Origin of the sequence: Microvirga lenta (genome assembly GCF_020532555.1) — a bacterium.
GTDB lineage: Bacteria > Pseudomonadota > Alphaproteobacteria > Rhizobiales > Beijerinckiaceae > Microvirga > Microvirga lenta.
Genome location: NZ_JAJBBR010000005.1, coordinates 111,639 through 167,349 on the forward strand (window position 1 = coordinate 111,639; position 55,711 = coordinate 167,349).

A 55,711-nucleotide genomic window follows, 5' to 3' on the forward strand; every position below is an offset into this window, starting at 1 on the left:
GTGAGCTGGGCTTGAGTAATGCTCGGTGATCGTTGCGTTGGCAGGCTTGTGCTGTGTGGTGTAGTCCGTCCACGGCACCTCCCGACCTCCTTCGCTCACGGGGAGCATCGGATTCTCGAAGGAGTAGTAGCTCCAGAGGAATGCTCCCGCGAGCCATTGCCCGCCATAATTTTCCATCACATGGAAAAGAGCCTCGTAGCAGTCCACCTGCTCCTGGAAGTCGACCTCGCCGCTGCCGCCGAAGATGCCGGGGTCCTTGTTGTGCCCGTCCATGCTCTTGTAGCCGACCTCGGTGAAGATCACTTTCTTGCCGTACCGCTCGGACAGCGACTTGTAGTAATCGACGACGGATTTGCCCTCATAGAGGGTGTCCCGGATCCAGGGATTGAAGTGCGGCTTGACCCAGGCGTCGACGATCTGACCGACGGTCGGGTTGTTGATCTTCGAGGACGGGATGTAGGCGTCGATTCCGATGTAATCGACCTTGTCCCAGAAACCGACATGGACCACCTCGTCATAGGTGGCCGCATAGGTGACCTTGCCTGAATAGACGGCCCGCACGGCATCGATGATCTCGACCCATTTCTCCGTATAGGTCTTGCCGTCGCTCGTGACCTTGGTCGGGTCCGTCATGCTGACCATTTCGGTGCCGACGCAGATCATCTCCGCGCCAGCCTCCTGCGCCACCTTGGCATACTCGACCATCATGGCCTTGTAGCTGTCGAACCAGGCTTTGGGATCGGTGGGCTCGAATTCGGCGCGCCAGACGCGGTTGTCGGATTCCACATGGGGCTTGAGCACGACCTTGAGACCGCGTTCCTTGGCCACGAGAATGGATTGCTTCACCTCCGCAAACGTATCGCTCTCGTTGTCCCAGGGGTAATTATTCTTCCAGAGGTTTAATTTCACCTCACTGCTGAATTGGTCCGTCTGGAAGAAGTTGGGGATGATCGTGACGGTGTTGGCGCCTGTGGCGATGATCTGCCCCATGGCCAGTTGGCCCTGGGCGTCGGTGATCTGCCGGCCCCAATAGGACGGCTGCGTGATGCTCTCCCACTCGAAGATCTCATTGGAATTGCTCATGCTCTTACCCCCGTGCAATGTCTCGTGCCAATCGATTGCGGCGAAGCCTGATCGCCGATTCTTTATTATTTTATAACATCTCATTTTGGCGCCGTCCTTCGGCCAAACGGCCTAGCGGCATGGGGACGCGCCGCACCACCGTTTCGTTCCATAAAAAGAACAATACGGTTGACATAAAGGCCAGGCGATGCGAAAGGTCCTCCTGCCGACCGGCGGTGCTTCCGCCGGAGAGCCGCGGTGATTTGAGACGAGCAGCTTGCGCCGCGTCATCAAACGCTAAAGCGCCACGAAAGCGGATTCCGCCTCGTGGTTCACGAGGGTCGATGTGCCATGACGAACCTGTTTCCAGACATGACGCGAAACCGGCGGCCTGCCCTGGCCCTCAGGTGTCGTCCCGCGGCCTGAACCTTCTTCCCGTCACTTCCGAACCACATGTCCGGCTTCGTGTTGAAGCCGAACGACGAACCTTGCCCGAAAGGCACCTGCCATGTTTGATCTTACCCGTCGCACCCTCCTGTCCGCCTCCCTCGCTCTCGGCGCGGTTCTGGCCGCAGCCCTTCCGGCCGCTGCTCAGCAGAAGAGCATCAAGGTCGGCGTCATGTCCGGCGCGGAGGAGGAAGTGGCACAGGTCGTGAAGAAGGTCGCGGCCGGAAAAGGCCTCGATGTGGAGCTCGTTCCCTTCTCCGATTATGCCCTCGTCAACGAGGCCCTGGAGCGGGGCGACCTCGACGCCAATGCCTTCCAGCACAAGCCCTATCTCGATGCGCAGATCGCAGCCCGGGGCTACAAGATCGTCCCGGTGGGCTTCACCTTCGTGCAGCCGATCGGGCTCTACTCGACCAAGGTGAAGTCGGTGGCCGACCTGCCGAAAGGCGCGAAGATCGGCATTCCGAACGACCCGAGCAACGGCGGCCGCGCGCTCAACCTGCTGGCGCAGGAAGGCGTGATCAAGCTGAAGGAGGGCAAGGGCCTGTCGCCGAGCCTGCTCGACATCGCCGAAAATCCCAAGAACGTGCAGTTCTCCGAGCTCGACGCGGCGCAGCTGCCCCGCGCCCTGCCCGATCTCGATGCGGCCGTGATCAACACCGACCACGCCCTCAATGGCGGCCTCGACATCCGCAAGGACACGATCGCGGTCGAGAAGCGCGAGGGCAACCCTTACGCCAACTTCGTGGCCGCCCGCCAGGGCGAGGAAAACCGCCCCGAGATCAAGACCTTCGTGGAATCCTATCAGTCGCCGGAGGTGGCGAAGTTCCTGGAAGAGCGCTTCAACGGCGCCATCATTCCGGCCTGGTAAGGCGGCTCGGTTCCGATACCGGCCCTTGCGCACCATGGCCGGCCTCGTGCCGGCCATCCACGTTTTCGTGTGACCGCCGTGAGCCTACCGAAGGCTCGTGGCCTTTACCCACCAATCCGGCCGCCACGCCGCGATCCGTTTGGATGCCGCGGCAGCGGTTTCGCAATCGTCGTAGAGCCCGAACACCGTCGCCCCTGAGCCAGACATGCGGACGAGACGGCAACCCTGCGTCTCCGACACCAGCCGAAGCGCCTCGCCGATCAGGGGCTGGACCCGGCCCGCAGGAGGCTCCAGATCGTTGCGCGCCGCCTTCAGGGCATCGAGCAGGGAGCCGGCCGAACCGCCCGCAACCGCGGGATGCGGCTCCCCGGCGAGAGCCTGCCCCGCCTGCAATCCCAGCGCCTTGAACACCGCCGGCGTCTCGACCGGCACCCGTGGATTGACCAGCACGGAAAACAGGCGCGGCAGGCTCAGCGCCGGGCCCAGCTCCTCGCCTGCCCCACGCATCATGCGCGCCTGCGGCTCCAGGCAGACGGGAACGTCGGCCCCGGTCAGGCGGGCGGCCTCCCGGATGGCCGGATGGGACAGCGGCAGGCCGTTGAGGCGCGCGAGAAGCCGTAAGGCCGCGGCGGCATCCGAGGAGCCGCCGCCGATGCCGGCCGCGACCGGCAGGCGCTTCACTAGATGAAAGGTGCCGACGGCCAGGCCTTCGAACCGCTCGGTCAGGAGGCGGCCCGCCTTGAGCACGAGATTGTCCGCGTCGCCTCCGGCCAGGGAGGCGGTCGGGCCGGAGACCCGCAGGGCCAATGCGGGCCCCGGCTCCAGCCGCAGGTCGTCCCCCGTTCCGGCGAAGGCCACGAGGCTTTCCAGGTCGTGATAGCCGTCCGCGCGCCGCCCCAGGACATGGAGCGTCAGGTTGATCTTGGCGGGTGCGCGGGTGGCGAGGGGCTGGGGCATGACGCCTTTCCATGCCCGAGAGCGGGAGCGTTGGGAAGGGTCGGGCTGGAGCGGTCCCCTGAACGAAAATGGCCGGGCGGATCCGCCCGGCCATGAGATCTCACGGGATGCGTTCGGGAGAAACGGCTCAGCCGCCGCTGGCATCCGCTTTCGGCGAAGGAACGGTCTCGGCCGCGGCGGGCTTGGGCTCTTCCTCCATCCCGTGCTCGATCTTCTTGAGGATCTTCTCCAGATCCTCGGGCTCGGGGTTCGAGTCCTTGGCGTGGTTCCACTGGAACTTGGCCTCGAGCTTGCGGCCGACCTTCCAATAGGCGTCGCCCAGATGGTCGTTGATGACCGGATCGCCGGCCTTCAGCTCCACGGCCTTCTCGAGTTCGCGCACGGCGTCCTCGTAGCGGCCCATGCGGTAATAGGCCCAGCCGAGGGAATCGATGATCATGCCGTCGCGGGGCGCGAGCTCCACGGCGCGGGTGAGCATCTTGAAGGCTTCGTCGATGTTGACGTTCTGATCGACCCACGAATAGGCCAGATAGTTCAGCACCTGGGCCTTGCCCGCCGGCAGGGTGTCCGGAACCAGTTCGAGGGCCTTCTTCAGATCGGCCTCGCCCTTCTCCCACTGCTTCGCGCGCTCGTAGGACGTGCCGCGATAGAAATAGAGGATCCAGTGGCTGCGGTCGGGGGTGCCGATCAGCTCGATGGCCTTGCTGTAGGTCTCGGCGGCTTCGGCGAACTGCTTGCGCGAGCGCTGCACGTTGCCCAGCGCCATCACGACCTCGACGTCCTCCGGGTACTCCTTCATCAGGTTCTGGAGGTAGGCGATCGCCTCGTCGCCACGGCCCATCAGTTCGTAGTTCTGGCCGATGGCGATGTCGGCGCTCGCGCGCACCGGGGCGTCCTTGGGAATGCGGGCGAAGGCCTCGTTGGCCCGCTCGTACTGCTTCAGGCGCTCATAGACGTCGCCGAGGGTGACGAGGGCCAGCGCGTGGTTCGGGTTGAGATCGAGCCCGAGCTGCAGATAGATGATGGCCGTCAACTCGTCGCCCTGGCTGTTGCCGACGACGCCGAGCCCGTAGAGCAGCTCCGCGGCCCCGTCCTGGGCGGTCTTGATCAGGGGAAGAAGCGGCTTGCCCTCCTCCAGGGCCTTGATGGCGCTGCGCACCAGGGGGTGGCGCGGCGCCACCTCGTCGAAGCCCTTGTAGACCGCCAGCGCCTCCTCCTTGCGGCCGCGCTTGGCGAGGAACCGGCCATAGGCGTCGACCACCTGCAGGGTGTTGCGCTCGCCCTCATAGGCCGCCTTGAAGCGCTTCTCGGCCTCGGCGGTATTGCCGACCACATCGGCGATCAGGGCGGCGTGGTACTCGCGGAACTGGTTGAAGGCGCGCTCGTTCTTGAGCCGGTCGACGGTGGCCAGGGCCTTCTTGCCGTCCTTGGACCCGGCATAGGCCCAGGCGGCGAGGAGAGTCCCGGTCAGGTCGGCCCGTCGCGTTCCCGTGGCCTGGAGCAGCCGCTTGCGGACATCCGCGTATTTCTGGTTCTTGAGGGCGCGGACGCTCAGGGCGAACTGGGCGAGGTTGTTCGACGGATCGCGCGAGGCCAGCCGCTCGGCGGCGCGGAACGCGTCCGACATCGAGCCGTTGGCGAGGAAGGCCACGAAGGCACGCTCCAGGAGCTCCTGGTTGCGCGGGTCCTCCTGGATCGCCTCCTTGAAGAAGGTCGTCGCAGCCGCCGTGTCGCGGGCGGCGCCGGCCACATAGGCGGCCAGGAAGTTGCCTTCCAGGCTCATGGCGGGCCGGAGAGGCTCGGCCGGCTCCACATTGGCGGCGGCCATGGCGGGCGCGGCAAGGAAGCCGGCCACCGAGAGCATAAGCGCGGGCAAGCCCTTGCGGACCGAAGAGAAACTAAAGGTTGGCACGAAGCGCGGCTCCAATCATCGCGACATCTCAATGGAACGGAGATGTGCGCCAAATCAGGCCGGAGAATGGCGTTTCCCTGTCACGGCGGCAAGGGGAACATTGACGCTGGTCGAGGTCTCGTGAAGATCCGAGGGAAATTCGTCGGCTGGATGGCGGCTTGGAGGCACGGATTGCGGGCCTGATCGAAGCTCGCGGAGAGCGCCCCCGTGGCTCTCCTCCCCACAAGGGGGAGGGAATGAGGTCGTGCTAGGGCCGGAGCCAAGCCCCTTACATGTTGATGTAGTTCGGTCCGCCGCCGCCTTCGGGGGTGACCCAGTTGATGTTCTGGTTCGGGTCCTTGATGTCGCACGTCTTGCAGTGGACGCAGTTCTGCGCGTTGATCTGGAAGCGCGCTCCCCCCTCGCCCTCGACCCATTCGTAGACCCCGGCCGGGCAGTAGCGCTGCGAGGGGCCGCCATAGACGTCGTGCTCGGACGCCTTCTGCAGGCCCATGTCCCTGACCTTGAGATGGACCGGCTGGTCCTCCTCGTGATTGGTGTTCGACAGGAACACCGAGGAGAGCTTGTCGAAGGTCAGCACCCCGTCGGGCTTCTCGTACCTGATCGGCTTCACCTGATCGAGCGGCAGCAGGCATTCGTGATCGGGCTTGCCGTGGCTCATGGTGCCGAAGGGCGACCAGCCGAACAGCTCCGTCAGCCACATGTCGAGGCCGCCCAGCGCCACGCCCGCTGTCGTGCCGTATTTCGACCAGAGCGGCTTCACGTTGCGCACGCGCTTGAGGTCGTAGCCGATGGGCGAGGAGCGCCAGGCCTCCTCGTAGGACGCGACCTCGTCGTGGGAGCGGCCCGCCTGCAGCGCCTCGAGGAGGTGATCGGCGCAGAGCATGCCGGACAGGATCGCGTTGTGGCTGCCCTTGATGCGCGGCACGTTCACGAAACCAGCGGAATCGCCCACGAGGCAGCCGCCCGGGAAGGACAGGCGCGGCACCGATTGCCAGCCGCCCTCCATGATGGCGCGGGCGCCGTAGCCGATGCGCTTGGCGCCCTCGAACACGTCGCGCACCATCGGATGGGTCTTGAAGCGCTGGAACTCGTCGAAGGGCGAGAGGGTCGGGTTCTTGTAGTTGAGGTGCACCACGAAGCCGACGGAGACCAGATTGTCGTCGAAGTGGTAGAGCCAGGAGCCGCCGCCCGCGTTGTTCGGCAGGGGCCAGCCCATGGAATGGCGCACGAGGCCGGGCTGGAACTTGTCGGGCTGAACCTGCCAGAGCTCCTTGATGCCGATACCGTATTTCTGGTGGTCGCGGCCCTGGTTGAGGCCGTAGCGCTCGACCATCTGCTTCGTCAGGTTGCCGCGCGCGCCTTCCGCGAAGACCGTGTACCTGGCGCGAAGCTCCATGCCGCGGGTGAAGTTGGCGTTGGGCTCGCCGTTCCGGCCGATGCCCATGTCGCCGGTGGCGATGCCCACCACCTTGCCGTCCTCCACCAGCACCTCGGCGGCCGGGAAGCCCGGATAGATCTCGACGCCCAGCTCCTCCGCCTTGCGGCCGAGATAGCGGGCCACGTTGCCCAGGGAGCCGACGAAGTTGCCGTGGTTGTTCATGAGCTTGGGCATGAACACGTTGGGCAGCCTCACGCCGCCCGCATGGCCCAGATACATGAACTCGTCCGCCGTCACTGCGGTCTTGAGGGGACGGTCCGGATCGCTGCGCCATTCCGGCAGGAGGCTGTCGAGGCCGATGGGATCGACCACGGCGCCGGAGAGGATGTGGGCGCCGACCTCCGAGCCCTTCTCCACCACCACGACGGAGATGTCCGCTCCCTTCTCGGCCGCCTGCTGCTTGAGCCGGATGGCGGTGCTGAGGCCCGCAGGACCGGCTCCGACGACGACGACGTCGAAATCCATCGATTCACGGGCGGGCAGATCGGCCATAGCGGTTCTCCTGGTACGCGGCTTTCACCTTGAGCGAATAGATGGTTTACATATGAACGACCTATTCGAATTCTCAAGTTATTCTAACGCAGGCACCTTCCTAACTTCATTGGTGCGCGGCCGAAAGCTCTCTTTCGGCATAACATTATGCCGAACTTTCCACTTGTTCCCAAATTTGGGAACGTCTATGGTGCTCCCCATGCTTGTGATCGGCGTTCCGAGACTTGAAGCCTATTGGACCCTTCATCCCGAGGCGGAGCCCTCCCTGAGGGCTCTTCATGCTCTGCTGTCCGCGGCCTCGTGGGGCAGCGCGGCCGAGTTGGTGCTGCATTGGGCGGCCATAGCCCGTGAGGACAAGGGATGCATCAGGCTCGCCCTCGTCGACGACGGGTGCGAGGTCCTGGTTCAGATCAACTTCGCCCTCGGAATCGCCCAGATCCAAGCCGTGAATGCCCTTGCGCCCCATGGAGCGACGAGCGATGACCGTCAGCGTAAAACCGATCAGATCCCCGGCGGATTACGAGCAAGCCCTGCGTGAGATCGAAACCCTCATGGCTGCCCAACCGGGCTCCCACGAGGAGGACCGACTGGAAGTCCTGGCCGCCCTCGTGGCCGCCTATGAGGCGAAGCAGGGTGTGGCGGCCTCGGCCGATCCGATCAGCGTGCTGCAGTTCGCCCTTCGCGCGCAGGGCAAGGGGCAGAAGGATGTTGCCGCCACCCTCGGGTCGCGCTCCCGCGCTTCGGAGGTCCTGAGCCGGAAGCGGCATCTGTCGGCCGACATGGTCGAGAAGCTGTCCCGGGCCTTCGCCATTCCCACCCATCTTCTGGCCGTACCCTATGAGGTTGCCACGGGGCGCCTGCGCCGGATCATCGGCGGCGGCTCGGTCGCGACGGTCGTCGTTCTGGGCCTCATGGGCGCCGGAACCGGCCTTCTCTTCTGGCACTACGGCCAGGACCTGCCGGAGGTCGCATCGCTCGCCACCTATCAACCGCCCAGCCTGGTGAGGAGAGATGACAACGGGCGCCTCCTGGAGCACCGCAGCTTCGTCCCCCTGACGGAGATCCCGCCTCATGTGGTGAAAGCCTTTCTGGCGGCCGAGGATCAGGACTTCTATGACCATGGCGGTGTGAGCACGCGGGCGATCCTGCGCGCCTCCCTGCAGAACATCGCCAGTCTCGGGATCAATCCCGCAGGTGGCAGCACGATCAGTCAGCAGGTCGCCAAGAACGTGCTGCTGCCGGGCCAGCCGCGCTCCCTCGAACGCAAGATCAAGGAAGTCATCCTGGCCCGCAGGATCGAGGCGAACCTGACCAAGGACCGGATCCTCGAGATCTATCTCAATCAGATCTATTTCGGCGGCAGCGCCTATGGCATCGCCGCGGCATCGCAGGCCTATTTCGGCAAGGCACCGCACGACCTCACCCTTGCCGAAGCTGCCTACCTGGCTGCCCTGCCGAAGGCTCCCAACCATTACCGCCTCGACATGGCCGAGAACCGGGATCGAGCGAAGGACCGGCGGGATTGGGTTCTGGCCCGCATGGCGGACGATGGCCTGATCACGCCCACGGCCGCACATTTGGCTGCAGGCGAACCCCTGGTGATCTCGAACTGAGCGTGACGATCCGGGCGGTCCCTGTCCGGGAGCGAAAGCCCCCGAGTTGCCGCCCCGTCTCGGGATGTCTACAATGAGACATGCAGGATCATCCGTCCGATCGAGAGGCGTCCTATACGCTGTTCGACACGCCCATCGGGGTCTGTGGGCTCGCCTGGAACGAGCGCGGAATCGCGGGCTTCCAGCTCCCCGAGGAGGACGTGTCCGGGATGCGCAGCCGCCTCGCCAAGCGCTTCCCCGGGATCCGCGAAACGCCGCCGCCACCGGACATCCGGGCCGTCATCGACGACGTGGCGGCTCTGCTCGGGGGCGAGGCGCGCGATCTGTCCGCCGTGCCGCTGGACATGGACGGCGTGCCGGAATTCGACCGTCGCATTTACGAGATCGCCCGCAGCATTCCGCCGGGCCGCGTGCTGACCTATGGCGAGATTGCCTCCCGGCTCCGCATCGACAACGCGCGAGCGATCGGCCAGGCGCTGGGGCGCAATCCTTTCACCGTCATCGTGCCTTGCCACCGGGTCGTGGCGGCAGGCGGCAAGCTTGGGGGGTTCTCGGCCAATGGGGGTGCCACGACCAAGCGCCGCCTTCTCGCCATCGAAGGCGCCAGACGGGACGAGAGTCCGACCCTTTTCGACCTGATTTCGTGAAGGCAGACCGGTCGGGTCCTGTGCGGGCCCGAGTTGTCCGTGCCCCTCGGAATGCTTACATACGATTCATGCAGGACGCCCCTTCCGACCGCGACGCTCTTCAGGCGCTCCTCGACTTCCATGTCGAGGCGGGGGTGGACCTTGCCCTGGACGAGACGCCGCACAACCGCTTCGCCGAAGCCGCAGCGCCGCCTGCCCCCGCCAGGGCGCCGGAACAGCCCCGTGAAGCCCCCCGCCCCGCCGCGCCTCCTCCCCGCGCGTTGCCCAAGATGGCGGCGGCCGCGCCGGAGGACGTGGCGACCATGGCGCGCGAGCTGGCGCGCGACGCCCAGTCCCTCGAGGAACTCGAAGCCCTCCTGCGGGAGTTCGACGGCTGCGCCTTGAAGTTCAGCGCCAAGAATCTCGCCTTCGCGGACGGCAACCCGAAGGGGCGCGTGATGCTGGTGGGCGAAGCGCCCGGCGCCGACGAGGACCGGATCGGAAAGCCCTTCATGGGCCGCTCCGGCCAGCTCCTCGACAGGATGCTCGCCGCCATCGGCCTCGACCGCAGCAACGTCTACGTGGCCAACATCGTGCCGTGGCGACCGCCGGGCAACCGCACGCCCACGCCGCAGGAAATCGCGATCTGCAAGCCGTTCATCGCCCGCCAGATCGAGCTCGCGGGTCCCGAGATCCTGCTCTGCCTCGGCGGCCCGGCGGCCCAGAACCTGCTCAACGTGAAGGACGGCATCCTGCGCACCCGCGGCCGCTGGTTCACCTACAAGACCGAGGCCGGGCGCGAGCTCCGCGCGATGCCGACCCTGCATCCGGCCTATCTCCTGCGCCAGCCCCTGCAGAAGCGCCTCGGCTGGCGGGACTTCACTTCCCTGCGCCGCGCCCTCGACGGTCGCGAATAGGCCAAGCTTCTCCTTCTCCCCGGAACCGGGCCAAAAGATCCGCTTTAAGACTGTGCGGCGCAGGATGCCGCTCGTTGCAGGTGGATCATGCGCTGGGAAGATTTTCGAACCTCGTCCAATGTGGAAGACCGTCGCGGCATGGGAATCGGCGGCGCCGGCGGCCTCGGGATGGGGACGATCGTGATCCTCGGCCTGATCGGCTGGGCCTTCGGCATCGACCCGCGCCTTCTCATCGGCGGGGCCGAGATGCTCGCGGGCGGCGGCTCCGGCTACGAGCAGCAGCAGGGCCGCCAGGGCGCCCCCGACGACGAGATGGGCCGCTTCGCCGCCGCGATCCTCGGCAATACGGAGGATGTGTGGACGACCGTGCTGCCGCAGCAGGTCAACCGCCAGTACAATCCGCCCAAGCTCGTGCTGTTTTCCGGCGCGACCCGCTCCGGCTGCGGCGGCGCGCAATCGGCCATGGGTCCGTTCTACTGCCCGCTCGACCAGACCATCTACATCGATCTCTCCTTCTTCCAGGAAATGCAGCAGCGCTTCCGCGCCGGCGGCGATTTCGCCTATGCCTACGTGCTCGCCCACGAGGTCGGCCACCATGTCGAGAACGAGCTCGGCATCCTGCCCCGCGTGCAGGAGCGCCAGCGGCAGGTCGGGCAGACGGAGGCCAACCAGCTCTCGGTGCGCGTCGAGCTGATGGCCGACTGCCTCGCGGGCGTCTGGGCGCACCATTCCAACCAGCGCTGGCACTCCCTCCAGGAGGGCGACATCGAGGAGGCGATCCGGGCCGCCGAGGCCATCGGCGACGACCGCCTGCAGAAGCAGAGCCAGGGCCGCGTCGTGCCCGACAGCTTCACCCACGGCTCCTCGGCCCAGCGCATGCGCTGGCTCACCACGGGCCTGAAGAGCGGACAGGTCCAGGCCTGCGACACGTTCCGGGCGACGCGGCTCTAATCGTCCCTGCCCCACGCCCAGGCCCCGGAATTTGGCCATACCACCCATCGGCAGCCTTGAGCTATGTTGAAGGCCTCGAGCCTGCACGGAGGCAAGGCGATGGCTGGAAAGGCGTTCAACGGCGGCAGGCGTTTCTGGAGGCTGGCGCCCTGGGCGATCTCGGCGCTCCTTCTGCTGCTGCCCCTGGTGGCGATGCAGTTCACCGATGAGGTGGCCTGGGACGAGACCGACTTCGCCGTCTTCGGCGCCATGCTGTTCGGCGCTTGCGGCACCTACGAACTGGCCGCCCGGATGACGGGAAGCGTTGCCTACCGGGCCGCCGTCGGCGTCGCGGTCGCGGCGGCCTTCGTCCTCATCTGGATCAATCTCGCGGTCGGCATCATCGGATCCGAGGACAACCCGGCCAACCTGATGTATGGCGGCGTGCTCGCCGCCGGGATCGTCGGCGCCCTCGTCGTCCGCTTCCAGCCCCGTGGCATGGCGCTCGCGCTGGCCGCGACGGCGCTGGCTCAGGTGCTGGTCGGCGTGATCGCCCTGACCGCGGGGCTTGGCTCCACCGGAGAGAACTGGCCAAGGGTCATTCTGGTCCTGACCGGATTCTTCGCCGCGCTCTGGCTCCTGTCGGCCTGGCTGTTCCGGAAGGCGGCGCGGGAGCCGGCCTCCACAGGCGCGGCATCCTAGACGAGTCCCGGCCATGACGGGGTGAGAAGCCCGTTCTGGAACCCGCTCCCGTGCCGCGCTAGATGAAGGCAGGATCCACCAGAGCGCTCCCCATGCCCGGCATCGACCAGAATCTCGATTTCGTTCCCCTCTCCATCGCGGTTCTGACCGTTTCCGACACCCGTTCCCTGGAGGACGACAGGTCCGGCAACACCCTGGCCGAGCGCATCGCAAAGGCAGGCCACAGGCTCGGCGACCGGGCCATCGTGACGGACGACATCGAGGCCATCCGCGCCAAGGTGAAGGGCTGGATCGCGGATCCCGCCATCGACGTGATCGTCACCACCGGCGGCACGGGCTTCACCGGCCGCGACGTGACGCCGGAGGCCGTCGAGCCCCTGTTCGAAAAGCGCATGGAGGGCTTCTCGGCGGTGTTCCACCGCATCTCGTACGACAAGATCGGCACCTCGACGATCCAGTCCCGCGCCACGGCGGGGCTTGCGGGCACTACTTTCATCTTCGTGCTGCCGGGCTCTCCCGGCGCCTGCAAGGACGCCTGGGACGGCATCCTGGAAGCGCAGCTCGACTACCGGCACCGGCCCTGCAACTTCGTGGAGATCATGCCGCGCCTCGACGAGCACCTGAAGCGCGGCAAGCTCAAGGCCTGAGCCTCAGCCGAGGGCCGGGTCGCGCTCGATCATGGCCGCGAGGCGCACGGGCCTTCGCGCCTTGGCGCCTTCCATCAGGACCCGGCGATGCACCAGGTCGCCGGCGCGGATCGTCGCCCCTCCGGCCAGGCCGCGCACCGCATCGACGATGCCGCTGAACGGGCCGGACTGCCGATGCCGCAGGCGGGCGACGCCGCGCTCGGGCCTGCTCACGCTGACGAAGCGGTCGAGGACCCGGATCCAGCCCTCCTGCGGAATGTCGCCGTCGTCGAGACACAGGAGCCATTCCCGCCGCGCGGCTTCGGCCCCGCGCCGCCATGTCCCGTCCTTCGTCGTGACCAGGGTCGCTCCGGCCGCATCGGCCACGTGAGCGATGGCCTCGTCCGGCTCTCGGGCCAGGATGACGGCATCGCCGACGAGCCCCGCCGCAACGGCAGGCACGAGGGAACTCAGGGTCGCGGCCAGGGCCTCGGGCCCGTGACCGACACGGATAAGAACGCTGATCATGCGGTCACCATAGCGGCTTCCGCAGCGTCCGTCGCCATCAAGCCGTCTTGATTTCGTTCCATTTTTGTTCTTTGTTCATCATCCGTTCTCAAGCTTGGATTCGTTCGAGGCTCCCATGACTGTCCGTGCCAAGGATACCGCCCGCGATCCTGTCCGCTCCCGGCCCGTGAACCGCAGTCCCATCGAGGCGGCCGAGGCGGCGCGCCGCCGCATGGACGACCCGGCCTACCGCGTCGAAGCCGACCTGCGCCGGGGCCGGGGCGCCGTGTCGAACCCGACCGGCCGCTACGAGCCCGCACAGCGCGAGACGTTCGACGACGGCTGGGATCTGGAGGAGGCGCTTCCTCCCCTGCCGACCGAGGTCATCGTCGAGAAACCGCGCACGGTCATCACGAAGAACGATTCGCCCGATATCGGCTACGACCGCTCCATCAATCCCTATCGCGGCTGCGAGCACGGCTGCTCCTATTGCTTCGCCCGCCCGACCCACGCCTATCAGGGCCTGTCGTCGGGCCTCGACTTCGAAACCAAGATCTTCGCCAAGCCCAGCGCCCCTGAGCTGCTGGAGAAGGAGCTGCGCGCCCCGAACTACCAGCCGGGCACCATCGCCATCGGCTCCAACACCGACCCCTATCAGCCGATCGAGCGGCGCTTTCGCATCATGCGCGGCATCCTGGAGGTGCTGAACCGGGCCAATCACCCGGTCGGCATCGTGACGAAATCGGCCCTCGTCACCCGCGACATCGACATTCTCGCCCAAATGGCGGACCGGCAGCTCGCCAAGGTCGCCATTTCCATCACCACCCTCGATCCGGCGCTCGCCCGGAAGATGGAGCCCCGCGCCGCCTCCCCGGCCAAGCGCCTGGAGACCGTGCGCAAGCTGACGGAGGCCGGCATCCCGGTCTGCGTGCTCGTGGCGCCGGTCATCCCGGCGATCAACGACCACGAGATCGAGGCGATCCTCAAGGCAGCCTCCGCCGCGGGCGCCACCGAGGCGGGCTACGTGCTGCTGCGCCTGCCGCACGACCTGAAGGAGCTCGTGCGCGACTGGCTCGCGGAGCACTACCCGGACAAGCTCAACCACGTGTTCTCGCTGCTGCAGGAGGCGCGCGGCGGCAAGGACTACGATTCCAACTGGGGTGTGCGCCAGACGGGCGTCGGCCCCTATGCCTGGATGATCGGCCGCCGGTTCGAGACGGCGGCGGAGAGGCTCGGCCTGAACAAGCGCTCCCTGAAGCTGCGCACGGACCTGTTCCGGCCGCCGGTGAAGGAGACGGGGCAGCTGAGCCTGTTTTGATTAGCGCAACGCTGCCTCTCCTCCCCACGAACCTCGGGCTTGCCGGAAGCGCCGCCCTGCTCTCCTCCCCCTTGTGGGGAGGAGTTGGAGGTGGGGGTGTGAGCGATAGCCTATGAAGGTCCGGCGCCAACACCCCCACCCTAACCCTCCCCACAAGGGGGAGGGAAAAAGGTCGCGCTCTTCTGGTCTCAGTCCGCGTCTTCCTCGGAAGAACGCGCGTCTCGCCTAACCGACGGGCCAGTCCACGCCTGCGTCACCGACGTTTCCCCCGAGGGGGTGGAAAACGGATCGCATCCCCGCTTTCATCCCGCCCATGACGGCACCGATTCGCCCCTCCTCCCGACCGAACCTCGGCCTCGAGCACGAGATGGCCGCGCGCGCCGCGGGCTTTACCTGCATCGCGGGTCTCGACGAGGTCGGGCGCGGGCCGCTCGCGGGTCCGGTGGTCTCGGCCGCCGTGGTGCTCGATCTCGATGCGGTGCCCCAGGGGCTGGCCGATTCGAAGGCGCTGACGGCGGCGAAGCGCGAGGCGCTGTTCGCCGAGATCCTCGCCACCTCGCGGGTGGGAATCGCATCGGTCTCGCACGCGGAGATCGACAGCATCAACATCCGCCAGGCTTCGCTGCTGGCCATGTGCCGCGCGCTCGCCGCGCTGCCCTGCAAGCCCGACATGGCGTTCGTCGACGGCAACGATCCGCCGGATCTTCCCTGCTCCGTCGAGGCGGTGGTGAAGGGCGATTCGCGAATCGCTTCCATCGCGGCGGCCTCCATCGTCGCGAAAGTGGTGCGCGACCGCCTGATGGCGCGGCTCGGAACCGCTTATCCCGCCTATGGTTTCGCCTCGAACGCGGGCTACAGCACGAAGGCGCACCTCACCGTGCTGGCGAGCGAGGGCCCCTGCCCCTTCCATCGCCTGAGTTTTGCGCCCCTGAGGCAAGGGTTACTCGACCTGTAACCTCCCTTAACGGCCGTTAACTGGAAAACGTCAATCTTTTCAACGGGTAGGCAAGAATTGCCGACCCAAAACAGCACGCATTTTTTTCCACTTGGAAACTTCATCTTTACCCTAACGGACCATGATCCTGAGTGTCAGTTGCGTAACCGGTGATCACCTATGGGTACCTCGCGTACCGGGGCCGCCGGCGCCACCTCCCGGATCCATGTCTCGCGTACCGGGCGGTCTGCGTCGGCGCCTCGGACGGGGCGCAAAGCCCCCCTGTCCGTCCTCCCGTCACTTCCTCTCAACGAGATCCTTCTCGGAGATTGCATCGCCAATCTCGAGAAGCTTCCCGCCGAGAGCGTGGACGTGGTCTTTGCCGACCCGCCCTACAATCTCCAGCTCGAACAGGCGCTGACGCGCCCGGACCAGAGCCTCGTCGACGCGGTCGACGACGACTGGGACAAGTTCGCGAGCTTCGCCGACTACGACGCGTTCACCCGCGCCTGGCTTCTCGCCGTGCGCCGCGTGATGAAGAAGAACGCGACGCTGTGGGTCATCGGCTCCTATCACAACATCTTCCGCGTCGGCGCCACGCTGCAGGACCTGAACTTCTGGGTTCTCAACGACATCGTCTGGCGCAAGGCGAACCCGATGCCGAACTTCCGGGGCCGCCGCTTCACCAATGCGCACGAGACCATGATCTGGGCCTCGAAGAGCGCGGAGGCGAAGAACTACACCTTCCATTACGAGGCGCTCAAGGCCGCGAACGAAGACGTTCAGATGCGGTCGGACTGGTTCATCCCCATCTGCACGGGCGAGGAGCGCCTGAAGGACGGGGACGGACGCAAGGTCCACCCGACCCAGAAGCCCGAGGCGCTGCTGGCGCGCGTGCTGCTGTCGTCCTCCAATCCCGGCGACGTGGTGCTCGATCCCTTCTTCGGCTCCGGCACCACCGGCGCGGTGGCGAAGAGGCTCGGACGCCACTTCATCGGCCTGGAGCGCGACTCGACCTACGCCGAGGCGGCGCGGGCCCGCATCGATGCGGTCGTGCCCCTGTCCGACGCGGCGGTCGCGGCTCCGCCCGAGAAGCGTGCCGAGGTGCGCGTGCCCTTCCTGTCGCTGATCGAGGGCGGATACGTGAAGGCGGGCGAGACCCTCGTCGACGAGCGCCGCCGCTACCAGGCGACGATCCGCGCCGACGGCAGCCTGGCGCTCGGGGCCATCATCGGCTCGATCCACAAGATCGGCGCGCTCACCCAGGGCCTGCCCGCCTGCAACGGCTGGACCTTCTGGCACGTGGAGCGCAACGGCAAGCTCGTCTGCATCGACGAGTTCCGCGCGAAGGTGCGGGCGACGTTGACCGTGTGAGCCTTTTGCCTATTTGGTTGACGGTGCGAGCGCACCGTCACACCACCGTCACCGAGCAGCGCTAGCGCGAAGTCGTTCATCGCCCGGAGACGAAACCCATGAAGCGCCTCATCCTTTCCGCCGTTCTCGCCCTCGCGCCCACGTTTGCGCTGGCGCAGGACCTGTCCGGCAATCTCGTGCTCTACACGAGCCAGCCGAACACGGACGCGCAGCAGACCATCGACGCCTTCAAGGCGAAGCACCCGGGCGTCAACGTCACCTTCGTGCGCGACGGCACGCCGAAGATCCTCGCCAAGCTGCGCGCGGAGTTCGAGGCCGGGCAGCCTCAGGCCGATCTTCTCCTGATCGCCGACAGCGTCACCATGGAAGGCCTGAAGAAGGAAGACCGCCTGCTGGCGCACGACAAGGCGGACGTCTCCGCCTATCCGGCCGGCACGCACGATCCGCAGAAGCACTGGTTCTCGACCAAGCTGATCACGACGGGCATCGCCTACAACACCAAGGCTCCGTTCAAGCCGACCTCCTGGGCCGATCTCACCAAGCCCGAGGCGAAGGGCCAGGTGGTCATGCCGAGCCCGCTCAGCTCCGGCGCGGCGCTGATCCATGCCGCGACGCTCACCGGCAACCTGGAAGGCGGCTGGGATTACTACGAGGCCCTGAACGACAACGGCGCGCTCGCGGGCGGCGGCAACGGCGACGTGCTGAAGAGCATCGCCGGCGGCGAGAAGCTCTACGGCATGATCGTGGACTTCATGCCGATCCGCGAGAAGGCCAAGGGCGCCCCCATCGAGTTCGTGTTCCCGAAGGAAGGCGTCTCGGCCGTCACCGAGCCGGTCGCGATCCTGAAGAACACCAAGAACCCGGAAGCCGCCCGCGCCTTCGTGGATTTCCTGATCTCGAAGGAAGGCCAGGAGCTCGCCCTCAAGCAGGGCTACATCGCGGCCCACCCGGCCGTCGCCCTTCCCGCCGGCTATCCGTCCCGCGATGCCATCAAGGTCATGCCGTTCGACGCCGCCCAGGCCCTTGCCGACGAGACCAAGAACAAGACGACCTTCGCGGACATCTTCGGCCAGTGAGACGCATTCCTCGCGACAGGGGATTCTCCGAGCAGGGTGGCTTCGGCCTCCTTGCTCTTCTCGTCGTTCTCGCCCTCGCCTTCGACGTGCTGCCCGCCGCGCGGCTGATCGCCGCCGCCGTTGCGCCGGGCGGAACCTTCGCGCCCGACAACGCGCTCTCCGTCATCGCCAGCCGCTCCGCCATCCGCGCGAGCCTCGCGACCCTGGAGACCGCCTTCTTCTCAAGCCTCCTCGCGCTCCTCATCGGCGGCGCGATGGCGCTCGTTCTCGGCGTCACGGATGTCCGCGCCCGCCGCTCCGCCTCCTTTCTCTTCGTTCTCTCGACCATGATCTCGCCGCAGGTCGTGGCGCTCGCGTTCCTGAGCCTCGCGGGCCCGGCCTCGCCGCTCCTGAACACCCTCGGGCTCGCGCCCGAAGCGGGCAGCGCCAATCCGATGCTCGGACGCGGCGGCATCGTCCTCGTGCTCGGCCTGCACCATGCGCCGCTCGTCTATGTGGTGCTGAATGCCGGCCTGCGGCGCATCCCTCGCGCCGTCATCGAGGCCGCGCGCATCGACGGGGCCACGCCGCAGCGCGTCGTGCGCGACGTGGTGCTTCCGCTGCTGAGGCCGCACATGATCGGCGCGACGCTTCTCGCCTTCGTGGCGGGCGCGGGCAATTTCGGCATTCCGGCCCTTCTCGGCGCTCCGGTGAACTACCTCACCCTGCCCGTGCTCATCTACCGACGCCTGTCGAGCTTCGGGCCCGGCGTCATCGGCGACGTCGCGGCGCTCGGCATTCTCATCGCCGCCGTGGCGGGAATCTGCGTCGCGCTGAGCCAATGGCTCACCCGGCGGGATGCCGTGCAGCTCGAGGAGGATGCTCCGCTCCAGCCGTTCTGGCAGCTTGCCGGCGCCAAGGCCGCAGCAGGGATCTTCGTGTGGGGACTGCTCGGCATCGCGCTCGTCCTGCCGATGCTGTCGCTCCTGGCCGCCGCTCTCGTGCCGTCCTACGGCATGCCGCTCGACGCCTCCACCGTGACGCTCGACAACTTCGTCGAGGTTCTGGTGCGCCAGACCGTGACCGTGCGCGCCTTCGGAAACTCGTTCCTCTATGCGGGCGGCGCGGCGCTGATGCTGGCGGCTCTCTCGATCCCCCTCGCCTATGGGCTCGTGCGCCATGCCGGAGCGGGCCGGACGATCCTGCCGGCCCTTCTCGAAACCTCCTACGTTCTGCCGGGCGTCGTGCTGGCGATTGCGTGCATCCTGCTCTTCCTCAAGCCCCTGCCGCTCGTGGGCGTGTCGCTCTACGCCACGCCCTGGATCATCGTGTTCGCCTATCTCGCCCGTTTTCTGCCGGTGGCGCTGAAGCCCGCGCTTGCGGCCATGGAGCAGGTCGAGCTGGCGCAGGAGGAGGCCGCGGCCCTCGACGGCGCCCGCCTGAGGCGGCGGATCCTCGACATCGTCGCGCCCTCGCTCCTGCCCGCCGCGGCGGCCGGAGGGCTGATGGCCTTCCTCCTGGCCTTCAACGAACTCACCGTCTCGGCCCTCCTCTGGACCGCCGGAACGGAGACCATCGGCGTGGTGCTCTACAATCTGGAGGAAGCGGGTCTGGCCGCCCAGGCCGCCGCCGTCGCCGTGACGAGCGTCGTCATCGTGACGCTTGCCATGGTGGCGCTCGACAGGCTCGGCGCATGGCTGCCGGCCGGGACCCTGCCGTGGGACATCGCTGCCGCTCCGGTTCGGGCGGCCCTTCCGGAGAGCCTGTCGACCTCCCCCGCCACCCGGCGCAGACCCGCCGCGCCGCCGCTGCCCGCCGTGGCGGCCGTGCCGTCGAGAGCCTTTCGCCGGTAGGCGGCGAGACGCCGGGAGCCCATTACGTGAAAGGCCGCCCTGCGGCGGCCTTTCTGCTTCTTCCCGGCGACGCCTAGGCTCGCTGCTTCTCCGACAGCCATCGCAGCAGCTCCGCATCGAAGAGCGCGCTCTCCTCGAGCTGCGGCGTGTGCCCGCTCCTCTCGAACACCCGCACCGTGAGGTCGCGGAAGCTCTCGCGATAGGGCTCCCACGTGGCGTAGGGCGCCACGAGGTAATCGTACCGCCCGAGCGCCAGCAGCACCGGAACGTTCAGCGCATCGAGGCCATGCCCGATGTCGATGTCGCGGAAGACCTCGCCCCAGAGATGGTCGAAGGCGGGCATGTTCACATGCACGTCCCGCCACAGGGGCGAGGCGTCGAACGTATAATCGTACCAGCTTCGCGCGCCCATCCTCACGCAATAGGCGACGAAGCGCCTGTCGGGCGCGGCCTCGATCTCGGCGGGAAGCTTCGCGAGGTCCGCCGCCAGCTGCGCCTTCCGTTCCGGGCAGACCGATTCGTCCCAGTACCGCTCCGTGGCCTGCACATGCACGGCGCCGTGGCTCGGGCCGGTGGCGATCATCGCCACATGCGAGACATTGCGGGAATAGCGCTTGGCGTATTCCAGCGCCATGAAGCCATGGCCGGAATGTCCGATCACGATCACCTCGCCGAGACCGAGATGCTCGCGCACCCGCTCGATATCGGCGAGAACCGTATCGAACGCGTAATCCGCGGCCGAGACGTCGCCGCTCGCACGAGCGAAGCCGCGGTGATCGACGAAGACCAGCTTCAGCGACTGCCGCAACCGTTCGGAGAAGGTCCTGGGATAGTAGACCGCGCTGCCGATCACGATGGCGGGGGGCCCCTCCCCTTCGATCGAATAGCCCAGTTCGAAAGCGCCCGAGCGGATGGTTCCGCGCGTCGAGGCGCCGGTGGTGTGTCCAAAGTCAGACATGTGATGTCCTTGAATCCGTTGCATCCGACCGAACCCTCGGTTCGGCCGACAAAGGTCGTGACGAAGCGGCCCGGAAACGGGCTGCACGCCGGCTTTTGTCGTGTCGGATAGCGTCGCTAACGGATGAGGGGCACGGGAGCTGTCCTTCGAAAAACGGGCGCCGGTTTCGGCGCGATGCTTTTGCCTGAAAATGCACAGCTTGTGAATGGCCTGAAGCCCGCCGCCGGTGAAGGCCACCCGCACATTCCCGGCGGGCTGCACGCCTCGCCTCCCCGCGCCATGGTCGGCCCGGTTCCAACCCTGTGGAAGCGCGAGCATTCTCCCATGTCGAACGTCCCGAAAAGCTTTAGCATCGTCTCATGGCTGCTCCTTCTCTCGATCCATCCTGGCCCGGCGCGGCCGAGCCGTCCTGGGACGACCTCCGGATCTTCCTGGCTGTGGTGGCTCATGGATCGATGAACGGCGCCGGCCGCGCCCTGGACCTGAGCCAGCCCACCGTCGCCCGCCGGATCCGGACACTGGAAGAAACGCTCGGCGTTCCCCTGTTCCAGCGCGGCCCCAACAATCTCGACCTGACGGAAGCCGGCCGTGCCGTGCTGGAGGCGGCGTCGCCCATGGCGGAGGCCGCCAATGCGGTGCCGCGCATCGCGGCCGCCTACCGGCCCGATCCCACGGCGCCGGTGCGGATCACCGCCACGTCCTCGGTGACGCTTTTCCTCTCGCTCCACGCCGCGGACCTGCACAGGGCGGCGCAGCCCGCCGAGATCGCCTACATCCCGACCCGGCGGAAGCTCGACCTCGCCGCGGGCGAGGCCGACATCGCGCTGCGCATGAGGACGCTGCCCGACGGGGCCGAGGATCTCGTGGTGCGCAAGGTCGGGCAGATCGCCTTCGCCATGTACGACCGCACCGCCGACCCGAAGGCGGTCATCGCGCCTTCGGAGGACCCCACCCTCTCGCGGCAGGCCGCCTACGTTGCGGAATTCGCGCAGGGCCGCGCCATCTCGGCCCGCATCGGCGACATGCCCATCCGCTACCAGGCCGCCAGGACGGGCCTCGGCGCCGCCTTCCTGCCCTGCTGGCTCGGCGATTCGGACCCGGATCTCGTCCAGGTCACGAAACCGCAGGGCGACCTGATCGAGGACGTCTTCCTGGTCATGCACCGCCGCAGCCGCAACCGGGAGAGCGTGCAGCGGGTGGCGAACGCCCTGGCGGATCTGTTCAAGCGGCACCGGAAGGCGCTGACCGGCATCTGAACCGGTCAGCCTTCTGACTTTGCCTTCGCCGAAGCCTTCGCGGGCGGCTTGGCCCCCGGCGTGTCCCCCAGCGCATGGGCCAGCACCTTCTTCATGGCGCCGGGCAGCGCCTCCTCGTGGAGCTGCTGGCGCGGGGTCCAGCGCATGTCCACCGGGGCCGGCTCGTCCTTCGGCACCCGGGCGAAGAAGACCGTGAGCTCCAGGGGGAAATGGGTGAAGACGTGGCGAACCGTACCCGGCAGGCGCTTCCACCGCGCCTCGATGGGGGCGTCCACCATGGCGCGGGAGGGCTCGTAGTCGGGCTCCCACGCGCTGGTCGGGGTCTCGACCATGCCGCCGAGAAGGCCCTGCGGCGGGCGCGTGCGCAGGAGGATGCTGTCGTCGGCGCGCAGGACCACGAAGGCGGCGCCTTTGCGGAGCTGGCCCGTCTCCTTCTTCTGCTTCTTGGGGAAGCTCTCCTGAAGGCCCGCCGCGCGGGCCTGACAGGGCAGTATCCAGGGGCAGATGGCGCAGGCGGGCCGCTTCGGCGTGCAGATGGTGGCGCCGAGATCCATGACGGCCTGGGCGAAATCGCCGGGCCTGTCGGCCGGGACCAGCTCCTCGGTCAGCGTCCGGATCGCGGCCTTGGCCTTGGGCAGCGGCTCCTCGACCATGAAGAGCCGGGACATGACCCGCTCCACGTTGCCGTCCACCGCGGCGGCCTTCTGGTTGAAGGCGATGGCCGCCACGGCGGCTGCCGTATAGGCACCGATCCCGGGGAGCTTGAGGAGCTCGGCCTCCGTGCCCGGAAAACGTCCGCCATGGTTTTCCACAACCGCCTTGGCGCAGGCATGGAGATTGCGGGCGCGGGAATAGTAGCCGAGCCCCGCCCAGGCCTGCATCACCGCGTCCGCAGGCGCTTCGGCCAGGGCTTCGACGGTGGGGAAACGCTCCAGGAACTTCAGATAGAACGGCTTGACCGCCACCACCGTCGTCTGCTGCAGCATGATCTCGGAAAGCCAGACGCGGTAAGGGTTTGCCGTCTCGCCCGGCTTCGCGCGCCATGGCAGATCGCGCCGGTGACGGTCGTACCAGGCGAGCAAATCGTCAGGGCATGGCTTGGTGACGCGCAAGGCGGGCGTTAACATGTGACGTGGAATAACGATCCTCGTCGAATATTCCAACGTGGCTTTTGGACCTTCAACATGCGACAGCCGAGACACCGGCCCCGGCCCCTTGCCGACTTTCTCGACGTCTGTCTCAGCCCGAGCCTGGCGGCGCAAGGCTTTGCCACCTCCGACATCATCGTGGCTTGGCCGGACATCGTGGGCGAGCGCCTTGCCGCCTTCACCCAGCCGCTGAAGATCGAGTGGAAGCGCAAAGGCCCCCATGCCGATCCGGAGGCGCGGCCCGAGCCCGCGACCCTCGTGATCCGGGTCGAGGGCGCCTTCGCCCTCGAGATGCAGCACATGGCGCCCATCGTCATCGAGCGGGTCAACGTCTATTACGGCTGGCGCTGCATCGGGAAGCTGGTGCTGAAGCAGGGGCCCGTGCGGCGCGCCGAGAAGAAGCGCCCGCCCGCCCCCGTCCTCGGAGAGGCGGACCGGCGCCGGGTCGAGAGCGCCGTGGCGCCCATCGAGGAGGACGGCCTGAAGGCTGCCCTGGCCCGGCTCGGGCAGGCGGTGGTGGGCTCGCGCACGAAAGCGTGACAGACGCAGCGCTTGCCACATATCCCAAGGCATTCTACCGCAGAACGAAATTTCTCACGGAGCACCTTTGAGATGATCACCCGGCGTCAAACGCTTCAGCTTCTTGGTACTGCGGCCGCCACGGCCCTGATCGCCACGAGCTTTCCGGCTCTGGCCCAAAACGTCGCACCTGCGGACCTCGCGGTCCCCGGCCCCCTCGGCGACGTGGCCCTCGGCCCCGAGGACGCGAAGGTGACGATCATCGAGTACGCCTCGCTCACCTGCTCGCACTGCGCGGCTTTCCACAAGGAAACCTGGCCGGAGCTGAAGAAGCGCTACATCGACACCGGCAAGGTGCGCTTCATCCTGCGCGAATTCCCGCTCGACCCCCTGGCCACGGCCGGTTTCATGCTCGCCCGCTGCGACGGGAACGACAAGTACTACCCCATCACCGACCTGCTGTTCGACCAGCAGCGGAACTGGGCCTTCACCGACAAGCCCCTGGATGCCCTGCGCGGCCTGATGCGGCAGGCCGGTTTCTCACAGGAGAAATTTGATGCTTGCTTGAAGGATCAGAAACTTTATGACGCTGTGAACGCGGTGAAGAACCGGGGGATGGAGCAGTTCCGCGTGGACTCGACCCCGACCTTCTTCATCAATGGTGAGCGTCACGCCGGAAACCTGTCGATCAATGAGCTTGAAGAGATCATCAAGCCGAAGCTGGGAGAATAATCTCCCCTGCCCCGCCCCCTTGGGGCGGGCCGGAAAGGCGCGTCGATGAAGCTGACGCGCCTTCGCATCGCCGGGTTCAAGACCTTCGTCGAGCCCATGGAGTTCCTGATCGAGCCGGGGCTGACCGGCGTGGTCGGGCCCAACGGCTGCGGCAAGTCGAACCTCGTCGAGGCCCTGCGCTGGGTCATGGGCGAGAACTCGCACAAGAACATGCGCGCCTCGGGGATGGACGACGTCATCTTCTCCGGCTCGGGCAGCCGCCCGGCGCGCAACTCCGCCGAGGTGCTGCTCACCATCGACAATGCGGAGCGCACGGCGCCGGCCGCCTTCAACGATTCCGACACTCTCGAAGTCTCCCGCAAGATCGAGCGCGAGGAAGGCTCCACCTACCGGGTCAACGGCAAGGAAGTCCGCGCCCGCGACGTGCAGATCCTGTTCGCGGACGCCGCCACCGGCGCCCGCTCCCCGGCCCTCGTCCGGCAGGGCCAGATCAGCGAGATCATCTCCGCCAAGCCCCAGGCCCGCCGCCGCATCCTCGAGGACGCGGCCGGCATCGCGGGCCTCCATGCCCGCCGCCACGAGGCCGAGCTGCGCCTGAAGGCGGCGGAGGACAACCTGGTCCGCGTCGAGGACGTGCTGCGCGAGCTCGAAACCCAGGTGGAGAGCCTGAAGCGCCAGGGCCGTCAGGCCTCCCGGTACAAGAACCTCTCGTCCGAGATCCGCCGCCTGGAAGCGCTCATGCATGCGCTGGCCTTCGCCGATGCGCGCGAGCAGGCCGCCACCGCCGAGCAGCAGATGGCGGACAACCTCAAGGCCGTCGCCGACCTGACGGAGGAGCAGACCCGCGCCGCCACGGCCCAGGCTGTCGCCGCCCATGCCATCCCGGCCCTGCGCCAGGAGGAGGCCGCCGCCGCCGCGGCCCTGCAGCGGCTGACCCATGCCCGCAGCGAGCTCGAATCGGAGGAGCGCCGCTCCAAGGACCGGGTGACCGAGCTGGAGCGCCATATCGCCGACCTGAACCGCGACCTCGCCCGCGAGGCGGTGCAGCGCACGGACGCCCAGGCCACCATCGAGCGGCTGCAGGAGGAACAGGCGGAGATTGCGCTCACCACCGACGGCGCCGACGATACCCGCGCCGAGGCGCAGGAGCGCCTGAGCAATGTCGAGGCCGAGCTGGCCGAGGCCGAGGCCGCCTTGAGCGCCCTCCAGGCCCAGACCTCCGACCTCAACGCCCGCCGCGCCGCCCTGGAGCGCTCCGTGCGCGAGGAGATGGAGCGGGCCGCCCGCTTCGCCGCCGAGCGGGAGCGGATCGAGCGCGACATTGAGGCTCTCGCGGCCGGCACCGACGATTCGCCGCCCATCGACGACCTCCGGGAAGAGGCCGCCATGGCCGAGGAGGCCGCGCAGACCGCCGAGGAGGCGGTGATGGGCGCCCGCGAGGCCCTCGCGGCGGCACGCGAGGCCGAGAACCGCCTGCGCCAGCCCCTCAGCGAGGCCGAGCGCCGGGCCCAACGGCTGGAGACCGAGGCGCGCACCCTCGCCAAGCTCGTCACCTCCGCTACCGGCGACCTCTGGCCGCCGGCCGTGGACCAGATCACGGTCCAGAAGGGCTACGAGACCGCTCTCGGCGCCGCCCTCGGCGACGATCTGGAAGCCTCCACCAACCCTTCCGCACCCTCCCATTGGGCCGAGACCGGCGCGGGCGATGGGGATCCGGCCCTGCCGGAAGGCGTCCGGTCGCTGGCCGATCTTTCGACCGCGCCCGCTCCGCTCCAGCGCCGCCTGCGGCAGATCGGCGTCGTCACCAAGGCCGACGGCCTGCGCCTCCGGGGCCTCCTCAAGCCGGGCCAGCGCCTCGTCTCGCAGGAGGGCGACCTATGGCGCTGGGACGGGTTCACCACCGCGGCGGAAGCGCCCTCGCCCGCCGCCCGCCGCCTTGCTGAAAAGAACCGCCTCGGCGATCTCGAACGGGAGGCCGCCGAGGCCCGGGAACAGGCCGAGCATCTGCGGCACGAGGCCGAGGAGGCCCTGAACGCCGTCCGAATCGCCGCCTCGCACGAGATGCAGGCCATCGAGGGCGCCCGTCAGGCCCGGCAGGCCCTCGACGGCACCCGCACGCGCCTCGCCGCCGCCGAGCGCAAGGAGGCCGAGCTCGGCCAGCGCCGCTCGGCTCTGCAGGAGGCCATGGCGCGAATCTCCGCCAGCGAGGCCGAGGCCCAGGAGCGCGCGGAAGCCGCCCGGGCGAATCTGGAGGATTTGGCTCCGGCGCCCGATCTGGAGAGCCGCCTTCTGGAAGAGCGCACCCGCGTGGCGGAGTTCCGGGCCGCCGCCTCCGAGGCTCGCGCGGCGCTTCAGGCCCTCATGCACGAGGCCGAGCTGCGCCGCCGGCGCCAGGAATCGCTCGCCGCCGACATCCGGCTCTGGACCGAGCGCGCGGCGCGCGCCGCCAAGGCCCACGAGGATCTGGGCGAGCGCCTGGAACGCGCCCAGGACGAGCACCAGCGCCTTCTCGAAGCGCCGGACACCTATCTCCTGCGCCGCCGCGGCCTGCTGTCCGAGATCGAGCAGGCCGAGGCCAAGCGCAAGGAAGCGGCCGACCGTCTGGCCGATGCGGAGACGCATCTCGCCGAGACCGACCGCGCCGCCCGCTCGGCCCTGGAAGCCCTTTCCGCCGCCCGCGAGGCCCGGGCCGGGTCCCAGGCCCGGCACGAGGCCGCTCTTCAGCGCCTCGCGGAGATCACCCGCACCATCGCCGACAACCTGGAGACGACGCCCGCCGGGCTCATCGAGCTCGCGGGCCTGAAGGAAGGCGTCGAGCTGCCCCCGCAGGGAGAAATCGAGGCCAAGCTCCACTCCCTCAAGTCCGACCGGGAGCGCCTGGGCGCGGTCAACCTGCGCGCGGACGAGGAGCTGACCGAGCTGGAGGCCAAGTTCACCAGCCTCGCGGCCGAGCGCGACGATCTGGTGGAGGCGATCAAGCGCCTGCGCCAGGCCATCGGCAGCCTCAACCGCGAGGGCCGCGAGCGCCTGCTCGCCGCCTTCGACGTGGTGAACGCCCATTTCCAGCGGCTCTTCACCACCCTCTTCGGCGGCGGCACGGCGGAGCTGACCCTGGTCGATTCGGACGATCCGCTGGAGGCGGGCCTCGACATCCTCGCCCGCCCGCCCGGCAAGAAGCCCCAGAGCATGACCCTGCTCTCCGGCGGCGAGCAGGCCCTGACGGCGACCGCGCTGATCTTCGCCGTGTTCCTCACGAATCCCTCGCCGATCTGCGTTCTCGACGAGGTCGACGCGCCACTCGACGACGCGAACGTGGAGCGCTATTGCGACCTCCTCGACGACATGGCGCGCCAGACCGAAACCCGTTTCGTGGTGATTACCCACAACCCGATCACCATGGCGCGCATGGACCGGCTCTTCGGCGTGACCATGGCGGAACGCGGCGTCTCGCAGCTCGTCTCCGTCGACCTCCAGAGCGCCGAGCGCATTCTTGAGACGGTCTAAGGCTTTGCGCCCTGCCGCGGGTTCCGACGCAAAATCGTGGACGCTTTGGCGCGAAGCCGGTGCGATAGCGCCTTTTTGCTATAATATTCAATGACTTATATGTTTTCGGGCAATCCTTGACAGGGGGGACCCTCCCTCATATGTTGCGCGCGGCTTTCGGGGCCGGGCTTCCAAGACCTTTTCCCGTGCCGCTAGCAAGGAAAACGCATATGGCGGACCCTACTCAGCGGAACGGTGAAGATGAGCGGAAACCGAGCGGTTCCGACGATGCCGACCTATCGGCGAGGCTGAGCTCTCTCAATGCGCGGATCACGAAAGCATCCGCACAAAGGGCAGAGGCCGAACCTCGCGACCGTCCTACGTCGGATTCCAGTGCGATCGGCCAGGCCTTCAGGCTCACGGCCGAGTTCATCTCGGGAGTCCTTGCGGGCGGTGTCATAGGCTGGCTCGTCGACCACCAGTTCGGATCCTCTCCTTGGGGACTCATTGTCTGTCTGTTGCTCGGCTTCTGTGCCGGGATGCTCAATCTCCTACGAGCAGCGGGTGTGGTGAAAACCGCCCGTTCCGACGACAAGCAGTGAGACCGGATTCGAAGAGCTACGGACAGCGGCGAACAACAGCGAGACAGAGCGGATCATGGCGAGCCCGATCGAGCAATTCCAGGTCAAGCCCATCATTCCGATCATCAATTTCACGAACTCGTCCCTGTTCATGATCGGCTCGGCGGCGCTGATCGTCGGCGGGCTGCTCCTGGCGACGCGCAACCGTTCGCTGATCCCCGGCCGCGCCCAGTCGGTCGCCGAAATCCTGCACGACTTCGTCGCCACCACGCTCACCGACACGGCGGGACGCGAGGGCATGAAGTTCTTCCCCTTCGTATTCTCCCTGTTCATGTTCGTGCTGACCGCGAACCTGCTCGGCATGATGCCCGGCTTCTTCACGGTCACCAGCCAGATCGTCGTCACCTTCGCGCTGGCCCTTCTCGTGATCGGCACGGTCGTGATCTACGGCTTCGTCAAGCACGGCTTCCACTTCCTCGGCCTCTTCGTGCCGTCAGGCGTTCCGAAGTGGCTCCTGCCCTTCATCGTCGTCATCGAGATCATCTCCTTCCTCTCGCGACCCATCTCGCTCTCCCTGCGTCTCTTCGCGAACATGCTGGCGGGCCACATCGCCCTGAAGGTGTTCGGCGGCTTTGTGGTCTCCCTCGGCGCGGCCGGCATCGGCTTCGCGCTTCTCACCCCTCTTCCGCTTCTCATGGCGGTTGCGATCACGGCGCTCGAGTTCCTCGTCGCCGGCGTGCAGGCCTACGTCTTCACGGTGTTGACCTGCATCTACCTCAACGACGCCCTGCATCCGGGACACTAGGCTAAGGCGTCGTCCCTTCTTCTCTCTCCCGATCATCACCCTAGGAGATCACGATGGATCCTATCGCTTTCAAATTCCTCGGCGCGGGCCTGGCCTGCTTCGGCATGGGCCTCGCCGCTCTCGGCGTCGGCAACATCTTCGGCAACTTCCTGTCGGGCGCCCTGCGCAACCCGTCGGCTGCCGACAGCCAGTTCGCCCGCGCGTTCATCGGTGCGGCGCTCGCGGAAGGTCTCGGCATCTTCTGCCTCGTCGTCGCCCTCCTCCTGCTGTTCACCTAATCCACTTTCTTCGGTGATCGGGAGAGCAAGGCGCCCCGTGCGCCTTGCTTCGAGACAGTGACGGCGGGCACGAACCGCCGTCATTTCCACATTACAGGACCACCCGTCCTCCAGGACCATTTCCATGGCTCAGGCTCAGATCCCACAGGCTGGTACGGAAGTTCCCGGCGACGCTCATGCGGCGGATATCGGCTTCCCGCCCTTCGCGACGGAAACATTCGCCGGACAGATCATCTGGCTGGCGATCACCTTCGTGGTGCTCTACACGCTTCTGTCGAAGCTCGTCCTGCCCCGCCTCACCGGCATCATCGAGAACCGCCGCGAGATCATCGCCAAGGACCTCGACGACGCCGCCGCGATGAAGACGCGCGCGGAGGAGGCCGGTGTCGCCTACGAGAAGGCTCTGGCCGAAGCCAGGGGCCGCGCCCAGGCGCTCGCCCAAGAGACCCGCGGCAAGCTGGCCGCCGAATCCGACGCCAAGCGCAAGGCTCTCGAGGCCGATCTCGGCAGCCGACTGGCCGAGGCCGAGGCCACCATCACGGCCAAGAAGAACGAGGCCATGAGCCATGTCCGCGGCATCGCCGCCGAGACGGCTTCCGCCATCGTCGAACGCATCACCGGCCAGGCCCCTGCCCCGCAGGCGGTCGAAGCCGCCCTCGACCGGACCAAGGTCTAAGGAGAGCCTCATGCTGGCCAATCCCACCTTCTGGGTCTTCGTCGCCCTCGTCATCTTCATCGGCCTCCTCGTCTATTACGGGGTGCCGAAGAACCTGATGAACACCCTCGACAAGCGCTCCGTGCGCATTGCCGACGAGCTCAACGAGGCCAAGCGCCTGCGCCAGGACGCCGAGAACCTCCTGCGGGAGTACGAGGCCAAGCGCGCCGCCGCCGAACGCGAGGCCGCCGAGATCGTCTCCTCCGCCCGCGAGGAGGCCGAGCGCCTCGCCCGCGAGGCCCAGGAGAAGATGGCGGACTTCATCCGCCGCCGCACCGCCTCCGCCGAGGCGAAGATTGCCCAGGCCGAGAGCCAGGCGTCCGCCGAGGTTCGCGCCGCCGCCGTCGATGCCGCCGTCAGGGCTTCCGAGCAGGTCCTGCGCCAGCAGATCACCGGCAACACGGCCGCCTCGATCCTCACCCAAAGCCTCGGCGACGTGCGTCGCAAGCTGCAGTAAGCGGCTCGCACGCGATCCAAGCATCCAAGGCCGCCTCTCGGGGCGGCCTTTTTCGTTGGGAGACATCCATGCTGCTGATCTTCGATTGCGACGGGGTTCTGGTCGATTCCGAGCCCTTGAGCTGCCGCGTCGATGCCGAGGTCCTGACCGGGCTCGGCATTCCCTACACGGCGGACGAGATCGCAGGGGCGTTCGTCGGCGTCAGCCAGAAGGACATGATCGCCCGGATCGAGGCCGAGCGCGGCTGCCGCCTGCCGGAGGATCTGGCGGAGCGAATCAACCGGGCATTGTTTGCCCGGTTCGAAACCGATCTGAAGCCGATCCCGGGTGTGCGAGACGCCATCCTCGCCCTGCCCTATCCGCGCTGCGTCGCCTCCTCGTCCGTGCCGGAGCGAATCGCCCTCTCCTTGCGCGTTACGGACCTGGCGGACCTCTTCGCGCACGTCTTCAGCGCCGTGGAGGTTCCGCGCGGCAAGCCCGCGCCCGATCTCTTCCTGCACGCGGCCTCGCGGATGGACTACCAGCCTGCCGAATGCCTCGTCGTCGAGGATTCCCTCGCAGGCGTCCAGGCCGCCCGCGCCGCCGGCATGCGCGTCATCGGCTTCACCGGCGGCGGACATTGCGGGCCAGAGCACGGGGCGCGATTGCAGCAAGCCGGCGCAACGGTCGTCGTGGGGCGGATGGCGGACTTGTCCCGAACGGTAGCAATGCTGGTCTGAGGCCTCAGGGCGAGCCGTCCGAGCGAGCCGCCCGGGTGCAGCGCCGGCCTGCGATCAGGAGCCGGATGAATGGACGAACAGATCGGGACGAACCTGCCTCATCCGCTCGCCCAGAACCGGGGCCAAGCTCCGGGAATACGTTGTGGTGATGTGATGGCTGTCGCTGTAGATGATCACGTTTCCGTTCACCGGGAAACACCGCGACTGATCGCAGAAACGGTCTGTGAGATCGATGAACTCCACGTTCCTGGGCTTCGACCGGAGCTGCGATGCTGGATCGACCCGGTCCATGACCCGGTCGCGCGGGCGGCCGCAGTCCAGAACGTTGGCGGCGTTCTTCTCGACGCATTCCGGCACGTCGGCGCCAAGCCAGGGGTTGTCTCGAATGGCGATGACGCTCACACCGCTTTCGTCGAGCCGCTCCCACTGCCTCAGATACCCTTCCGGCACCTCTTCCCTTATCGGCGAGCCGTTTCTTGATCCTTGAGGATGTGTGGACGCTCTGCGGAACGGTCGCGTCGATGTCGTGAACACCACATCCGGCTTCAATGATGCCAGATATTCGATGACGTTCTCATTCCACTGAACACAAGGTGCCTTGCGTGCATGATTCAATTCGAACGGACAGGCGCTCTTCGTGATGCTGACGATCCGCCATCCATGTTGCTGCGCCAGAGCCTCCAAAGCAGCGAGCCAATGCGCCGAATGCGACCCTCCGACCAGGGCGATTGTCTTCGTAGGCGCGCGCTCGTTCCCGTACGGACAGGCGATGACCTCAGCCTTGCGCTGTGTCTGATGGCATTTGTCGCCATAGACCCTGGCAATATCGCGCTTCGCAACGGCCGGCTCGGGCTGGAGAGGAATGCCGGCTCGCAGTGCATTCTCGCTGGAGGCTGGAATGGATCCCCCTGGATATTCGGACCTTGAGAGGCCCTGATTCTGGTTGCCTTCGGCGAATCCGAGAAAGGCGTACCAGATCACGGCAACCGCCAAGACTGGAACTGCGAAACCCGTCGCCATCGCATGGAGGTGCCATGCCTTATTCCTGCCGAAGGAGGAGCGCTGGATCGGCTGCTCGATCCAGCGGTTGGCGCCGTAGGCGCCGCATAGGGCCATGGCGATCACCAGCAGACCCGGCAGGACGCCGAGTTCCGTCCGCCCCGTCACGATCATCGTGAAGATCAGCACCGGCCAGTGCCAGAGATAGAACGAGAACGAGATCTCCCCCAGCGCCACGAGAGGCTTGGCCGCCAGCAGCCGGTCGGCCCCCAGGCGCCGTCCGCTGCCGCCGCCGATCAGCACCAGCGCCGCCCCCAGCGTCGGCCATAGCGCCACATAGCCGGGATAGGCCGCCGAGGCCGGAATGACGAAGCCGCAGCCGACCACCGCCAGAAGCCCGATCCACCCCGCCGTCAGGCGCAGCCCCGAGGGGAGCGCAAGACGCGGCAGGGCGACGGCCAGAATGCCCCCGAGGGCGAACTCCCATACCCGCGCCAGGGTGTTGAAGTAGGCGGGCGACGGATCGCGGTGGGTCTCGATCACCGAGTAGGTCAGGGAGGCCAGGAACACCCCTGCCAGAACGGCAAGATGAACGCCCCAGGCCGCGCGCAGCCGTCGCGCCAGAAAGGCCGCCGCCAGGAGCAGGAACGGCCAGACGGCATAGAACTGCACCTGCACCGAGAGGGCCCAGAACTGCTGCACGGGGCTGGGCGCCTCCTCGCGGGCGAGGTAGTCGACCGAGTTCATCATCAGCTTGATGTTCTCGAGATGGAAGGCGCTGTAGAGGACCTCGGACAGGAACCCGTCCTGGCGCGTGCGGGGCAGCCAGAAGAGAGCCGCGAGCAGGGTGAGGGCCAGCACCAGATAGGCCAGCGGGGCGATGCGCCGGGCGATGCGGCCCCAGAAGGCGACCACGTCGATGGTGCGGCTTGTCTCGACCTCCCGGTAGAGGGAGCCGGTGATGAGAAAGCCGGAGACGACGAAGAACACGTCCACGCCGCCCGAGACACGCCCGCCCCAGATGTGGAAGCAGGCCACCAGCAGGGCGCCGATGGTGCGAAGACCCTGGATCTCAGGACGATAGGAGGAGCTGCGGGATACGGAGGTCATCGCGCGTCGCCTTTCCCCGCGGCGCCTAAAGACTGTCTTCCGATCGTGGTCGCTTTGCTCGGTTCTGGCGCGATCATGGGAGTATTCATTCGGGCAGACGCCTTCGATCTCCGAAGCCGGAGCATCGGAGGTCGGACGACGGTTCGTGCCTGGCTGGTCCGGCGGCGCTTACGCTACGCTATGACGTTCGGTGTATCGCGCAGCCTCTTCCTTGTCTCCTCCCCGAACAGGGAGGGTCAGCCTGCCGCAGGCGTCCGCTTCAGACCGGTGGGACAGCCCTGAAAACAAAAAGACGCCGCCCGGCCGGGCGGCGTCTTTGATCGTCCATCACGTCTGCGCCCCTGTTGCGGCAGGGACGCATCGGAGCGTGGAAGCTGTCCTACTCCGCGGCTTCCGCCATCGGCGCGGGCGGCGTCCACTTGAGCACGGGGGTGCGGGCGGCGCGGGTCTCGTCGAGACGGCGGCGCGGGGCGTGGTAGGGAGCGCCGGTGAAGCGCTCCTTGTCGCCCTTCTTCGCCGCCATGGCGAGGTCGCGCAGGGTCGCGATGAAGAGGTCGAGGGAGGATTTCGACTCGGATTCCGTCGGCTCGATCAGCATGGCGCCGTGGACGACCAGTGGGAAGTACATGGTCATCGGGTGGTAGCCCTCGTCGATCATCGCCTTGGCGAAGTCGAGAGTGGTGACGCCGGTGTCCTTCAGCCAGGTGTCGTCGAACAGCACCTCGTGCATGCAGGGCTTGTCGCCGAAAGGCTGGGAGAACAGGTCGGAGAGCGATGCGCGGATGTAGTTGGCGTTGAGCACCGCGTCCTCGGACGCCTGCTTCATGCCGTCCGATCCGTGCGAGAGCATGTAGGAGAGCGCCCGCACATACATGCCCATCTGGCCGTGGAACGCCGTCATGCGGCCGAACGGCGTTTCGTCGGCATCCTCGTCGTTCTCGACGAGGGTCAGTTCGCCGTCCTTCACGGTGACGAACGGCACGGGCGCAAACGGCGCCAGACGCTCGGAGAGCACCACCGGGCCCGCGCCCGGGCCCCCGCCGCCATGGGGCGTCGAGAAGGTCTTGTGCAGGTTGATGTGCATGGCGTCGACGCCGAGGTCGCCCGGCTTCGCCTTGCCGACGATGGCGTTGAAGTTGGCGCCGTCGCAGTAGAAATAGGCGCCTGCCTCGTGGATGGCCTTGGCGATCTCCGCCACCTGGTTCTCGAAGAGGCCGCAGGTGTTGGGGTTCGTGAGCATGATCGCCGCCACGTCGGGGCCGAGCCGCTCCTTCACGTCCTCCACATGCACCCAGCCGTCCTCGCGCGCCGGCACCGGCTTCACCACGAAGCCGATGAGGGCGGCGGTGGCCGGGTTCGTGCCGTGGGCGGAATCGGGCACCAGCACCACGTTGCGGGTCTTGCCCTCGCCGCGCGCCTCGATGGCGGCCTTGATGGCCATCATGCCGCAGAGCTCGCCATGGGCGCCGGCCTTCGGCGAGAGCGCCACCGTGGTCATGTTGGTGAGCGTCACCAGATAGCGGCCGAGCTCGTTCATGAGCTCCAGCGCGCCCTTGACGGTCGAGACCGGCTGCAGCGGATGCACGTCCGAGAAGCCCGGCAGGCGGGCCATGCGCTCGTTGAGGCGCGCATTGTGCTTCATGGTGCAGGAGCCGAGCGGGAAAAGGCCCGTGTCGATGCCGTAGTTCATCTGGGACAGGCGCACGTAGTGGCGCATGGCCTCGGGCTCGGAGAGGCCGGGCAGGCCGATCTCGTCCTTGCGCTCGAGCCCGCCGAGGCGCGGCTCGAAATCCTCCGGCTCGTCGAGATCGACGCCGGTCACGTCATGGCGGCCGATCTCGAACAGCAGCGGCTCGATCTGGGCGAGCGCCTTGTTGCCCGTGAAGGTCGGATGACCTCCCGGGGAGCCCGAGCCGAGCTGGTTGGCGTCGCCCTGCAGGCGAGCGGCCTGATCGCCCATGCCGGCGGCCGGATCGGACACGCCGTGGGCCTGCGGAGCGGAGGGACGTCCCTGGCGGTTCAACATCACAGAACCTCCTTCAAGGCGGCGACAAAGGCCGCACGGTCATCATCGGTATTCACTTCGGTGGAGGCGACCAGAAGCAGGTCGTCGAGGCCGGCCTTCGGCAGAAGCCGCGACACGGGCACGCCCGCGAGCACGCCCTTCTCGGCCAGACGCTCCACGACTTCCGCCGCGGGCTTGGACAGCTTCACGGTGAACTCGTTGAAGAACGTCTTGTTGAGAACCTCGACGCCCTTCACGCCTGCCAGCCGGTCGGCGAGCTTCACGGCGTTCGCGTGGTTGATGCGGGCGAGGCGCTTCAGTCCGGCCTGACCCAGCAGCGTCATGTGGATCGTGAAGGCCAGGCAGCACAGGCCCGAATTGGTGCAGATGTTCGACGTGGCCTTGTCGCGGCGGATGTGCTGCTCGCGGGTCGAGAGGGTGAGCACGAAGCCGCGATTGCCGTCCGCGTCCACCGTCTCGCCGCAGAGGCGGCCCGGCATCTGGCGGATGTATTTCGACTTGGCGGCGAAGAGGCCCACGTAAGGTCCGCCGAAATTGAGCGCGTTGCCGATGGACTGGCCCTCGCCCACCACGATGTCGGCGCCCATGCTTCCGGGCGACTGCAGCAGCCCGAGCGACACGGCTTCCGTGAACACGGCGATGAGCAGCGCGCCGTGCTGGTGCGCCTTGTCGGCGATGACCTTCAGGTCGCGCACGTTGCCGAACACGTCCGGGGTCTGCACGACCACGCAGGAGGTGCTGTCGTCGATCTGCGACAGGATGTCCTCGGTGCCGGAAACGTCGGCGGGAAGCGTCACCACCTGGTCGCTCGCCATGTCGGAGAGCGTCTTCACCACGTCCACGTAGTGCGGATGCAGGCCGCCGGAGAGCACCGCCTTGCGGCGCTTGGTGACCCGGTGCGCCATGAGCACCGCCTCGCCCGTGCCGGTGGAGCCGTCGTACATGGAGGCGTTCGCCACATCCATGCCGGTCAGCGCCGCCACCTGGGTCTGGAACTCGAACAGGTATTGCAGCGTGCCTTGAGCGATTTCCGGCTGGTACGGGGTGTAGCTCGTCAGGAACTCGGAGCGCTGGATCAGGTGATCGACGGTCGCGGGAACATGGTGCTTGTACGCGCCCGCGCCCACGAAGAACGGCACCGAGGAGGCGGAGACGTTCCTGGCCGCCATGCGGGAGAGGATCCGCTCGACCTCCAGTTCGCCCTTGCGGCGGGGAAGGTCCACCGGCTCCTTGAGCAGCATGTTTTTCGGGATGTCGGCGAAGAGATCGTCGACCGACTTGACGCCGATGCGGGCGAGCATTTCGCCGCGATCGGTGTCCGAGAGGGGAAGATAACGCATCGGTGCAAAACCTTAGGGGTTCAATGCGAGGGAAGGCCCGCCACCTCGACTTCCGTCAGGACGGAATTCGCGATGAAGCATTCCTGGTGAGCCAAGTGGTGCATGTCGGCGATCTGCTCAGGGCTGGGCCGCTTCTCGCCGGAGAATTCGATTGTCGGATCGAGGGTCACTTTCGAGACGAAGAGTTTGCCCTTGTCGTTCTTGGTCATGACGCCGAGCGCATGATCCTCGTAGGAATCGACCACGAACCGCTTCTTCGCCGCGATGGACAGGAAGGTGAGCATGTGGCAGCTCGACACCGCCGCCACGAAGGCTTCTTCCGGATCGACCGCGTCCTCGCGGGAGAGAGGCAATGGCACCACGGAGGGCGAGGCCGAGGCCGGCACGGCAACGCCGCCGTCGAAGGTCCAGAGATGGCCGCGGCTGTAGCGGTTGTCGGAGAAGGTCTCTCCGTTGCGCGCCCAGCTGACCGTCGCCCTGTATTCGTGTGCCATTGCGCTTTCCCGCCTTAGAGGGACTTCACGAAGTCCTGGTACTGCTCCTCGGTCAGGAGACCGTCGAGCTCGCCCTGATTGGTGAGGCGGATCTTCAGGAACCAGCCGCGGCCGGTCGGATCCTCGTTGACGGTGCCGGGGGAGGCCTCCAGGTCGCTGTTGACCTCCACCACCTCGCCGGAGACGGGGGCGTAGACTTCGCTCGCCGCCTTCACGCTCTCCACGACGGCGGCCTCGTCGCCCTTGTTCACGGTCTTGCCGACGCTCGGCAGCTCCACGAACACCACGTCGCCGAGCTGGGACTGGGCGTAGTCGGTGATGCCGACGATGCCAGCATCGCCTTCGATACGGATGTATTCGTGATCCTTGGTGTAGCGCGTGGTCATGGTTGTCCCCTTCTGGTCTTCAGCGCTTGTAGCGGTGTGGTGCGAACGGCATGGCCGCGACCTTGGCCGGGATCGGCTTGCCGCGGACGATGAGGTGGAGGTCGGTGCCGACGGCCGACACGTCCTTCGAGACGTAGCCCATGGCCACGGGTCCGTTGACGGTGGGGCCGAAGCCGCCGGAGGTCACGATGCCGACCTCGCGGCCGTCGGGCGTCGCGATCACGGCGCCCTCGCGGGCCGGCGCCCGCCCCTCGGGCTTGAGGCCCACGCGGACGCGGGACGCGCCGTCCTTGATCTCGCGCTGGACGCGCTCGGCCCCCGGGAAGCCCCCCTCCTCGCGGCGGCGCTTCTGGATCGACCAGATCAGGCCGGCCTCGATGGGCGAGGTGGTGGTGTCGATGTCGTGGCCGTAGAGGCAAAGACCCGCTTCGAGGCGAAGGGAGTCGCGGGCGCCGAGGCCGATGGGCTTGACCTCGGGATTCGCCAGGAAGGCGCGCCACAGGCCGGGCGCGTCGTTGCCGTGGCAGGAGATCTCGAAACCGTCCTCGCCGGTATAGCCGGACCGGGAGATATGGCACCAGATGCCGTCGATCTGCACGTCGGTGGACATCATGAAGGCGAGCTCGGCCGCCTGCGGCGCCTTCGCGGCCATGACGGCGGCCGCGGACGGTCCCTGCAGGGCCATGAGCCCGAGGTCGTCCTTGCGCTTCAGGGTCACCCCGGCCGGAAGCCGGGCCTCGATATGGGCGTAGTCCTGCTCCTTCATGGAGGCGTTCACCACCAGATACAGCCAGCCCTCGTGGCCGGGGGCGCCCACGCGGGTGACCATCAGGTCGTCGAGGATGCCGCCGTCGTCGGCCAGGAGCTGGGAATAGCGCTGCTGGTTGGGCTTCAGGTTCAGCACGTCGGCCGGGATCATCGCCTCGAGGGCGCGGGCCACGGTCTCGTGGCTCTTGTCCTCGGCGATCAGGAAAGCCTGGCCCATGTGGGACACGTCGAACAGGCCCGCGTGGTCACGGGTCCAGTTGTGCTCGGTCAGGATGCCGGTGGGGTACTGGACCGGCATGTCGTAGCCCGCGAAGGGCACCATGCGGGCGCCAAGGGCCACATGCTCGGCATGGAGCGGGGTTTTCAGAAGCGGCTCGTCGGCACGGGCTGGCTCGGCCATGGGAATCCCTCAAAAGGCGCATGTTTCACCGGGCCTTTTGGCCCGCTGCTTTGCGCCCCCTCTGTCCCGAGACCTGAGAGATTTCCCCTTGCTCGCGCAAAGGTTACGCCCGTCGGTGGGCGACGTTTCAAGAACGTCGCCGCTTTCCAGAGTGCCAGCTCCCGCGCGGTCCTTTGGCCTGAGCGTTTCCGGGGCGGTTGCGCCTTCGGCGCCGGGCGTGGGTAGCCCGGTCTCTTCCGCGGGGATCAGCGGCTGCCTCACCTCTGAAGAGGAATCGTGATCCTGTCAACAAAGCAGGTCGCCGCGGGACGCCTCTCCATGCCTTAATTGACGGCACCGGCGCGAGGCAGCATTTTAGGCCCTGCTTTCACAGAAGGGGAGACTCGCGGCCTGACCGGGTCGGCAGCTCCTGACATCGTTGCTCGAACTGGCCATCGCCTTATTCCTCATCGCCCTCAACGGCATCTTCGCGCTTTCCGAACTCGCCATCGTCTCCGCCCGCCGCCCCCGCCTCAAGGCCATGGCCGAGCAGGGCCGCACGGGCGCCAACACCGCCCTCTCCCTGATGGAGGATTCCGGACGCTTCCTGTCCACGGTCCAGATCGGCATCACCCTGGTGGGCATCCTGGCCGGCGCCTTCTCGGGCGCGGCCCTGGGCGGGCGGCTGACGGACATCCTCGAGGCCCGGGGCATGCCCGACGGAGCGGCCGAACCCCTGGGCTACGGCATCGTCATCGGCCTCATCACCTATCTCTCCATCGTGATCGGCGAGCTCGTGCCCAAGCAGCTCGCCCTGCGCAACCCGGAGGGGATCGCCTGCACCGTGGCGCCCCTGATGCTGGTCGTCTCCAGGATCGCGGCTCCCGCCGTGTGGCTCCTCAACGCCTCGACCCGCCTGATCTTCAGCCTGTTCGGCCCGTCGTCGGACGGGGACAACACGGTCACGGAAGAGGAGATCAAGATGCTCGTCGGCGAGGCCGAGAGCGCGGGCGTCATCGAGGAGGAGGAGCGGCGCATGATCTCGGGCGTGCTCCGCCTCGGCGACCGGACGGTGCGCGGCCTCATGACGCCGCGCACGGACGTGGACTGGATCGACCTCGACGACGACGAGGACGCGGTCCGTGCGCTTCTGGTCGAAACCCCGCATTCCCGCCTTCCTGTTACGGAAGGCACCTCCGACAACGTGATCGGCGTCGTTCAGTCGCGGGAGCTCCTGGCCTCGCTTCTGACAGATCGGGCCCTGGACGTGCGCGCCCATCTGCAGCAGGCGCCTGTCATCCCGGACACGCTCCATGCCCTGGATGCCCTCTCGATCCTGCGCGACTCGCCCGTACCCATGGCCCTGGTCCACGACGAATACGGGCATTTCGAGGGAATCGTGACCCCGGCGGACGCGCTGGAGGCCATCGTCGGCGCCTTCCGGTCGGACGGCGAGGCGCCCGAACCCCATGCCGTCAGGCGCGAGGACGGCTCCTGGCTGCTCGCGGGCTCCATGCCGGTGGACGAGATGGCCGACATCCTGTCGGTGACGCTGCCCGAGAGCCGCTCCTACCACACGGTCGGCGGCCTGGTGATCAGCGAGATCCAGCACCTGCCCGAGACGGGCGAGCACGTGGACGCCCTGGGCTGGCGCTTCGAGGTGGTGGACCTGGACGGGCGGCGCATCGACAAGGTGCTCGCCACGTCCCTCACCCAGAGGGCGGGCGCGGCCGCTCCCCTGCCGTGACGATGCGCTGAATCCTGAAGAGCGGAGCGTCGGAACCCGACGCTCCGGGACCGAAGCCCGGCGCTTACCCGCGGGCTCCGCTGCCGAGGCCGACCTCGATCTCGAAGCTGTTGGCATCCGCAGGCGAAACCACGATGCCCTCCTCGATCACCGAGAAGGTCGTCTGCGTGTCGCCGGCCGGAACGGAGGCGGCCACGCGGCGCGACCGGTTGGCGATGATCTTCGAGCCGTTCTTGACCGCGATCCGAACCGGCACGTCGTAGCGTCCGGGCGAGCCGCCGGGCCCGAGCAGGACGCGGCCTTCGACGCCGATCTTCACGATGGTCGTCCCGTTGGGCTGCCCGATGCATTCCCGGGCGAGATTTCCCAGAGAGATCTGGCTGCGGAGGCTGTCCCCGCCGGCCACGGACCGGAGAGCCGCCCCGCCCTCGGAAATCTCCACCGGCGGGCAGTAGACGTCCTCGATCTGGGCCTGGACCGGAGGCGGCACCGTCGGCCCCGCGAAGGTCAGCATGTTGCTGAAGGTCGAGCCGCCTTCGCCGGGCGCGCCGCAGCCGGCCAGGGCCGACAGGCCCAGCAGCGCCACGGCCCATCCGGCCTTCCTGCCAAGTTCACCGCTCATGAGATCCCCCTCTGTCGTCCTTTTCGCCCGCCCTTACGGCAAGGCGTCGTAGCCCGCCCCGAACCCGTTCAGGGACACGGGAATGCCGATGCCCTCCTCGGGCGTCTGGAACACGATGAAGGTCGCCGTCTGTCCGGACTTCATCTGGTTGATGAGGTTCTCGTCCATGACGACCTCCGCCACGCAGCCCGTGGCGAGACAGCGCACGAAGCCGGCCCGGCCGATATCCGTCTCGTCGATCTTGAGGCCCAGCCCGGAGGGCAGGAGAATACCCAAGGGAGCCACCACGCGCAGGAGGCGGCTGCTCCCGTCGGCGGTTTTCAACACAATAATGACGAGGGTGATGTTGGGGCGGTCCTCCGCCACCACGTTCTGCACCAGGGCGCACTGCTCGGCCGTTGCGCCCGCCGGGGTCTCGCAGCGCATCTGCCAGTCGCCGAACGTATTCTTGACCATGCCTTGAGCATGGGCGCCGCCCGCCGCCGACAGTGCCAGCAGCCCGAGGAACGCGGCCGCTCCGCGGCGAACCCATCGTGACACGCTCATGAGGCCTCTCCGTCCTTGAGCCCGACGCAGGGGAACCCGCCGAGCCGTTCATCATGTTTGGCCGTTGGGACCATGGCAGGGGCCGCGATGTCAAGCGAGAGGGCATGATCGGGCTGCGGAATCCGCCGTTTGGCGGATATGACGCACAAATTGCGTCGCTTGGCCCGTTGCGCTTGCGCCCATCCTGTGGTCATAGACGCAGATCAAAAGGTGATGGCGCAGGCTGAGCACCGCATTTTGCGCGCCCGCGCCTTCCCCGACGCTTTCGTGGCCCATCGGCCATCTTATCTAGGAGCTTTGGAACACCGATGCGGATCGAGACCTCAGGACTTCGATCGGTGACCGCCCTCTTTGGAGCGGCGGTCGCACTTGTGTTGGGCATAAGTGAGGCAGTCGCCGGCACCGGTGCACCCACCCCCTGGGAAACCGGGATGCAGGGCATGGTGACCGAGCTCGGACAGAACGTGTCCGACTTCCACACCTATCTCGTGTGGCTGATCACGGCCATCTGCCTCTTCGTGCTGGCCCTCATCGTCATCATCGTCGTCCGCTTCAACGAGAACCGGAACACGGTTCCCTCCCGAACCACCCACAACACCCTCCTCGAAGTGGCCTGGACCATCGTTCCGGTGCTGATCCTGGTCGCCATCGCGATCCCCTCCTTCCGCCTCCTGCGCCAGCAGCTCATCATCCCGCCGGCCGACGTCGTGGTGAAGGCCACGGGCTATTCCTGGTACTGGGGCTACGAGTATCCGGAGGACCAGGGCGGCGGCTTCAAGTTCGACTCGAACATGGCCGAGGAGAAGGATCTCAAGCCCGACCAGCCCCGCCTGCTGGGCGTCGACAACGCCATGGTGGTTCCGGTCGGCAAGAACGTGAGGGTCCAGGTGACTGCCGCGGACGTGATCCACGCCTTCGCTCTTCCGTCCTTCGGCGTGAAGGTCGACGCCATTCCGGGCCGGCTGAACGAGACCTGGTTCAGGGCCGAGAAGGAAGGCGTCTATTACGGCCAGTGCTCGGAACTCTGCGGCAACGGCCATCCCTATATGCCGATCGAAATCCGCGTCGTGAGCGAGCAGCAATACGCCGCCTGGCTGGCGGAGGCGAAGCAGAAGTTCGCCTCGACGGGCGCCCCGGCGCCGGTCAAGTTCGCCACCGCTCAGTAATTTCAGGACAAAGGACCACAGAGGTCTCATCATGGCACATGCAGTTGATGCCGCTCACGCGGATCACCACGATCATCCGTCCTTCTGGCGCCGGTGGTTCTATTCCACCAACCACAAGGATATCGGCACTCTCTACCTCATCTTCGGCTTCACGGCGGGCATCATCGGCGGCCTGCTCTCCATCGGCATGCGCCTGGAGCTCCAGGAGCCGGGCCTGCAGTATTTCGCCAATCCGCAGACCTACAACGTCTTCGTGACCGGCCACGGCCTCATCATGGTGTTCTTCCTGGTGATGCCCACCCTCATCGGCGGCTTCGGCAACTGGTTCGTGCCGCTGATGATCGGCGCGCCGGACATGGCCTTCCCGCGGATGAACAACATCTCGTTCTGGCTCACCGTCTCGGCCTTCGCGCTGCTGCTGTGCTCCCTCTTCGTCGAGGGCGCCCCGGGCTCGCTCGGCTTCGGCGGCGGCTGGACCGTGTATCCGCCCCTTTCGACCGCAGGCCACCCCGGCCCGGCGCTCGATTTCGGCATCCTGTCGCTCCACCTTGCGGGCGCGGCCTCGATCCTGGGCGCGATCAACTTCATCACCACCATCCTCAACATGCGCGCTCCGGGCATGACGCTGCACAAGATGCCGCTCTTCGCCTGGTCGATGCTGGTGACCGCCTTCCTGCTGCTCCTGTCGCTTCCGGTGCTCGCCGGCGCGATCACGATGCTGCTGACGGACCGTAACTTCGGCACGACGTTCTTCGATCCGTCGGGCGGCGGCGATCCGGTCCTCTACCAGCACCTGTTCTGGTTCTTCGGCCACCCCGAAGTGTACATCATGATCCTGCCGGCCTTCGGCATCGTGTCCCACATCATCTCCACCTTCTCCAAGAAGCCGATCTTCGGCTATCTCGGCATGGCCTACGCCATGGTGGCGATCGGCGTGGTCGGCTTCGTCGTGTGGGCGCACCATATGTTCACGGTCGGCCTGTCGCTCCAGACCCAGGCCTACTTCGTGTTCGCCACGATGGTGATCGCGGTGCCCACGGGCGTGAAGGTCTTCTCCTGGATCGCGACCATGTGGGGCGGCTCGATCAAGTTCAACGCGGCCATGCAGTGGGCGGTGGGCTTCGTGTTCCTGTTCACCGTGGGCGGCGTCACCGGCGTCGTTCTGGCGAACGCCCCCGTCGACCGCTACATGCACGACACCTACTACGTGGTGGCGCACTTCCACTACGTGCTGTCGCTCGGCGCCGTGTTCGTGATCTTCGCGGGCGTCTACTACTGGTTCCCGAAGATCACCGGCTACATGCTGCCCGACTGGATCGGCCGGCTGCACTTCTGGATCTCGTTCATCGGGGCCAACGTGCTGTTCTTCCCGATGCACTTCCTGGGCCTCTCCGGCATGCCGCGCCGCTATGCGGATTACCCGGATGCCTTCGCCGGCTGGAACCTGGTTTCGTCCATCGGCGCCTACATCTTCTTCCTGGGCCTGTTCGTCTTCATCTTCGGCGTCGTCTACGCGCTCGTCCGCAAGGAGAAGGCTGCCGGCAACCCGTGGGGCGAAGGCGCCACGACCCTGGAATGGACGCTGCCCTCGCCGCCTCCGTTCCACCAGTTCGAGACCCTGCCTCGCATCGTCGAGACGGGCCACTAAGATCGAGGGCCGGGCGGCATCATGCCGCCCGCTCCTCCCCCGAGGGCTTGCTATATAAAGCCCTTCGGCGAGGAGTTGGCTATCGGAAGGCTTCGGGCCTTGCCCCTGCGTTTCAAGAGTTGACCGTCATGACCACCGCATCAAACAGCCTGACCGACAACGCCACCGAGAGCCTCGCCACCGCGGGCGTCTCCCAGGGCGACGTGTCGGACTTCTTCGCCCTGCTCAAGCCGCGGGTGATGTTTCTGGTCGTGTTCACGGCGCTCGTGGGCATGGTCGTCGTCCATCCGGACGTTCATCCCGTCGTGGCCTTCGCGTCGCTTCTGATGATCGCCGTCGGCGGCGGCGCTTCGGGCTGCCTCAACATGTGGTGGGACGCGGATATCGACGCGGTCATGACCCGCACCCGCAAGCGGCCCATCCCGGCCGGCAAGATCCAGCCGGGCGAGGCTCTGGCCTTCGGCCTGACCCTGTCCGCCGGCTCGGTGATCGTGCTCGGCCTGGTCAGCAACTGGCTCGCAGCGGGACTGCTCGCCTTCACGATCTTCTTCTACGTCGTCGTCTATTCCATGTGGCTGAAGCGCTCCACGCCGCAGAACATCGTCATCGGCGGCGCGGCGGGCGCGCTCCCTCCGGTGGTGGCCCAGGCTGCCGTGGCCGGCCATGTGGGCTGGGAGAGCATCATTCTCTTCGCCATCATCTTCATTTGGACGCCGCCCCATTTCTGGGCCCTGGCGCTGGTGAAGTCCGGCGACTACGAGCGGGCGGGCATCCCGATGATGCCCAACGTGGCCGGACCCGATTCCACCCGCCGGCAGATCCTGGCCTATACGCTCCTGCTGGCGCCCCTGGGTCTTGCTCCCGTCGCCTTCGGCTTCGGCGGCCTGGCCTATGCGATCATCGGCACGGTCGGCGGCCTCGGCATGCTGGCCCTGGCCTTCCAGGTCTACCGCCTGCGTCAGGGCGAGGCGGCCATGCGCGTCGCCCAGCAGCTCTTCGGCTTTTCCATTCTCTATCTCTTCCTGCTCTTCGCGACCCTTCTCGCGGAGCATGGCCTCGGCTTCTTCAGGCCGGTCTTCGGGTGAACCCATGGCTGACAGGCCCCCTCCCCCCCGCCTGACCCCCGAGGAGCAGAAGCGCCGCCGCAAGCGCTCCCTGGCCCTCGCGCTGACGCTCGGCGCCCTCGTGGCGCTCTTCTATGTCGTGACGATCGTGAAGATCGGGCCGCAGATCCTGCAGCGGCCCATGTGAGGCGATGCCATGTCCGAACAGCTCCAGCTTCAACGGAAGATGCGCCGCACGGCCTTAGCCTGCCTGGGCGTCGCCTTCGGCATGGTCGGGCTCGCCTACGCCTCCGTGCCTCTCTACGACCTCTTCTGCAAGGTGACCGGCTTCGGCGGCACCCCCGTCGTGCGCGCCGACAACACCTCGGCCGTCGCGGACCGGACGATCGCCGTGCGCTTCGACGCCAATGTCTCCCCCGGCCTGAACTGGCGCTTCGCCCCCGAGACCCCCGAGGTCAAGGTCAAGCTCGGCGAGACCACGACGGTCTACTACAAGGTCACGAATACCGGCGACAAGCCGAGCACCGGCATCGCCACCTACAACGTCCAGCCGGACCTCGCGGGCACCTATTTCTCGAAGCTGGAATGCTTCTGCTTCACCGAGCAGACGCTGCAGCCGGGCGAGACCATCGAGTCGGCGGTCGTGTTCTACATCGATCCGCGACTGGTCCAAGACCGGGACATCAAGGATCTCAGCTCCATCACGCTCTCCTACACCTACTTCCCCTCCAAGGGGGGGCAGCCGGTGGCGGAGGTCGCGACATCACCGAAACCCATCGTTCAATAATGCACGTGACAAGCTAGACGGAAACGTCTTAAAGCGAGCACACCTTCGAGGCACGGAGACGACACGAAATGGCCGAGGCCCACGCCAAGAACCACGACTACCACATTATCGACCCGAGCCCGTGGCCGCTCATCGGTTCGGTCAGCGCCTTCCTGATGGCGTCCGGCTTCGTCACGTGGTGGAAGGACATCGCCATCGCGGGGATGGACATCGGCGCCTACATCTTCGGCGCGGGCATCATCGGCGTGATCTACACCATGATCAGCTGGTGGAGCGACGTGGTCCGCGAGGCCAATACGGGCGCCCATACCCGGGTGGTCCAGCTGCACCACCGCTACGGCATGATCATGTTCATCGCCTCCGAGGTGATGTTCTTCGTGGCGTGGTTCTGGGCCTATTTCGACGCCGCCCTCTATCCGAACGACCCGATGCAGTACGCCCGCGTCGAGGCGCTCGGCGGCGTGTGGCCGCCCCGCGGCATCGAAACCTTCGATCCGTGGCACCTGCCGCTCCTGAACACCCTGATCCTGCTCACCTCGGGCACGACGGTCACCTGGGCGCACCATGCCCTGCTCGAGAACGACCGCAAGGGCCTCAAGGCCGGCCTCTGGCTGACGGTCCTCCTCGGCATCGTGTTCTCGTTCGTGCAGGCCTACGAGTACAGCCACGCCACCTTCGGGTTCTCGGGCAACATCTACGGCGCCACCTTCTTCATGGCGACGGGCTTCCACGGCGCCCACGTGATCATCGGCACGATCTTCCTGGCGGTGTGCCTGCTGCGCGCCTATCGCGGCGACTTCACGCCGAAGCAGCATCTCGGCTTCGAGTTCGCGGCCTGGTACTGGCACTTCGTCGACGTGGTCTGGCTCTTCCTCTTCGCCGCCATCTACGTGTGGGGCTTCGGCGGAACCGGCGCGGGTCACTAAGGCCGCTCCGGCAGCAGACGAGAGACGGGGGGCGGCTTCGGGCCGCCCTTCGCTTTTCAGGGCTGCGGCACCATCTGTCAGGCATTCGCTTCCCGGACCGGGAGGCTCTTCAGGAAGGTTAGAAATCGTGGCCCAGGATCCTTCGGCCCCTTCCCCCATCGCCACCGGCCTCAAAGGGCTTTGCCCCCGCTGCGGCAAGGGACATCTGTTCAAGGGCTTCCTGTCGGTGCGCCCCTCCTGCGAGGTCTGCGGCCTCGATTTCGCCTTCGCCGATTCGGGCGACGGTCCGGCCTTCTTCGTCATGTCCATCGTGGGCATCGTGGTGGTGGCGCTGGCACTGTGGGTCGAGTTCGCCTACGAGCCGCCGATCTGGCTCCACCTGGTCATGTGGTTCGCCCTCAGCGGCATCCTGAGCCTCCTGCTGGTGCGGCCTTCCAAGGGCATCCTCATCGCCCTGCAATATCACCACAAGGCCGAGGAAGGGCGCATTCAGAAGTGACCAGCCCTGCCGCCCCCCGAAGCGCGCGCTCCCTGATCCTCCCGGGCGTCGCGGCCCTCGTCGCCTTCGCAATTCTGATCGGCCTCGGCACCTGGCAGCTCCAGCGCAAGGCCTGGAAGGAAAGCCTGATCGCCCAGATCGAGGCCCATTCCCATGGAGAGCCCGGCGCCATCGTTCCCCCGTCCGACTGGAGCACCTGGCGCGCGCAGGACGACGAGTTCCGGCGGGTTCGGGTGACGGGCACCTTCCTGCACCGGTTCGAGGCGCCGGTCTACGGCCTCGCGCCCGCCCAGCGGGGCGCACCGGTCCAGGGCTATTACCTGATGACGCCGCTCCGGCTGCCGGACGGCGCCATCGTCATGGTCAATCGCGGCTTTGTCCCGACCGAGCTTCGCGATCCCGCCACGCGCCCCCAGAGCCAGCCCGAGGGAGAGGTGACCGTGACCGGCCTCGTGCGCGCGCCCGAGGAGCGCAATCCCTTCACCCCGGAGGACGACCCGGCGGGCAATCGCTGGTTCGCCCGCGACCCGGCCTCCATCGCCCGCGCGCATAGCCTGGAGCAGGTCGCGCCCTTCTACGTGGAGGCCGACGCCACCCCCAATCCCGGCGAGTGGCCCAAGGGCGGGCAGATCCGCCTCGAGCTCCCCAACAACCATCTCCAATACGCCGTCACCTGGTATGGGATCGCGCTCACCCTCGTCGGCGTCTTCATCGCCTTCGCCTGGCAGCGCCTCAGGCCCCCGGGCTCAGGCGAGCTGAAATAGGACGAAGAAGCCGAAACCCAGGATGATCAGCCCGGCGCTGACCACCTTGGCGACGAACAGCCCCTTGAGGAGCCGTTGCGCCTCGGCGCGGCGCTCCGCCCTCTCGGCCCGGCTCATGCCCTCCTGCGCCCTGAGCTGCTGGGCATAGAGCGAGGTCGTCATGTAGTTGCTCACCGCGCCGTCCTTCTCCAGCTCGATGCGCTGGGCCATGACGCCGATGACGAGGCCGAGAACCCCCAGCCCCAGAAAGCCTGCGAGCAGGAACGCGCCGAGGGCGACGCCGGCCAGCACGGCCACCAGGAACGGCAGCAGAACCCAATCGATTCGTGTCATTCGCATCGGCTCACCTCGGATGGTCGGCGGCAGCTTGGCTTCAGGACCGAAAGCCTATACCATGTGGCCCATGTTCGCCCTTCTTATGACCGCAACCCATCTCATGACGCGCCTGGCAGGGCGTGCGGGATCGGCTTTGCGCATCTGAGAGCGTGAACATTCCCCAAGCCCTGCGGAGTCGAGCAGGGCTTGAAGCATCCGTTCGCCTCCGCCTTTTCCCAGGAGAGCGACATGGACCAGCCCCCTCCCCCTTCCGAACCGCCCAGTGCGGATTCCATCCTGATCAGGGCCACCCGCCCCGGCGACAGCGAGCAGATCGCCGCGCTTTCGTGCCTGCCCGGCTACCGGTTCGGCACGCTGCGCCTGCCGCACCAGACGCCCGAGGAGACCCGGAAATGGATCGAGAACCGGTCCCCCGGCGATATCGGCCTCGTGGCCGTGCATGAGGATCGCATCGTCGGCAATGGCGGCCTCAGCCGGTTTCAGGGACGGCGCGCCCACGCCGCAGGGATCGGCATGGGGGTCCACGACGACTGGTGCGGCCGCGGCATCGGCACGAAGCTCCTGCGGGAACTGCTGAGCATCGCCGACAACTGGCTCGACCTGAGGCGGATCGAGCTCACGGTCTATGTGGACAACGTCCCGGCCATCGCCCTCTACGAGCGCTGCGGCTTCGTGATCGAGGGCACGCACCGCGCCTATGCGTTCCGGGACGGCGCCTATGTGGATGCCTATGCCATGGGGAGGGTAAAACCATGAGCCCTGCGGCCCCATGCAGCTTGCCGTCGCCCGCCGCGGCTCCTAATGTCCGGCCAAATTTCAGGAGATCGACCGTGCTCCACGTCTCGACCCGGGGGGAAGCCCCGGCGCTCGGCTTTTCCGATGCCCTTCTGGCCGGCCTCGCCCGGGACGGCGGCCTCTACATGCCGCAATCCTGGCCGAGCCTTTCGGCCGACGCGATCCAGGGCTTTGCCGGCCAGCCCTATGCGGAGGTGGCCAAGGCGGTCCTGAACCCGCTCGTGGACGGCGACATCCCGAAGGCCGATCTCGACCGCATGATCGAGGAGGCCTACGCCACCTTCCGTCACGCGGCGGTGTGCCCGCTCAACCAGATCGGCGACAACCTCTTCGCGCTCGAGCTCTTCCACGGCCCGACCCTCGCCTTCAAGGACGTGGCGATGCAGCTCCTCGGCCGCCTCATGGACCATGTCCTGAAGGCCCGCGGCGCCCGCGCCACCATCGTGGGCGCCACCTCGGGCGATACGGGAAGCGCGGCGGTCGAAGCCTTCAAGGGGCTGGAACAGGTCGACATCTTCATTCTCTACCCGCATGGCCGCGTCTCCGACGTGCAGCGGCGGCAGATGACGACCGTCGCCTCGCCCAACGTCCACGCGCTTGCGGTGGAGGGCACCTTCGACGACTGCCAGTCCATGGTGAAGGGCATGTTCAACCATGCCCGCTTCCGCGACGAGCTTCAGCTGTCCGGCGTGAACTCCATCAACTGGGCCCGCGTCGCCGCACAGGCGGTCTATTACTTCACCGCCGCCGTGAGCCTCGGCGCACCCCATCGTCCGGTTTCCTTCTCGGTCCCGACGGGCAATTTCGGCGACATTCTCGCCGGCTGGGTCGCCAAGCGCATGGGCCTGCCCATCGAGCGCCTGATGATCGGCACCAACGCCAACGACATCCTGGCCCGCACCCTTCAGTCCGGCGCCTACGAGATCAAGGGCGTGCAGCCCACCGCCTCGCCCTCCATGGACATCCAGATCTCGTCCAATTTCGAGCGTCTGCTGTTCGAGGCCTACGGCCGCGACGCGGGCGCGATCCGGCGCCTGATGGCGAACCTTTTCCAGTCCAAGGCCTTCCTGGTCGATGCGGAGCCCCTCGCCCGCATCCGCGAGGAGTTCTCGGCCCTGGCCGTGGACGAGTCCGCGGTCGCGGCGGAGATGGCAGAAACCTACAGGACCACGGATTACGTGCTCGATCCGCACACGGCGGTCGGGACCCGCGCCGGCCGCGCGCTGCTGCGGGACCGGCCCGACATTCCCGTCGTCGCCCTCTCCACGGCGCATCCGGCCAAGTTCCCCGATGCGGTCGAGCGCGCCACCGGCATCCGCCCCGCCCTCCCGCCGCACATGGCCGATCTCATGGAGCGGAAGGAGAGCTTCACGGTGCTTCCCAACGATCAGGGTGCGGTCGAGCATTTCATCCGCGAACGCGCCCGAGCCGTCAAAGGCGTTGCCGCATGAATCATCACTTCGTCCGCGAGAAGCGGATCGACATTACCCAGCTCGCCAACGGCCTGACCATCGCCACCGAGCGGATGCCCGAGATCGCGACCGCGACCCTCGGCATCTGGGTCGGCACCGGCTCGCGTCACGAGATGGCGCACGAGCACGGCCTGTCGCATCTGATCGAGCATATGGCGTTCAAGGGCACGACCCGCCGTTCGGCCCGCCAGATCGCGGAGGACATCGAGAACGTGGGCGGCGACATCAACGCCGCCACCAGCGTCGAATATACCAGCTACACCGCGCGGGTGCTGGGCGAGAACGTGGACGTCGCCCTCGACGTGCTCGGCGACATCCTCATCAACTCGGTCTTCGATTCCCTGGAGCTCGCCCGCGAGAAGGGCGTCATCCTGCAGGAATACGCCGCCGTCGAGGACACGCCGGACGACCTCGTCTACGACGCCTTCATGGAAACGGCCTATGCCGGGCAGCCCCTCGGCCGCCCGATCCTCGGCACGCCGGACACGATCAAGAGCTTCGACGAGGAGACCATCCGCACCTTCCTGGCGCGGGAATACGCGCCGGGCAAGATGGTGCTGGCGGCCGCCGGCAACGTGGACCACGCCCGCATCGTCGAGGCGGCGGAGCGCCTGTTCGGCGCCATGCCGGCCGTCGAGGTCCACGAACCCGAAGCCGGTCATTATTCGGGCGGCGAGCGGCGCATTTCGCGCAAGCTCGAACAGGCCAACATCGTTCTCGGGCTGCCCGGCCTGTCCTTCAAGGATCCCGGCTATTACGCCGCCCATCTCTTCGCCCACATCCTCGGCGGCGGCCTGACCTCGCGCCTCTGGCACGAGGTGCGGGAGAGCCGGGGGCTCGCCTATTCCATCGATTCCTTCCACTGGCCCTTCTCCGATACCGGCCTCTTCGGCATCGGAGCCGGAACCGCGGGATCGGACGTGGCCGAGCTCATGACCGTCACCCTCGACACCATGCGCCAGGCGACGCAGGACATCAGCGACATCGAGATGACCCGCGCCAAGGCGCAGATGAAGGTGGCGCTCCTGACCGCACTGGAGACTCCCGGCGGGCGCATCGAGCGCATCGCGCGCCAGCTCCTCTCGTGGGGTCGCGTGGTGCCGAGTGACGAGATCGTGCTGAAGGTCGACGCCCTGACGGCGGACCATGTCCGCCAGGCGGGACAGCGCCTGCTGCAGGGCGCCCCGACCGTCGCGGCAATCGGCCCCATCAGGCGCCTGCCCTCCCTGGAGCGCATCGCCGCGGGTCTCCGCGGCTGACGCTTTTCGGCCGCGCAGCCTTCCCCAAGGTCAGGCTTGCCGCTCCTCAATCCCGCCGCAAAGTGGCCCCATGGCCGCTGGCACAAACCCACCTGAGTCTTGCGGACAAGTCGGGCCGAGCCTCGACTTCGCCTTGCCCTCGAGCCTCCTGACCGGTACCAATTCTGTTCCATTGTTGTCGTACCGGACGAAAGACCGAAGCGTTGCGGATCGTTTCTTTCGCCATAACCTTCCTTTTGGCGACATTCCTGTGTCTCGCCTGGACTGCGGACGGCCAGGCCGTCGAGTCCGTGCGCGTGGACCCGAAAACCAAGGCTGTCGATCTCACCCCGATGATCGAGCGCTATCGCTCGGACGGGGACGAGATCCGCATTTCCACGGCCCCCGGCCGTGACGGCATCGTGCGCCGCATCGCCGTGAAGGCGCGCGAAGCGGGCACGCGTCCCGACTGGATCGTGTTCGCGCTCACCAACGACACGGACGAGCAGGTGGATCGCCTTCTCGTCGCGCCCCATTTCCGGCTCACCGGATCGGGCGTGATCTGGCCCGATCTCGGCTCGTCGCGGATCGCGGCGATCACCGCGAGCCAGGGCATCCGGCCCGACCGCGAGGACAGCGCGGATGCGGACATCTTCCTGATCACCCTCGATCCCGGCACCACGGTGACCTTCGTCGCCGAGCTGCGCTCGACCGAGCTGCCGCAGCTCCATCTGTGGGATGCCGACGCCTACAAGGAGCGGGTCAACGGACTCACCCTCTACAAGGGCATCATCATCGGCATCGCGGGCCTGCTCGCCCTGTTCCTGACCATCATCTTCGTGGTGAAGGGCGCCCTGATCTTCCCGGCGGCGGCGGCGCTGGCCTGGGCGGTCCTGGCCTATGCCTGCATCGATTTCGGCTTCTTCCAGCGCGTCTTCCCCATCGCGGAGACCACCGAGCAGATCTACCGTGCCGGTGCGGAAGCGGTGCTCGCCGCCACGCTTCTGGTCTTCCTCTTCGCCTATCTCAACCTCAACCGCTGGCATGTGCGCTACAGCCACGTCACGGCCTTCTGGCTCGTCTTCCTGGGCGCCCTGATCGGCCTTGCCATCATCGATCCCCCGGTGGCGTCGGGGGTGGCGCGCATTTCCATTGCAGCGGTGGCGGCCATCGGCTTCGTGCTCGTCATTCATCTGGCGACGCACGGTTACGACCGGGCCGTGATGCTCGTGCCGACCTGGCTCCTTCTCATCGCCTGGGTGGTGGCGGCGAGCTTCACGGTGATGGGGCAGCTCCCCTCCGATCTCGTGCCCCCGGCCCTCGTCGGCGGTCTCGTGCTCATCGTCATGCTGATCGGCTTCACGGTCATGCAGCACGCCTTCGCGGGCGGCGCGTTCGGGCAGGGCTTCGTCAACGATACCGAGCGCCGGGCCCTGGCGCTCGAAGGCGCCGGCGACGTGGTGTTCGACTGGGACGTCGCGTCCGACAAGATCTTCGTCAGCCCCGAGGTGGAGCATCATCTGGGGCTCAAGCGCGGCTCCCTGGAGGGTCCCGCCTCCGCCTGGCTCGACCTGATCCATCCGTTCGACAAGGACCGCTACATGGCGTGTCTGGATGCGGTCATCGAGCAGCGGCGCGGCCGCCTGTGCCAGGACTTCCGCCTGCGCTCCGCCTCCGGCACGCACCATTGGTTCCGGCTCAAGGCCCGGCCGGTGATCGGGTCTGACGGCGAGGTGCTCCGCATCGTCGGCACCCTTGCGGACGTCACCGATTCGAAGACGGCCGAGGAGCGCCTGCTCTACGATGCGGTGCACGACAACCTGACGAGACTGCCGAACCGGCAGCTCTTCTACGACCGCCTGGAGGCCGCCCTCACCTTCGCGAGCCAGGACGATTCCCTACGCCCGACGGTGCTCGTCATCGACGTCGACAAGCTCAAGAACATCAACGAGGCCGTGGGCTACGCGGCGGGGGATTCCATTCTTCTCACCCTGTCCCGGCGGCTCGGGCGGCTGCTCAAGCCGCAGGACACCCTGGCGCGGATCGCCGGTGACGAATTCGCCATGATCCTGCTCTCGGAGCGGGAGCCTGACCGCATCATCGCCTTCGCCGACATGGTCCGGCGCACGGTGACGACGGCCGTGACCTATGCGGAGCGCGAAATCTTCCTCACGGCCTCCATCGGCATCGCACTGCACGATCCGCAGATCGCCGCGCGGCGCGAGGAGGTGCTTCGGAACGCCCAAATCGCGATGGCCCATGCCAAGCGCCACGGCGGCGACCGGATCGAGGTCTTCCGCCCGACCATGCGCTCGGATCGCAGCGACCGCTTCACCATGCAGACCGACCTGGGCCGGGCGCTCGACCGCAACGAGATGAAGGTGCTCTTCAAGCCCATCGTCCGCCTGGAGGACCGCACCATCGCGGGCTTCGAATCGATGCTGCGCTGGGATCACCCGCGGCTGGGCCGGATGGGGCCGGAGGACTTCCTGTCGATCGCGGAAGAGACGGGGCTCATCGTCAATCTCAGCTTCTTCCTTCTCGAGCAGACGGCTCGGGAGCTGGCGGCGTGGCAGAACGCCCTGGAGGTCGATCCGCCGATCTTCGCCTCGGTCAACATGTCGAGCCACCTGCTCCTGCGGCACGATCTCCTGCAGGACGTGAAGGCGGTCATCACCCGCACGGGGGTTCTTCCGGGCTCCCTGAAGATCGAGATGACCGAGAGCCTGATCATGGAGAATCCGGAATACTCGGCCCAGATGCTGACCCGCCTCAGGGATCTGGGCGCCGGCCTCTCCCTCGACGACTTCGGCACGGGGTATTCCGCCCTCTCCTACCTGCTGCGCTTCCCCTTCGACACGATCAAGGTGGACGAGTCCTTCGTGCGCCAGATGGCGGGGGGCAAGCCCGTGATCCTGCGGTCGATCGTCAAGATGGCGCACGAACTCGGCATGGAGATCGTGGCGGAGGGCGCGGAGACGGAATCGGAAGCCATCGAGCTCTACCAGCTCGGCTGCGAATATGCGCAGGGTCCCGTCTTCGGGGAGCCCATGTCCATGCTGCAGGCGCGCCAGCTCGTCGGCGCGGCGCCGGAAGCGGCTTAAGGGGCGAGAGCCTCAGGCGTGGCCGGCCTGCATGGAGAGCATGGCCGGCTCGATGCCGATCTTGCGCAGGGCCATCTCGTAGCGGGTATCGACGGAGGTCTTGAAGATCAGCTCCGCATCAGCCGGACAGTTGAGCCAGCCGTTCGACTGGATTTCTAGTTCGAGCTGTCCCGCGCCCCACCCCGCATAGCCGAGCGCCAGCACGGC

The 55,711-nt window shown here is 67.0% G+C and carries 53 protein-coding genes and 1 riboswitch (2 of these 54 only partly in view); of the genes, 36 read left to right on the top strand and 17 right to left on the bottom strand.

The window, feature by feature from the left end; translation table 11 throughout:
• Positions 1 to 1,083: the 5' portion of a glycoside hydrolase family 113 gene (locus tag LGR44_RS08925; RefSeq protein WP_226739517.1), read on the bottom strand. Its footprint begins 765 nt before the window's first position; only the first 1,083 of its 1,848 coding nucleotides appear in the window; the start codon lies at positions 1,081 to 1,083; its stop codon lies beyond the left edge, outside the window.
• A gap of 487 nt (positions 1,084 to 1,570) precedes the next feature.
• Between LGR44_RS08925 and LGR44_RS08930 the strand changes: the two genes are divergently transcribed.
• Complete coding sequence (locus LGR44_RS08930; protein WP_226739519.1) at positions 1,571 to 2,380, top strand: MetQ/NlpA family ABC transporter substrate-binding protein; 810 nt, start codon at positions 1,571 to 1,573, stop codon at positions 2,378 to 2,380.
• An 84-nt stretch (positions 2,381 to 2,464) separates the two neighbouring features.
• On the opposite strand, the gene LGR44_RS08935 is transcribed toward LGR44_RS08930, so the two are convergent.
• The 3 genes from LGR44_RS08935 to LGR44_RS08945 all read right to left on the bottom strand — a co-directional run bounded on the left by LGR44_RS08935 (position 2,465) and on the right by LGR44_RS08945 (position 7,182).
• Positions 2,465 to 3,337, bottom strand: coding sequence for a 4-(cytidine 5'-diphospho)-2-C-methyl-D-erythritol kinase (locus tag LGR44_RS08935; protein WP_226739521.1), 873 nt, complete (start codon positions 3,335 to 3,337; stop codon positions 2,465 to 2,467).
• Positions 3,338 to 3,464: 127 nt separating this feature from the next.
• On the bottom strand, positions 3,465 to 5,249 hold the full coding sequence (locus tag LGR44_RS08940; protein ID WP_377035681.1) for a tetratricopeptide repeat protein: 1,785 nt from the start codon (positions 5,247 to 5,249) through the stop codon (positions 3,465 to 3,467).
• 268 nt (positions 5,250 to 5,517) lie between these two features.
• Positions 5,518 to 7,182: an electron transfer flavoprotein-ubiquinone oxidoreductase gene (locus LGR44_RS08945; protein WP_226739523.1), complete on the bottom strand. Its 1,665-nt coding sequence runs from the start codon at positions 7,180 to 7,182 to the stop codon at positions 5,518 to 5,520.
• A 199-nt stretch (positions 7,183 to 7,381) separates the two neighbouring features.
• Between LGR44_RS08945 and LGR44_RS08950 the strand changes: the two genes are divergently transcribed.
• From LGR44_RS08950 to moaB, 7 genes are all read left to right on the top strand, one after another.
• Positions 7,382 to 7,720, top strand: coding sequence for a hypothetical protein (locus tag LGR44_RS08950; protein ID WP_226739526.1), 339 nt, complete (start codon positions 7,382 to 7,384; stop codon positions 7,718 to 7,720).
• 13 nt (positions 7,721 to 7,733) lie between these two features.
• The gene (locus tag LGR44_RS08955; RefSeq protein WP_226739528.1) at positions 7,734 to 8,795 is read left to right on the top strand and encodes a transglycosylase domain-containing protein; all 1,062 of its coding nucleotides are present in this window, start codon (positions 7,734 to 7,736) and stop codon (positions 8,793 to 8,795) included.
• 80 nt (positions 8,796 to 8,875) lie between these two features.
• Positions 8,876 to 9,442: a methylated-DNA--[protein]-cysteine S-methyltransferase gene (locus LGR44_RS08960; protein ID WP_226739531.1), complete on the top strand. Its 567-nt coding sequence runs from the start codon at positions 8,876 to 8,878 to the stop codon at positions 9,440 to 9,442.
• A 68-nt stretch (positions 9,443 to 9,510) separates the two neighbouring features.
• On the top strand, positions 9,511 to 10,338 hold the full coding sequence (locus LGR44_RS08965) for a uracil-DNA glycosylase (protein WP_226739533.1): 828 nt from the start codon (positions 9,511 to 9,513) through the stop codon (positions 10,336 to 10,338).
• A gap of 87 nt (positions 10,339 to 10,425) precedes the next feature.
• Complete coding sequence (ypfJ, locus tag LGR44_RS08970; RefSeq protein ID WP_226739535.1) at positions 10,426 to 11,289, top strand: KPN_02809 family neutral zinc metallopeptidase; 864 nt, start codon at positions 10,426 to 10,428, stop codon at positions 11,287 to 11,289.
• Between the two features lie 99 nt (positions 11,290 to 11,388).
• Positions 11,389 to 11,970: a hypothetical protein gene (locus LGR44_RS08975; RefSeq protein WP_226739537.1), complete on the top strand. Its 582-nt coding sequence runs from the start codon at positions 11,389 to 11,391 to the stop codon at positions 11,968 to 11,970.
• Positions 11,971 to 12,062: 92 nt separating this feature from the next.
• Entirely contained in the window at positions 12,063 to 12,617 is a 555-nt protein-coding gene (gene moaB, locus LGR44_RS08980; protein ID WP_226739539.1) for a molybdenum cofactor biosynthesis protein B, read from the top strand.
• A 3-nt stretch (positions 12,618 to 12,620) separates the two neighbouring features.
• Here moaB and LGR44_RS08985 read toward each other — a convergent pair whose 3' ends face one another.
• Positions 12,621 to 13,124 (bottom strand): glycosyltransferase family 2 protein, encoded by a 504-nt coding sequence (locus tag LGR44_RS08985; RefSeq protein ID WP_226739541.1) that lies wholly within the window; start codon positions 13,122 to 13,124, stop codon positions 12,621 to 12,623.
• 115 nt (positions 13,125 to 13,239) lie between these two features.
• Between LGR44_RS08985 and LGR44_RS08990 the strand changes: the two genes are divergently transcribed.
• The 5 genes from LGR44_RS08990 to LGR44_RS09010 all read left to right on the top strand — a co-directional run bounded on the left by LGR44_RS08990 (position 13,240) and on the right by LGR44_RS09010 (position 19,637).
• Positions 13,240 to 14,421 (top strand): PA0069 family radical SAM protein, encoded by a 1,182-nt coding sequence (locus LGR44_RS08990; RefSeq protein WP_404809913.1) that lies wholly within the window; start codon positions 13,240 to 13,242, stop codon positions 14,419 to 14,421.
• A 313-nt stretch (positions 14,422 to 14,734) separates the two neighbouring features.
• Entirely contained in the window at positions 14,735 to 15,376 is a 642-nt protein-coding gene (locus tag LGR44_RS08995; protein ID WP_404809914.1) for a ribonuclease HII, read from the top strand.
• 159 nt (positions 15,377 to 15,535) lie between these two features.
• Entirely contained in the window at positions 15,536 to 16,729 is a 1,194-nt protein-coding gene (locus LGR44_RS09000) for a site-specific DNA-methyltransferase (protein ID WP_226739543.1), read from the top strand.
• Positions 16,730 to 16,827: 98 nt separating this feature from the next.
• On the top strand, positions 16,828 to 17,805 hold the full coding sequence (locus tag LGR44_RS09005) for an ABC transporter substrate-binding protein (protein WP_226739545.1): 978 nt from the start codon (positions 16,828 to 16,830) through the stop codon (positions 17,803 to 17,805).
• Positions 17,802 to 19,637 (top strand): ABC transporter permease, encoded by a 1,836-nt coding sequence (locus LGR44_RS09010; protein ID WP_226739547.1) that lies wholly within the window; start codon positions 17,802 to 17,804, stop codon positions 19,635 to 19,637. The genes LGR44_RS09005 and LGR44_RS09010 overlap by 4 nt, the downstream gene beginning before the upstream one ends.
• Positions 19,638 to 19,710: 73 nt before the next feature.
• Here the strand turns inward: LGR44_RS09010 and LGR44_RS09015 are convergent, their stop codons facing one another.
• Complete coding sequence (locus LGR44_RS09015) at positions 19,711 to 20,595, bottom strand: alpha/beta hydrolase (protein WP_226739549.1); 885 nt, start codon at positions 20,593 to 20,595, stop codon at positions 19,711 to 19,713.
• A 359-nt stretch (positions 20,596 to 20,954) separates the two neighbouring features.
• Here LGR44_RS09015 and LGR44_RS09020 point away from each other — a divergent pair, with 359 nt between their 5' ends.
• Complete coding sequence (locus tag LGR44_RS09020; RefSeq protein WP_226739551.1) at positions 20,955 to 21,851, top strand: LysR family transcriptional regulator; 897 nt, start codon at positions 20,955 to 20,957, stop codon at positions 21,849 to 21,851.
• A 5-nt stretch (positions 21,852 to 21,856) separates the two neighbouring features.
• Here LGR44_RS09020 and mutY read toward each other — a convergent pair whose 3' ends face one another.
• Positions 21,857 to 22,978: an A/G-specific adenine glycosylase gene (mutY, locus tag LGR44_RS09025; protein ID WP_226739553.1), complete on the bottom strand. Its 1,122-nt coding sequence runs from the start codon at positions 22,976 to 22,978 to the stop codon at positions 21,857 to 21,859.
• A 57-nt stretch (positions 22,979 to 23,035) separates the two neighbouring features.
• On the opposite strand from mutY, the gene LGR44_RS09030 reads away from it, so the two are divergent.
• From LGR44_RS09030 to LGR44_RS09070, 9 genes are all read left to right on the top strand, one after another.
• Positions 23,036 to 23,539, top strand: a complete 504-nt coding sequence (locus tag LGR44_RS09030) for a DUF721 domain-containing protein (protein WP_226739555.1) — start codon at positions 23,036 to 23,038, stop codon at positions 23,537 to 23,539.
• Between the two features lie 72 nt (positions 23,540 to 23,611).
• Positions 23,612 to 24,250, top strand: coding sequence for a DsbA family protein (locus LGR44_RS09035; RefSeq protein ID WP_226739557.1), 639 nt, complete (start codon positions 23,612 to 23,614; stop codon positions 24,248 to 24,250).
• Positions 24,251 to 24,295: 45 nt separating this feature from the next.
• Positions 24,296 to 27,754: a chromosome segregation SMC family protein gene (locus LGR44_RS09040; RefSeq protein ID WP_226739559.1), complete on the top strand. Its 3,459-nt coding sequence runs from the start codon at positions 24,296 to 24,298 to the stop codon at positions 27,752 to 27,754.
• A 209-nt stretch (positions 27,755 to 27,963) separates the two neighbouring features.
• Positions 27,964 to 28,335 (top strand): AtpZ/AtpI family protein, encoded by a 372-nt coding sequence (locus tag LGR44_RS09045; protein ID WP_226739560.1) that lies wholly within the window; start codon positions 27,964 to 27,966, stop codon positions 28,333 to 28,335.
• Between the two features lie 55 nt (positions 28,336 to 28,390).
• A complete protein-coding gene (locus tag LGR44_RS09050) occupies positions 28,391 to 29,119 on the top strand; it encodes a F0F1 ATP synthase subunit A (RefSeq protein ID WP_226739562.1) in 729 nt (242 codons plus the stop codon).
• A gap of 53 nt (positions 29,120 to 29,172) precedes the next feature.
• Positions 29,173 to 29,397 (top strand): F0F1 ATP synthase subunit C, encoded by a 225-nt coding sequence (locus tag LGR44_RS09055; RefSeq protein WP_116526730.1) that lies wholly within the window; start codon positions 29,173 to 29,175, stop codon positions 29,395 to 29,397.
• Between the two features lie 124 nt (positions 29,398 to 29,521).
• A complete protein-coding gene (locus LGR44_RS09060; RefSeq protein ID WP_226739564.1) occupies positions 29,522 to 30,073 on the top strand; it encodes a F0F1 ATP synthase subunit B family protein in 552 nt (183 codons plus the stop codon).
• A gap of 13 nt (positions 30,074 to 30,086) precedes the next feature.
• On the top strand, positions 30,087 to 30,569 hold the full coding sequence (locus tag LGR44_RS09065) for a F0F1 ATP synthase subunit B family protein (RefSeq protein WP_226740180.1): 483 nt from the start codon (positions 30,087 to 30,089) through the stop codon (positions 30,567 to 30,569).
• Between the two features lie 68 nt (positions 30,570 to 30,637).
• Positions 30,638 to 31,288, top strand: a complete 651-nt coding sequence (locus tag LGR44_RS09070; RefSeq protein ID WP_226739566.1) for an HAD family hydrolase — start codon at positions 30,638 to 30,640, stop codon at positions 31,286 to 31,288.
• 54 nt (positions 31,289 to 31,342) lie between these two features.
• On the opposite strand, the gene LGR44_RS09075 is transcribed toward LGR44_RS09070, so the two are convergent.
• The 6 genes from LGR44_RS09075 to gcvT all read right to left on the bottom strand — a co-directional run bounded on the left by LGR44_RS09075 (position 31,343) and on the right by gcvT (position 38,811).
• Complete coding sequence (locus LGR44_RS09075; RefSeq protein WP_226739568.1) at positions 31,343 to 33,397, bottom strand: acyltransferase family protein; 2,055 nt, start codon at positions 33,395 to 33,397, stop codon at positions 31,343 to 31,345.
• Positions 33,398 to 33,776: 379 nt separating this feature from the next.
• Complete coding sequence (gcvPB, locus tag LGR44_RS09080; protein WP_226739570.1) at positions 33,777 to 35,423, bottom strand: aminomethyl-transferring glycine dehydrogenase subunit GcvPB; 1,647 nt, start codon at positions 35,421 to 35,423, stop codon at positions 33,777 to 33,779.
• Positions 35,423 to 36,763: an aminomethyl-transferring glycine dehydrogenase subunit GcvPA gene (gcvPA, locus tag LGR44_RS09085; protein WP_226739573.1), complete on the bottom strand. Its 1,341-nt coding sequence runs from the start codon at positions 36,761 to 36,763 to the stop codon at positions 35,423 to 35,425. Before gcvPA ends, gcvPB begins: the two co-directional genes overlap by 1 nt.
• 20 nt (positions 36,764 to 36,783) lie before the next feature.
• Entirely contained in the window at positions 36,784 to 37,257 is a 474-nt protein-coding gene (locus LGR44_RS09090; RefSeq protein ID WP_226739575.1) for an OsmC family protein, read from the bottom strand.
• A 14-nt stretch (positions 37,258 to 37,271) separates the two neighbouring features.
• Positions 37,272 to 37,643 carry a glycine cleavage system protein GcvH gene (gcvH, locus tag LGR44_RS09095; RefSeq protein ID WP_226739578.1) on the bottom strand — a complete coding sequence of 124 codons (372 nt, stop codon included), beginning with the start codon at positions 37,641 to 37,643 and terminating at the stop codon, positions 37,272 to 37,274.
• Between the two features lie 19 nt (positions 37,644 to 37,662).
• On the bottom strand, positions 37,663 to 38,811 hold the full coding sequence (gcvT, locus tag LGR44_RS09100) for a glycine cleavage system aminomethyltransferase GcvT (RefSeq protein ID WP_226739580.1): 1,149 nt from the start codon (positions 38,809 to 38,811) through the stop codon (positions 37,663 to 37,665).
• 156 nt (positions 38,812 to 38,967) lie between these two features.
• Positions 38,968 to 39,060, bottom strand: a riboswitch (glycine riboswitch).
• 169 nt (positions 39,061 to 39,229) lie between these two features.
• Between gcvT and LGR44_RS09105 the strand changes: the two genes are divergently transcribed.
• Positions 39,230 to 40,537, top strand: coding sequence for a hemolysin family protein (locus LGR44_RS09105; RefSeq protein WP_226739582.1), 1,308 nt, complete (start codon positions 39,230 to 39,232; stop codon positions 40,535 to 40,537).
• 64 nt (positions 40,538 to 40,601) lie between these two features.
• On the opposite strand, the gene LGR44_RS09110 is transcribed toward LGR44_RS09105, so the two are convergent.
• Together LGR44_RS09110 and LGR44_RS09115 are read right to left on the bottom strand one after the other, a co-directional pair.
• Entirely contained in the window at positions 40,602 to 41,159 is a 558-nt protein-coding gene (locus LGR44_RS09110; RefSeq protein ID WP_226739584.1) for a hypothetical protein, read from the bottom strand.
• Between the two features lie 33 nt (positions 41,160 to 41,192).
• Positions 41,193 to 41,705, bottom strand: a complete 513-nt coding sequence (locus tag LGR44_RS09115; protein ID WP_226739586.1) for an invasion associated locus B family protein — start codon at positions 41,703 to 41,705, stop codon at positions 41,193 to 41,195.
• 308 nt (positions 41,706 to 42,013) lie between these two features.
• Between LGR44_RS09115 and coxB the strand changes: the two genes are divergently transcribed.
• From coxB to LGR44_RS09155, 8 genes are all read left to right on the top strand, one after another.
• Positions 42,014 to 42,871 (top strand): cytochrome c oxidase subunit II, encoded by an 858-nt coding sequence (gene coxB, locus LGR44_RS09120; protein ID WP_226739588.1) that lies wholly within the window; start codon positions 42,014 to 42,016, stop codon positions 42,869 to 42,871.
• 31 nt (positions 42,872 to 42,902) lie between these two features.
• Positions 42,903 to 44,519, top strand: coding sequence for a cytochrome c oxidase subunit I (ctaD, locus tag LGR44_RS09125; protein WP_226739590.1), 1,617 nt, complete (start codon positions 42,903 to 42,905; stop codon positions 44,517 to 44,519).
• Between the two features lie 128 nt (positions 44,520 to 44,647).
• On the top strand, positions 44,648 to 45,604 hold the full coding sequence (locus LGR44_RS09130) for a heme o synthase (protein WP_226739592.1): 957 nt from the start codon (positions 44,648 to 44,650) through the stop codon (positions 45,602 to 45,604).
• 4 nt (positions 45,605 to 45,608) lie between these two features.
• The gene (locus LGR44_RS09135; RefSeq protein WP_226739594.1) at positions 45,609 to 45,770 is read left to right on the top strand and encodes a hypothetical protein; all 162 of its coding nucleotides are present in this window, start codon (positions 45,609 to 45,611) and stop codon (positions 45,768 to 45,770) included.
• A gap of 9 nt (positions 45,771 to 45,779) precedes the next feature.
• Positions 45,780 to 46,370 (top strand): cytochrome c oxidase assembly protein, encoded by a 591-nt coding sequence (locus tag LGR44_RS09140; protein WP_226739596.1) that lies wholly within the window; start codon positions 45,780 to 45,782, stop codon positions 46,368 to 46,370.
• 68 nt (positions 46,371 to 46,438) lie between these two features.
• A complete protein-coding gene (locus LGR44_RS09145; RefSeq protein WP_226739598.1) occupies positions 46,439 to 47,296 on the top strand; it encodes a cytochrome c oxidase subunit 3 in 858 nt (285 codons plus the stop codon).
• Between the two features lie 127 nt (positions 47,297 to 47,423).
• On the top strand, positions 47,424 to 47,795 hold the full coding sequence (locus LGR44_RS09150; protein WP_226739600.1) for a DUF983 domain-containing protein: 372 nt from the start codon (positions 47,424 to 47,426) through the stop codon (positions 47,793 to 47,795).
• Positions 47,792 to 48,559 (top strand): SURF1 family protein, encoded by a 768-nt coding sequence (locus LGR44_RS09155; RefSeq protein ID WP_226739603.1) that lies wholly within the window; start codon positions 47,792 to 47,794, stop codon positions 48,557 to 48,559. Before LGR44_RS09150 ends, LGR44_RS09155 begins: the two co-directional genes overlap by 4 nt.
• On the opposite strand, the gene LGR44_RS09160 is transcribed toward LGR44_RS09155, so the two are convergent.
• Positions 48,542 to 48,892 carry a hypothetical protein gene (locus tag LGR44_RS09160; protein ID WP_226739605.1) on the bottom strand — a complete coding sequence of 117 codons (351 nt, stop codon included), beginning with the start codon at positions 48,890 to 48,892 and terminating at the stop codon, positions 48,542 to 48,544. The genes LGR44_RS09155 and LGR44_RS09160 overlap by 18 nt on opposite strands.
• 231 nt (positions 48,893 to 49,123) lie before the next feature.
• Here LGR44_RS09160 and LGR44_RS09165 point away from each other — a divergent pair, with 231 nt between their 5' ends.
• The 4 genes from LGR44_RS09165 (at position 49,124) to LGR44_RS09180 (ending at position 55,504) form a co-directional block, all read left to right on the top strand.
• Positions 49,124 to 49,651 (top strand): GNAT family N-acetyltransferase, encoded by a 528-nt coding sequence (locus LGR44_RS09165; RefSeq protein ID WP_226739607.1) that lies wholly within the window; start codon positions 49,124 to 49,126, stop codon positions 49,649 to 49,651.
• A 74-nt stretch (positions 49,652 to 49,725) separates the two neighbouring features.
• Positions 49,726 to 51,141, top strand: a complete 1,416-nt coding sequence (gene thrC / locus LGR44_RS09170) for a threonine synthase (protein WP_226739610.1) — start codon at positions 49,726 to 49,728, stop codon at positions 51,139 to 51,141.
• Positions 51,138 to 52,421: a M16 family metallopeptidase gene (locus LGR44_RS09175; RefSeq protein ID WP_226739612.1), complete on the top strand. Its 1,284-nt coding sequence runs from the start codon at positions 51,138 to 51,140 to the stop codon at positions 52,419 to 52,421. The genes thrC and LGR44_RS09175 overlap by 4 nt, the downstream gene beginning before the upstream one ends.
• A 203-nt stretch (positions 52,422 to 52,624) precedes the next feature.
• Positions 52,625 to 55,504, top strand: a complete 2,880-nt coding sequence (locus LGR44_RS09180) for an EAL domain-containing protein (RefSeq protein WP_404809915.1) — start codon at positions 52,625 to 52,627, stop codon at positions 55,502 to 55,504.
• A 12-nt stretch (positions 55,505 to 55,516) separates the two neighbouring features.
• Here the strand turns inward: LGR44_RS09180 and LGR44_RS09185 are convergent, their stop codons facing one another.
• Positions 55,517 to 55,711 carry the final stretch of a YqgE/AlgH family protein gene (locus LGR44_RS09185; protein ID WP_226739614.1) on the bottom strand. Its footprint extends 414 nt past the window's final position, so only the last 195 of its 609 coding nucleotides appear in the window; its start codon lies off the right edge, out of view; the stop codon is at positions 55,517 to 55,519.

What these genes read in the sequence shown, in the direction of transcription:
- LGR44_RS09115 (WP_226739586.1), bottom strand. Translation starts at nt 41,705, where the DNA reads ATGAGCGTGTCACGATGGGTTCGCCGCGGAGCGGCCGCGTTCCTCGGG.
- LGR44_RS09135 (WP_226739594.1), top strand. Translation starts at nt 45,609, where the DNA reads ATGGCTGACAGGCCCCCTCCCCCCCGCCTGACCCCCGAGGAGCAGAAG.
- LGR44_RS09175 (WP_226739612.1), top strand. Translation starts at nt 51,138, where the DNA reads ATGAATCATCACTTCGTCCGCGAGAAGCGGATCGACATTACCCAGCTC.
- gcvPA (WP_226739573.1), bottom strand. Translation starts at nt 36,763, where the DNA reads ATGCGTTATCTTCCCCTCTCGGACACCGATCGCGGCGAAATGCTCGCC.
- LGR44_RS09040 (WP_226739559.1), top strand. Translation starts at nt 24,296, where the DNA reads ATGAAGCTGACGCGCCTTCGCATCGCCGGGTTCAAGACCTTCGTCGAG.
- LGR44_RS08945 (WP_226739523.1), bottom strand. Translation starts at nt 7,182, where the DNA reads ATGGCCGATCTGCCCGCCCGTGAATCGATGGATTTCGACGTCGTCGTC.
- LGR44_RS09110 (WP_226739584.1), bottom strand. Translation starts at nt 41,159, where the DNA reads ATGAGCGGTGAACTTGGCAGGAAGGCCGGATGGGCCGTGGCGCTGCTG.
- ypfJ (WP_226739535.1), top strand. Translation starts at nt 10,426, where the DNA reads ATGCGCTGGGAAGATTTTCGAACCTCGTCCAATGTGGAAGACCGTCGC.
- LGR44_RS09145 (WP_226739598.1), top strand. Translation starts at nt 46,439, where the DNA reads ATGGCCGAGGCCCACGCCAAGAACCACGACTACCACATTATCGACCCG.
- LGR44_RS09130 (WP_226739592.1), top strand. Translation starts at nt 44,648, where the DNA reads ATGACCACCGCATCAAACAGCCTGACCGACAACGCCACCGAGAGCCTC.
- LGR44_RS09015 (WP_226739549.1), bottom strand. Translation starts at nt 20,595, where the DNA reads ATGTCTGACTTTGGACACACCACCGGCGCCTCGACGCGCGGAACCATC.
- LGR44_RS08935 (WP_226739521.1), bottom strand. Translation starts at nt 3,337, where the DNA reads ATGCCCCAGCCCCTCGCCACCCGCGCACCCGCCAAGATCAACCTGACG.
- LGR44_RS09140 (WP_226739596.1), top strand. Translation starts at nt 45,780, where the DNA reads ATGTCCGAACAGCTCCAGCTTCAACGGAAGATGCGCCGCACGGCCTTA.
- LGR44_RS08950 (WP_226739526.1), top strand. Translation starts at nt 7,382, where the DNA reads ATGCTTGTGATCGGCGTTCCGAGACTTGAAGCCTATTGGACCCTTCAT.
- ctaD (WP_226739590.1), top strand. Translation starts at nt 42,903, where the DNA reads ATGGCACATGCAGTTGATGCCGCTCACGCGGATCACCACGATCATCCG.
- LGR44_RS09165 (WP_226739607.1), top strand. Translation starts at nt 49,124, where the DNA reads ATGGACCAGCCCCCTCCCCCTTCCGAACCGCCCAGTGCGGATTCCATC.
- gcvPB (WP_226739570.1), bottom strand. Translation starts at nt 35,423, where the DNA reads ATGTTGAACCGCCAGGGACGTCCCTCCGCTCCGCAGGCCCACGGCGTG.
- LGR44_RS08975 (WP_226739537.1), top strand. Translation starts at nt 11,389, where the DNA reads ATGGCTGGAAAGGCGTTCAACGGCGGCAGGCGTTTCTGGAGGCTGGCG.
- LGR44_RS08955 (WP_226739528.1), top strand. Translation starts at nt 7,734, where the DNA reads ATGGCTGCCCAACCGGGCTCCCACGAGGAGGACCGACTGGAAGTCCTG.
- LGR44_RS09060 (WP_226739564.1), top strand. Translation starts at nt 29,522, where the DNA reads ATGGCTCAGGCTCAGATCCCACAGGCTGGTACGGAAGTTCCCGGCGAC.
- LGR44_RS08995 (WP_404809914.1), top strand. Translation starts at nt 14,735, where the DNA reads ATGACGGCACCGATTCGCCCCTCCTCCCGACCGAACCTCGGCCTCGAG.
- LGR44_RS08930 (WP_226739519.1), top strand. Translation starts at nt 1,571, where the DNA reads ATGTTTGATCTTACCCGTCGCACCCTCCTGTCCGCCTCCCTCGCTCTC.
- LGR44_RS09000 (WP_226739543.1), top strand. Translation starts at nt 15,536, where the DNA reads ATGGGTACCTCGCGTACCGGGGCCGCCGGCGCCACCTCCCGGATCCAT.
- LGR44_RS09020 (WP_226739551.1), top strand. Translation starts at nt 20,955, where the DNA reads ATGGCTGCTCCTTCTCTCGATCCATCCTGGCCCGGCGCGGCCGAGCCG.
- LGR44_RS08985 (WP_226739541.1), bottom strand. Translation starts at nt 13,124, where the DNA reads ATGATCAGCGTTCTTATCCGTGTCGGTCACGGGCCCGAGGCCCTGGCC.
- LGR44_RS09035 (WP_226739557.1), top strand. Translation starts at nt 23,612, where the DNA reads ATGATCACCCGGCGTCAAACGCTTCAGCTTCTTGGTACTGCGGCCGCC.
- LGR44_RS09070 (WP_226739566.1), top strand. Translation starts at nt 30,638, where the DNA reads ATGCTGCTGATCTTCGATTGCGACGGGGTTCTGGTCGATTCCGAGCCC.
- LGR44_RS09160 (WP_226739605.1), bottom strand. Translation starts at nt 48,892, where the DNA reads ATGACACGAATCGATTGGGTTCTGCTGCCGTTCCTGGTGGCCGTGCTG.
- gcvH (WP_226739578.1), bottom strand. Translation starts at nt 37,643, where the DNA reads ATGACCACGCGCTACACCAAGGATCACGAATACATCCGTATCGAAGGC.
- LGR44_RS08990 (WP_404809913.1), top strand. Translation starts at nt 13,240, where the DNA reads ATGACTGTCCGTGCCAAGGATACCGCCCGCGATCCTGTCCGCTCCCGG.
- moaB (WP_226739539.1), top strand. Translation starts at nt 12,063, where the DNA reads ATGCCCGGCATCGACCAGAATCTCGATTTCGTTCCCCTCTCCATCGCG.
- LGR44_RS09030 (WP_226739555.1), top strand. Translation starts at nt 23,036, where the DNA reads ATGCGACAGCCGAGACACCGGCCCCGGCCCCTTGCCGACTTTCTCGAC.
- coxB (WP_226739588.1), top strand. Translation starts at nt 42,014, where the DNA reads ATGCGGATCGAGACCTCAGGACTTCGATCGGTGACCGCCCTCTTTGGA.
- LGR44_RS09055 (WP_116526730.1), top strand. Translation starts at nt 29,173, where the DNA reads ATGGATCCTATCGCTTTCAAATTCCTCGGCGCGGGCCTGGCCTGCTTC.
- LGR44_RS09005 (WP_226739545.1), top strand. Translation starts at nt 16,828, where the DNA reads ATGAAGCGCCTCATCCTTTCCGCCGTTCTCGCCCTCGCGCCCACGTTT.
- LGR44_RS09045 (WP_226739560.1), top strand. Translation starts at nt 27,964, where the DNA reads ATGGCGGACCCTACTCAGCGGAACGGTGAAGATGAGCGGAAACCGAGC.
- LGR44_RS08965 (WP_226739533.1), top strand. Translation starts at nt 9,511, where the DNA reads ATGCAGGACGCCCCTTCCGACCGCGACGCTCTTCAGGCGCTCCTCGAC.
- mutY (WP_226739553.1), bottom strand. Translation starts at nt 22,978, where the DNA reads ATGTTAACGCCCGCCTTGCGCGTCACCAAGCCATGCCCTGACGATTTG.
- LGR44_RS09075 (WP_226739568.1), bottom strand. Translation starts at nt 33,397, where the DNA reads ATGACCTCCGTATCCCGCAGCTCCTCCTATCGTCCTGAGATCCAGGGT.
- LGR44_RS09090 (WP_226739575.1), bottom strand. Translation starts at nt 37,257, where the DNA reads ATGGCACACGAATACAGGGCGACGGTCAGCTGGGCGCGCAACGGAGAG.
- gcvT (WP_226739580.1), bottom strand. Translation starts at nt 38,811, where the DNA reads ATGGCCGAGCCAGCCCGTGCCGACGAGCCGCTTCTGAAAACCCCGCTC.
- LGR44_RS09050 (WP_226739562.1), top strand. Translation starts at nt 28,391, where the DNA reads ATGGCGAGCCCGATCGAGCAATTCCAGGTCAAGCCCATCATTCCGATC.
- LGR44_RS08960 (WP_226739531.1), top strand. Translation starts at nt 8,876, where the DNA reads ATGCAGGATCATCCGTCCGATCGAGAGGCGTCCTATACGCTGTTCGAC.